We start from the raw sequence: 54725 nt of genomic DNA, 5'->3' as shown, positions 1-54725 counted from the left end.
CGTCATCGGCATCTCGTCGACCCGCTCGCCGTCCACGTCGTAGGCCACGCAGATCGGGATCGTCTCCAGCCCGGACAGCACGTCCAGCTTGGTGAGGAAGTAGTCGGTGATGCCGTTGACCCGGGTCGCGTAGCGCGCGATCACCGCGTCGAACCACCCGGTGCGCCGCGACCGCCCGGTGGTCACGCCGAACTCGCCGCCCTGCTTGCGCAGGTTCTCGCCCGCCTCGTCGGTCAGCTCGGTCGGGAACGGACCGGCCCCGACGCGGGTGGTGTACGCCTTCAGGATGCCGATCACCGCGTTGATCTTCGTCGGCCCGATGCCGGACCCGGCGCACGCGCCGCCCGCGGTCGGATTCGACGAGGTCACGAACGGGTAGGTGCCGTGGTCGACGTCCAGCAGGGTGCCCTGCGAGCCCTCCAGCAGCACCGTCTCGCCGCGGTCCAGCGCCTGGTTGATCAGCAGCTTCGTGTCGGCGATCCGGCTCGCGAACTGCTCGGCCTGGCCGAGCACGGTGTCCACCACTTCTTCCGGGTCCATCCCGCGCCGGTTGTACACCTTGACCAGGATCTGGTTCTTGATGTCCAGCGCGGCCTCGACCTTCTGCCGCAGGATCTTCTCGTCCAGCAGGTCCTGCACCCGCACCCCGACCCGGGCGATCTTGTCCTGGTAGCAGGGGCCGATGCCGCGGCCGGTGGTGCCGATCTGCTTCTTGCCCAGGTAGCGCTCGGTGACCCGGTCGATGGCCACGTGGTACGGCATGATCAGGTGCGCGTCGGCGGAGACCAGCAGCCGCGAGGTGTCCACGTCGCGGTCCTCCAGCCCCGCCAGCTCCTCCAGCAGCACACCGGGATCGACGACGACACCGTTGCCGATCACGTTGGTCACTCCGGGGGTGAGGATTCCCGACGGGATGAGGTGCAGGGCGAAGTCCTGCCCGTCCGGCAGCACCACGGTGTGACCCGCGTTGTTGCCGCCTTGGTAACGAACGACCCACTGCGCCTGCTCGCCGAGCAGGTCGGTCGCCTTACCCTTGCCCTCGTCGCCCCACTGGGCGCCGATCAGCACGATCGCCGGCATGTGAAACTCCAACCTGGACTGGGTGGTCGCCAGCGTGACAGCACGCTTCGCCCGCTCCCACCACGGGGTATGCCGGTCGATCAGGGTAAACCAGGAGCGAAACGTGAGTACCACCGCATTGTCCTGCGGAAACGTTGAACGCGCAGCGCGTCCATCTGATAACGCAGTGCAATGGTTCGACGTCCCCGCGACACCCGGCCGCGCCGATCTGGATCCGCTGATCGCCGAGGCCGGGCAACGATTGGTGGTGCACGGCACCGACGCCGACTTCGCGGCGGTCGTGCAGCGCCTGCTCCGGAAGAACCGGCTGGCGGACCTGATCGTCGGCTACGTCCCGGTCGCCGAGTCGCCGGCCGCACGGCTGTGGGGGCTCGCGATCGACGACTTCGACCGGGCGCTGACCGCGGCGCCGCGCCCGGCGGCGTTGATCAGGGACGACGCGGGCGGCGTGCTGCTCGGTGCGGGCACGATCGAGCCGATCATCGGGCAGGTTTACTGCGATGACGAGCAGGTGCTCAACGGCGCCGCGATCAGCATCACGATCTCGCCCGATCCAGGTGCCGCGCCGCTGCCGGAGCCCACTGCTGACCCGCTGAGCACCATGCTCGAACCGGCCACCGACGGCCTGCTGGTCACCACCGTCCGCCGGGGCCTGCTGCGCCGACGCCGCGACGTGACCCGGGGCCGCGCGGTGCAGGCGTCATTCCGGTCCGCGACGGTGCGCCACGACGGGATCGCCCACCCGCGTCCGGCGCAGAAGTGGGTCTGGTATCGACACACCGAGGATCTGCAACTGGCCCGGTAGCAGTCCTCGGACGGAGGGTTTCGCCGAAGCCGGAGGCTCCCGGCAGCGAGCTTCGGTGTCCGGTGCTGTGCGAAATTAACCAAGCGATGGCATGATCGGTGGCGGTTTCACGCCAAGTCACCCCTTGGTCACGCTCTGGCATTGCCACGGCCACCTGCGTGGGCAAAGGTCAACAACGACATCGGCGAGACGCCTACGCGGAGGAAGCCATGACAGGCCACCGATCGTTGCGCGCCACCCTGACCGCCCTGCCCCTCGCGGGAATCCTCGGCCTCGCGCTGGCCGTGCCGGCCACCGCTGAGCCGCCCGGCATCCCCGACCCGGCGACGGCGAAGACCGAGCTCGGCGAGCTGACCATCGCACCGGAGGGTTCGATGGACGGCTACAGCCGGCAGAAATTTCCGCACTGGATCGAAGGACCGGACCACTGCAACACCCGCGAAGCGGTGTTGAAGCGCGACGGAACGAACGTGCAGGTCGGCCCGGACTGCTACCCGATCTCAGGCAGCTGGTTCAGCCCTTACGACGGCGCGACGTGGACCCGGCCGTCCGATGTGGACATCGATCACGTGGTGCCATTGGCCGCCGCGTGGCGTTCCGGCGCGGCGAAGTGGACCCAGGAGAGGCGCCAGGCGTTCGCCAACGACCTGGAGGGCCCGCAGCTGATCGCGGTCACCGACAACGTCAACCAGGCGAAGGGCGACCAGACGCCGGACAAGTGGATGCCGCCGGCGAGCGGGTACCACTGCAGGTATGCGTCAATGTGGGTCGGCTCCAAGCACAAGTACCAGCTGACCATCACCGACGCGGAGAAAACCGCACTGCAGAAGGCGCTCGACGGCTGCTGAGCGCGGTTTGCTCGCGTCACCACTGGCTGATCGCCAGGCCAAGAGCGCCGCGAAGGGGACAGTCCGATGCCAGATCAAGACCGTTGCGAGCGGCGCTCCGCGATCACGGCGCCGCCCGGCGGGGTGATGACCGACGAAGTCGGGGTGATCACCGGCGATCTGGAGCTGGCCACCGAATGCACCGACGGCGATGTCACGGTGTGGGTGCGCTACGCGGGCGCCGCCGAGTGGTACCGGCTCTCGGCGGCCGACTGTCACCTCTACGACCCGCGCGACCACGAAGCGCTGCACACCGCGCTGGTCGCGGTTCTGCACCGCCCCGCCACCTGAACCTCACGAACCGGAATCGGAATCGGATCTCTGCTCGGGATACAGGGGCGGCAGGGCGGCGGCCGCTTCGGTTCGGCTGAGGCCGGTGGCCTGCAGGAGGTCCACCGCGATCGAGCGGACCTGCATCACCACCACCTGCATCGAGAAATCCCCCTCGCCGAGGAGCTCCACTGTGGACTTCTTGGCGACCGAGCGGGCGGCCTCCCGGGTCTGCAGCGGATCGACCCCGCTGGCCAGCTCGTCGCGCAGCAGCACGACGGCACCCGCCAACTCCTCCAAGAGCCCCGGCAACGGACGGGGCACCGGCTCGCCGTCGCGCAGCGCGGCGAGCGCCCGCCGCGCCAGCACCCGGGTGTTGCGCAATGCACGGTCAATCGGCGTCGCCGCGGTCTCGTAGCGTTCGAGGTCGCCGCGCCGCCGCCACCGGATGGGCGCGAACCGGGCGATCTCCAGCCCCGCCTCCAGCGCGGCTCGCAGCTCCTCCACGAAACGTTGGCTCTTGCGCGCCTTCGCAAGCACGTCGGTGGCGAGGTCGAGGTCCTGCCTCGCTACCGCATTACCGACGCCGCGGAGCGCGTCGGCGAGCGCGCTGAGCACGAGCCGTCCGTTGCGGTGTGCGACCGCGAGCGGGTTGGCCGGGAGGAGCGCGGCGACGACGAAGCCGACCAGCCCGCCGATCGCCGCGTCGATCATCCGGGTCAAACCACCCGCCGTGGCCGGCGGCAGCAGCGTCGCGACCAGCACCGACGACGACGCGGCCTGGAGCACGATCACGCCGCCGCTGTCCAGCAGCACGGCGGTGCTCATGGCCAGCGCGACGACCAGCGCGATCTGCCAGGCGCCGGTGCCGATGAACGAGATCAGGATGTCGCCGACGCCGATCCCGATGCTGACCCCGACCACCAGCTCCAGGGCGCGCCGCATCCGCTGGCCCAGCGAAACACCGAGCGAGATGACCGCCGCGATCGGCGCGAAGAACGGGGCCGGATGCCCGAACAGGTGCCGGGCCAGGAACCACGCGAGACCGGCCGCGATGGCGCACTGAGCGATCGGCACGCCGGTGCGCATCAGGCGGCGCAGGCGGCGGATGAGCTCCTCGCGCAGTCGGTGCACGCTGGACATTGTCCGCTAGATCCCGGCGCAATCCGAGGGCCGCCGACGTGATCCTCGTTCGATCTAGGGCGCCGGAAAGGGTCGTGGCGCGCAACCGGACCTCGGCCACGCGCGCACGACCCGGTGACCTCGCTCAGGCCAGGTCGGTGGCTTCCAGGGACGCCGGGTCGCTGTCGGCGAGCAGCTGGCGGCAGCGGTCGTACTCGTCGGTCTCGCCGATCGCCCGCGCGGCCTTGGCCAGCGCCGCGACCGAGCGGAGCACGCCCTGGTTCGGGACGTGCCGCCACGGCACCGGGCCGAAGCCCTTCCAGCCCGCCTTGCGCAACGCGTCCAGTCCGCGGTGATAGCCGGTGCGGGCGTAGGCGTAGGCGGCGATGTTCTCGCCCGCGTCCAACGCCGATTCCGCGAGCGTGGCCCAGGCGGCGCTGAACGTGGGGTGGTGCGCGGCGACCTCGGCCGGGTCGGTGCCCGCGGCCAGCTCGCCCTGCGCCGCTTCGTTCTCCGGCAGGAGGGTTTCCGGCGGTTCCAACAGGTTCCTCGTCATGGCCCCAATCCTTCCAGGTGCCCGGACGTGCCGACGGCCCGTCCGCCACCAGGCGAACGGGCCGTCGGCCAGGCTCGCGGAGATCAGCCGGCGAGCATGCGACCGGCGGACTTCAGGTTCTCGCAAGCGTGGGCCACGCGGGCGGCCATCGCCTGCTCGGCCACCTTCAGGTAGCTGCGCGGGTCGTAGACCTTCTTGTTGCCGACCTCGCCGTCGATCTTCAGCACGCCGTCGTAGTTCTTCAGCATGTGGTCCGCGATGGGCCGGGTGAAGGCGTACTGGGTGTCGGTGTCGATGTTCATCTTCACCACGCCGTAGGAGAGCGCCTCGTGGATCTCCTCCAGCAGCGAGCCAGAACCGCCGTGGAAGACCAGGTCGAACGGCTTGGAGCCGGCCGGCAGGCCGAGCTTCTCGGACACCACGTCCTGACCCTGCTTGAGGATCTCCGGGCGCAGCTTGACGTTGCCCGGCTTGTAGACGCCGTGCACGTTGCCGAACGTCGCGGCCAGCAGGTAGCGGCCCTTCTCGCCGGCGCCGAGGGCGTCCACGGTCTTCTCGTAGTCGCCGGGCGCGGTGTAGAGCTTCTCGTTGATGTCGTTGGCGACGCCGTCTTCCTCGCCGCCGACGACGCCGACCTCCAGCTCCAGGATGATCTTGGCCTGGGCGGCCGCGGCCAGCAGTTCCTGGGCGATCTTCAGGTTCTCGTCCAAGTCGATCGCCGAGCCGTCCCACATGTGGGACTGGAACAGCGGGTTTTCGCCGCGGCTGACCCGCTCCTGGCTGATCTGGATCAGCGGCCGGACGAACCCGTCCAGCTTGTCCTTCGGGCAGTGGTCGGTGTGCAGCGCGATGTTCACCGGGTACTTCGCGGCGACGACGTGCGCGAACTCGGCCATCGCGGTCGCGCCGATGACCATGTCCTTCACCTTGGTGCCGGAGGCGAACTCGGCGCCGCCGGTCGAGATCTGGATGATGCCGTCACTCTCGGCCTCGGCGAACCCGCGCAGCGCCGCGTTGAGCGTCTCCGACGAGGTCACGTTGATGGCCGGGTAGGCGAATTCGCCCGCCTTCGCCCGGTCGAGCATCTCCGCGTAGACCTCGGGGGTCGCGATGGGCATCGGTCGTCCTCCTCGGGTGAAGTTTTATTCGTGGTGACGGGAAGCCGCGCAGCATCCTACGAGCTCACGCCCGTTACCAGCGGACCTTCGAGCCCGGTGCCACACTTTCGCGTCACGGTGCCCCAGCCGGGGCGGGTTTGGAAAGCCGGTGACCGGATTCAGCACCGGACAAGTCCTGTGGACATCCTCACACGCTGCGAGTTCGACGGCTACAGCCACGCCCCGGTTACCAGGTTCCATTCGCGGACGGTGGTTTTGGCTATCACCCCGGCCTTGGTGTAGGGGTCGGCGTCGAGGACCTTCTGAAGCTCGTCGGCGTCTGGCGTCTCGTAGATGAGCTGCGCGCCGAGCTGGTCGGCGAACGGGCCGCCGGCCAGCAGCACGCCGCGCTCCGCCAGTCCCCGGCAGTACTCACGGTGCTCGGGCCGCACCTCCAAGCGGTGCTGTTCGTCCTCGCCGTACACCAAATCGACCACGAACTTGGCCATCCGAACGCCTCCACCTTCGATCACCGATCGGTATCGACGCTACCCGGTATGCGGGCACGGGCCGGTAGCCAGCCGGTAGGTTGTCCGATCATGGCCGGTGATTCACGCAGAGCCGAACGGAGCGTCGAGCAGACCCTCGGGCACCTGCGCGCGTTGGACAGCGCGTCGATGGAGCACCCGGCCCGGCCACTGACCCTGGAGGACCTGTACCGCCAGCAGCGCATGCGAATGGTGCGGCTGGCGATCCTGCTGGTCGACGACCCGGCGACGGCCGAGGACGTGGTGCAGGAGGCGTTCACCGGGCTCTACCGCAACTGGTCCGGGTTGCGCGATGCCAGGGCGGCGCTCGGGTACCTGCGAACGGCGGTCGTCAACGGCAGTCGTTCGGTGCTGCGGCGCCGCAAGACGGCCCGCGAGTATCAGCCGCCGCACCAGGCCGACGCCCGGTCGGCGGAGTCGCTGGCGATGCTGACCGCCGAGCACCAGGCGGTGGTGGCCGCGCTGGGGAAGTTGCCGCGCAGGCAGCGCGAGGTGCTGGTGCTGCGCTACTACGGCGACCTCTCGGAGGTCGAGATCGCCGAGGCTACCGGGGTCTCGCGGGGGACCGTGAAGTCGACGGCGAGCCGCGGGCTGGAGGCCCTGCAGAAGCTCATCGGCGACTGATCGACGAGGGAAAGTGCGCGGGAACCAGGGCGAACGACACACCGATTTGGTGTAGACCACTGGGTGCTGGTGGCGGAGGATCGTCGGCGTGACCGCACACGCCATTGCGTTAGGCGTCGCCTCAGACTGGCCGAGCTCGGCGCCACCGCGGGCGGCCTCGGCGCAGCACTGCTGGCGACGGAAGGGTTGAAAGACCGTGAACACTCCCGAACTGATCCTCGCCGGCGCGCGGGTCGTCACGCCGGACGGAGTGCTGGACCGCGGTTGGGTCCGGGTCTCCGGCGGGCACATCGCCGCGGTCGGCGCGGGTCCGGCACCGGATGGTCCCGGTGCCGATCTGGCCGGGCGGTGGCTGGTGCCCGGCTTCGTGGACATCCACTGCCACGGTGGTGGCGGCGGCTCGTTCACCGGCATCGAGGTCGACCAGTCGCACACCGCGATCAAAACCCACCGCGCGCACGGCACGACGACGATGCTGGCCAGCCTGGTGTCGGCCCCGCTTCCCGACCTGGCCAAGCAGATCAGCGCGCTCAGCGAGCTGGTCGCCGACGGCGCGCTGGCCGGCATCCACCTGGAGGGACCGTTTCTGGCCACGGCGCGCTGCGGGGCGCACGACCCGGCGATCCTCCGGCCGCCGGAGGCGGCGGCCGTGCAGCAGCTGCTGGACGCCGGGCGGGGCGCGGTCCGGATGGTCACCCTGGCGCCGGAGCTGCCGAACTCGCTGAACGCCGTCCGGCAGCTCGTCGACCAAGGGGTGATCGCCGCCGTCGGGCACACCGACGCCGTGCTGGACCAGGTGGTGCCCGCCGTGGAAGCGGGCGCGACGGTGGCCACGCACCTGTTCAACGCCATGCGGCCGCTGCACCACCGGGAGCCGGGCCCGATCGGCGTCCTGCTGGCGGACGAGCGGGTGACCATCGAGCTCATCTGCGATCTGGTGCACCTGCATCCGGCGGTGGTGAAACTGGCGGCCTCACACGCGGGTATCGGGCGGACCGTGCTGGTCACCGACGCCATCAGCGCGACGAACGCCGGCGACGGCACCTACGAGCTGGGCACGATCCCGGTCACCGTGACCGGCGGCGAGGCGCGATTGGCGGACGGCTCGCTGGCGGGCAGCACGCTGACCATGGACGTGGCATTCCGCAACCTCGTCGAGGTCTGCGGGCTGACGGTACCGGCGGCGGTGGCGGCCTCGGCGACCAAACCGGCGCGGCTACTCGGGCTCGGCGACAGGATCGGCGAGATCCGCCCCGGTCTCGCGGCCGACCTGGTCGCGTTGGACGCCGACCTGAAGCTGGACGCGGTCATGAAGGGCGGCGCCTGGCTGACCGAACCCGGCGATTTCAATGGAGATCGACGCGCTGATCTCCATTGAAATCGCCACGGCGTCCCCTCGCTACGCTCGGGGCGTGACCCGACCCGACCCCGCGCACCTGCTGTCCGCGGCGCTGCGCGCCCAGGCCGGGGGTAGCCCCGGCGCGGCTCCGCCGCCTCCGCCACCCGCTGCGCCCCGCAGGCGCCTCCCCGTGGTCGGCGTGCTGGTGTTCGCACTGCTCCTCGGCCTCCTGGCCGGAACACTCGCCGGGCTGCTCACGCTGCTCTACCCGGCGGGGTGAGTGGAACAACCCGGATTCCGCACGCTGGCTGGTTGCTCGCCCGGAGACCGGGGCTGGGGTGGTCACGGTACCGTTGGCAGGCGTGACGACCGAACTGCCCGCGATTGTCGACGCCGCCACCCACAGTCCCGCCCTCGCCCTGCTACCGGACTGGCTGGACCCGGAACACATCATCCAGTCGATGGGCCCCTTCGCCCTGATCGGCGTGTGCCTGATCATCTTCGCCGAATGCGGCCTGCTCATCGGCTTTTTCCTGCCGGGTGACTCGCTGTTGTTCGTCACCGGCCTGTTCGTCGCCACCGGCGCGATCAACACCCCGATCTGGCTGGTCTGCCTGCTGTTGGCGGTGTGCGCGTTCGCGGGCAACGTGACCGGTTATTGGATCGGTCGCAAGGTCGGGCCATCGATGTTCAGCAAGCCGGATTCGAGGCTGTTCAAGCGCGAGCACGTGGACAAGACGCACGAGTTCTTCGAGAAGTACGGTGCTCGTGCGATCATCCTGGCCCGGTTCGTGCCGATCGTGCGGACCTTCATCACCGCGGTCGCGGGCGTCGGGCAGATGGACCCGAAGAAGTTTTTCACCTACTCGGCGGTCGGCGGCCTCGCGTGGACGGTGAGCATGACCGTGCTCGGCTTCTTCCTCGGCAACATCCCGTGGATCAGGAACAACCTCGAAGCGATGGCGATCGTGATCGTGTTGTTCTCGATCATCCCGATCATCATCGAGTACGTGAAGGGCCGCCGCGAGAAGGCCCGCGATTCCACGAGCTGACCGGCTGCACCGTGTTCGCGCGAATCCGATGCGTCGGGTTCGCGCGAATTGCTTTTCACGGCACTGCGCTTCTAGCGGGCGTGGAAGAATTCACCGGCCGAGCACGCACACGGCGACGTCGATGATCACCAGGCTTCGGCGAGGTCGGCGTGCTGCTCGATCCAGGTGTGCATCACCACGCCCGCCGCGACGCCGGCGTTGATCGACCGCGTCGACCCGAACTGCGCGATGGACACCACTAGGTCCGCGTCGCGCCGCGAGTCGTCCCTCAGGCCCGGGCCTTCCTGGCCGAACAGCAGCACGCACCGGCGCGGCAGGGCCGTCCGCTCGATTGGTTCCGCGCCGACGGTGTTGTCCACCGCCACCAGCGCGAGGTCGTGCTCGGTCGCATACCCGCGCAGCGACGCCAGGTCGGGGTGGTGGTGGATGTGCTGATACCGGTCGGTGACCATCGCGCCGCGCCGGTTCCACCGCCTCCGACCCACGATGTGCACGGCCTTCGCGGCGAAGGCGTTCGCGGTGCGCACCACGGTGCCGATGTTGTGGTCGTGCTGGAAGTTCTCGATGGCCACGTGGAAGTCGTGCCGCCGCAGGTCGAGGTCGGCGATGATCGCCTCGCGCCGCCAGTACCGGTAGTGGTCGACCACGTTTCGCCGGTCGCCGTGCTCCAGCAGTTCCGGATCGTAGCGCTCGTCGCTCGGCCACGGCCCCGACCAGGGACCGACGCCGACGGTGCTACCCCACTCGGTGGGGCCGAGATTCTCGCTCACGCCAACCCAAGGTCGGTTAGGCCCAGCAGGGACCGGTACGGAAGTCCGGCGGCCTCGATCGCCTCGCGCGCGCCGGTATCGCGGTCGACCACGGTGGCCACGCCGACGATCTCGGCGTCGACCGAGCGCAGCGCCTCGACTGCGGTGAGAACGCTGCCGCCGGTGGTGGAGGTGTCCTCGACGGCCAAGACCCGGCGACCGGTGACGTCCGGGCCCTCGATCAGCCGCTGCATGCCGTGCGTCTTGGTGCTCTTGCGAACCACGAAGGAGTCCAGCGCCGGCCCTTCGGCGTGCATCATCGCGGTGGCGACGGGGTCGGCGCCGAGGGTGAGGCCGCCGACGGCGGTGTAGTCCCAGTCGGCGGTGAGCTCGCGCAGCAGGCTGCCGATCAGCGGCGCGGCCTGGTGCTGCAGCGTCGCGCGGCGGAGATCGACGTAGTAGTCGGCTTCCTTACCGGAAGACAACGTGACCCGACCGTGCACCACGGCGAGTTCCCGGACCAGACGGGCGAGCTCGGTGCGCTGCTGTTCATCCACTTTGACCACGAGTTTTCAGCATACCGGCCGGGTATGGGGCGCCGGAGAGCGGCGGCTCAGGTGCGCCCCGGGGTGGTCCGGGTCACGATCATGCGCTGCAGCTTCTTCGGCACCAACCGGCCGATGGCGACCAACGCCTTGTACTGCGCACCCGGCACCGAGACGACCTTGCCGCGGCGCAGGTCGGCCAGGGCCTCGTGCACCACTTGGTCGGCCTGCAGCCAGAACACCTTGGGCAGCCGCCCCATCGCCAGCCCGGCCCGCTGGTGGAACTCGGTCTGCGTGAAGCCGGGGCACAGCGCCATGATCCGCACCCCGGTCCCGGCCACCGCCGCCGACACCCCCTCGGAGAGGGCGGTCACGTAGGCCTTGGTCGCCGCGTAGGTCGAGCCGGACACCGGGAAGAACCCGGCGACGCTGGACACGTTGATCACATCGCCCCGGCCGCGCTCCCGCATGCCGCGCACCGCCGCATGGGTCAACGCCAGCACGGCGGCCACGTTGACGTCCAACTGGTTCTGCAGCGTGGCGGCGGGGGTGTCCCAAAAATTGCCGGAGGTGCCGAATCCCGCGTTGTTGACCAGCAGGTCGACCGGGTCGTCGGCGAGGCGCTGCTCGACCGTGGCACGTTGCGCGGCGTCGGCCAGGTCGGCCGCGAGCACCTCGACCCGGACGCCATGGCGGGCCCGCAAGCGGTCGGAGAGTTCGGCGAGCCGTTCGGTGTCGCGGGCCACCAGGACCATGTCGTGGCCTTCGGCGGCGAGTCGGCGGGAGAAGGCGCGTCCGATACCCGAGGTGGCGCCGGTGACGAGTGCGGTAGCCATGCGCCGAACCTACCTAAGAGTCACCTCGGTCCGCCCACCCCAGGCGCGGGAAATGCTCGCCGCGGCCACCCGGGCGATTTCGGGCGATTTCCATGGAAATCGGCGTGCCGCCGAGTGATCAGCGGTGGTGTTCCGGGGAAGACTCGGGCACATCCGCGTCGTTTGGGTCGGTGTCGAACGGGTCGATCAGGTCGGCGAGTTCGCCGAGGTCGCGCAGCAGTCGCTCCAGCCGCGCCGGATCGGAGTCCTCGGGGTGCAGTGCGGCGAGCACCCAGTCGTCCTCCAGCCACACCACCGTGACGTCGTGGCCGATGTCCTCGGTGGCGTCCACCAGGTCCGGCGTTACCAGGGGCCGAGCGGCGGCGACGTCCGTGACGAAGGCGTACCGGGAGCCGACCGGGCCAAGCAGGTCCAGCCCGGAGTCCTGCGGCACCGGCACGTCCGGCAGCCACAACTCGACGGTTGCCGGGGCGGTCCGGCGGCAGCGGATCGCGACCAGCACCACGGCCGTCTTGCCGTTGACGTCGAGGTCGAGGACGTACACCTGGCGGCGCCCGTCGGCGGTGAACGTCGAACCGGCCACCACGTCGGTGGCCGTGGCGCTGCCGTAGTGGGCGAGCACTCCGCGCTCCCACCGGGTCGGCAGGACCTGGTCGGCCTCCGCGAACTGCCAGCCGCGCAGCGCGGCCCAGCGGCGTCGCTCTCGGTTGTTCGAGCCGCGCTGGGATCGGTCGGCGATCAGCAGCGCGACGCCCGCCCCGATGGCGACGATGGCGACGACGAACCAGAGCCACGCAGGTATGCCCACACAGCGCAGGGTAGTCCGATCATCGCCGAACACGAAGATCACCTGGACATCCGGTGCGGAACCGCTCTATCGGCTGAAGGTGACCTGCGGAAACAGCAAACGGGGGTCGACCGGTCAGGATGTGGCGAAGTTGTCGCAGAGGGCCTGCCACTCGTCCCGGTCCGGCGCGGGCCCCGGCAGCCTCGAACCGCCCGCGCGGAGCCCTTCGAGCACCAGGCCCAGGTAGCGGGCGCGGAGCTCGGCGCGACGTGATTCGTTGGTCGGCAGCGCCGGGTTGAGGTGCTTGAACAGCAACAGGATGTCGGTCCAGTCCACGTCCGCGCGCAGCTCGCCGGCGTGTTTGGCGGCCTCGACCAGTTCCTCGATCGCCTTCGCTACCCGCAGCCGCAGGTCCCGGAATTCCTCGGAGTAGGTGTGCTGCTGGTCCATCGGCGGCAGCACCGTGCCGATCCCGGCACCTTCCCGCAGGCAGCGGCGCATGAACCGGGCGAGAGCCTGCCACGGGTCGGGCTCCTCGGCGCGGGCCGCCTCCGCCTCTTCGAGGATCAGCCGGAACGCGGCGATGCGGACGTGCTCGACCAGCTCGTGCTTGCTCGGGTATCGCCGGTACACGCTCGCCACGCCGACCCCCGCGCGCTTGGCGACCTCGGCCATCGGGGCCGCGAAGCCCTGCTCGGTGAACACCGCACGAGCTGCGGCGATGACCCGGTCGTCGTATCGCGCGGATCTGCTCGTTGTGGGCACGGCCACAGCATACGCCGAGGCGGAATGATCCGTTCCGCAGCGGAGTTGCACCGGAACGGAACCATCCGTTCCGCCGGGCTTGCCTGCGGGGCAGGCCGATCGCGCGGTTGTAGGAAGCAGAGGAAAGGCATGACCACCACGGACCTCGTTGAGCCCCGCAGCGGTGCCCGAGCGTTCTTCGGCAGCGGCGCTCTATCCCGGCCCACCTCGTTCTGGTTCATCGGCGCGCTGTACGCGCTGTTCCTGATGGCATCCACCGCGCCGTCCCCCATGTACTCGATCTACCAGCAGCGTTGGCACTTCACCACCACGGTGCTCACCGAGGTCTTCGCCGCCTACGCGGTGGCGATCCTGCTCGCGCTGGTGCTGTTCGGCTCACTGTCCGACCACGTCGGCCGAAAGCCGGTACTGCTGGCCGCGCTCGCGGTGGAGATCACCGCGATGCTGGTGCTCGCGGCCGCGCCGGGCGTCGGTTGGCTCTACGCCGGCCGGGCGTTGCAGGGCCTGGCCACCGGGGTGGCGACCAGTGCGATCAGCGGCGCCCTGCTGGACTTTCAGCGGCCGGGCTCGAACCACGGATCGCTGGTCAACGGGGTCGCCGCGGGCTTTGGCATGGCGCTGGGATCACTACTGGCGGGTGCCCTGGTGCAGTTCGTGCCCGGGCCGACGCTGACCAGCTACCTGCTGCTCATCCTCGCTTTCGTGCTCGCGATCCCCGGGGTGCTGGCGATGGCCGAGCCGGTCGCGCGGCGCGGTGCGCTGCGGGGGTGCTGCGCCCGCAGCGGCCGACCGTTCCGGCGGGCAAGGCCGGGACATTCGCGCTGATGGCGACGACCCTGCTTGCTTCGTGGATCGTCGGCGGGATGTTCATGTCGCTCGGGCCGTCGGTGGCCAAGGGGCTCGTCAGCGGAAACCCCTACCTGGTAGGCGGTTTGACGGTCGCGGTGCTGGCCGGTTTCGGCGGGTTGACCCAACTGGCGCTGTCCGGGTGGACGGCTCGGCGGGCGGTGCGGATCGGTGCGCCGCTGATGATCGTCGGGCTCACCGGGGTGGCCGTGTCCACGCTCGGGCACAGCGCGGCGGCGTTCTTCATCGGCTCGGCGGTGCTGGGCATCGGCTGGGGCCTGATGTTCATGGGTGGCTTCCGGATGCTGACCGGTTTGGCGTCGCCGGAGCACCGGGCCGGCACTTCGTCGCTGATCTACGTCGTCGCGTACCTTTCGGCCGGGGTTCCCAGCGTCGCCCTCGGTTTCCTCAGCACGACCTTCGGCCTCACCGCGGCGACGGTGGCCTTCGCCGCGACGGCCGCCTGCTTCGCCACCATCGCGGGCCTGTCCACCCTTGTGCGCCGCTGAGAGCGCATCGCCCCATCGGCGATTTCAGGGCGATTTCAATGGAAACCGGTGCGCCGGTTTCCATTGAAATCGCCATCGGTCCTCAGGCCGGGTCGACGGTGAGGGACTCGTTGTCGTCGGTGGTGTCGACGCGGATCTTGTCGCCCTCGCGGATGTCCCCCGCCAGCAGCTTGCGCGCGAGCTGGTCGCCGATCGCCGACTGGACCAGGCGGCGCAACGGGCGGGCGCCATACACCGGGTCGAAGCCGTTGAGGGCCAACCAATCCCGCGCCGCCGGTTGCACGTCGAGCGTCAGCCGCCGCTGGGCCAACCGTTGCGCGAGGCGATCCACCTGGATGTCCACGATGGACGTCAGCTCGTCGGTGGACAGCGAGTGGAACACCACCACATCGTCCAGCCGGTTCAGGAACTCCGGCTTGAAATGCCTGCGCACCACCGAGAGCACCGCGTCGTCGCGCTCCTGCTCGGTCAGGTTCGGGTCGGCGATCGCCTGCGAACCGAGGTTCGAGGTCAGCACCAGGATGGTGTTGCGGAAGTCGACCGTGCGGCCCTGGCCATCGGTGAGCCGCCCGTCGTCGAGCACCTGCAGCAGCACGTCGAAGACGTCCGAATGCGCCTTCTCCACCTCGTCGAACAGCACCACCGAGTACGGGCGCCGCCGCACCGACTCGGTCAGCTGCCCGCCCTGGTCGTAGCCGACGTACCCGGGCGGGGCGCCGACCAGCCGGGCGACCGAGTGCTTCTCGGCGTACTCGCTCATGTCGATGCGGATCATCGCCCGCTCGTCGTCGAACAGGAACCCGGCCAGCGCCTTGGCCAGCTCGGTCTTGCCGACGCCGGTCGGGCCGAGGAACAGGAACGAGCCGGTCGGCCGGTCCGGGTCGGCGACTCCGGCGCGCGTCCGGCGCACCGCGTCGGACACCGCGCGCACCGCCTCGGCCTGCCCGACGACGCGCGCTTCCAGCGCGTCCTCCATGCGCAGCAGCTTGGCGGTCTCGCCTTCCATCAGTCGCCCGGCCGGGATGCCGGTCCACGAGCTGACCACGTCCGCGACATCGTCGGCGGTGACCTCCTCCTGCAGCATTGCCTTGCGCTCGGTCTGCGCGTGGGTGGCCGCTTCGAGTTCCTTCTCCAGCTTCGGGATCCGGCCGTAGCGCAACTCGGCGGCCTTGCCCAGGTCGCCGTCACGCTCGGCGCGCTCGGATTCGCCGCGCAGCTGCTCCAGCTGCGTCTTCAGGTCGCGGACCTTGTCGATGGACTCCTTCTCCTGCTGCCACCGCGCGGTCAGCTCGGATAGCTTCTCGCGGCGGTCGGCGAGTTCGGCACGCAACGCGGCCAGCCGTTCCAGCGAGGCCGGATCGTCCTCTTTGGACAGCGCCATCTCCTCGATCTCCAGCCGCCGCACGGCGCGCTCGACCTCGTCGATTTCCACCGGCCGGGAGTCGATCTCCATGCGCAGCCGGGACGCCGCCTCGTCGACCAGGTCGATCGCCTTGTCCGGCAGGAACCGGGCGGTGATGTAGCGGTCGGACAGGGTGGCCGCCGCGACCAGCGCACCATCGGTGATCCGCACGCCGTGGTGCACTTCGTAGCGCTCCTTGAGACCGCGCAGGATCGCGACGGTGTCCTCCGGGCTGGGCTCGCCGACCAGCACCTGCTGGAACCTGCGCTCCAGCGCGGCGTCGGTCTCGATGTGCTCGCGGTACTCGTCGAGCGTGGTCGCGCCGACCATGCGCAGCTCGCCGCGCGCCAGCATTGGCTTGATCATGTTGCCGGCGTCCATCGCGCCCTCGCCGGAAGCGCCGGCGCCGACGATGGTGTGCAGTTCGTCGATGAAGGTGATGACCTGCCCCGCCGAGTCGGTGATCTCCTTGAGCACCGCCTTGAGCCGTTCCTCGAACTCGCCGCGGTACTTCGCACCGGCCACCATCGAGCCGAGGTCCAGCGCCACGACCCGCTTGCCGCGCAACGATTCCGGCACGTCTCCGGCGACGATGCGCTGGGCCAAGCCCTCCACGATGGCGGTCTTGCCGACGCCGGGCTCACCGATGAGCACCGGGTTGTTCTTGGTGCGGCGGGACAGTACCTGCACGACGCGCCGGATCTCGGCGTCCCGGCCGATCACCGGGTCGAGGTCGCCCTTGCGGGCGCGGTCGGTGAGGTCCTGGCCGTACTTCTCCAGCGCCTTGTAGGTGCCCTCGGGGTCCGGGCTGGTCACCCGCGCCGAGCCGCGCACCTTGCCGAAGGCATCGGTCAGCGCCTCCGGCGTCGCGCCGTGCTTGCGCAGCAGGTCGGCGACCCGGCCGCCTTCGGCGGCGAGCCCGACCAGCAGGTGCTCGGTGGAGACGTATTCGTCGCCCATCTCGGTGGCCAGCCGCTGACTGTGGGTCAGCGCCCGCACCGCGTCGCGGGAGAGCTGCGGCGCGGACACCGTGCTGCCGCTGGCCGTGGGCAGCTTGTTGATGAGCTGCTCCAGCTCCCGGCGCACCTCCGTCGGGTCGGCACCGACCGCCGTCAGCAGCGGCGCGGTCAGCCCGTCGCCCTCGGCGAGCAGCGCGCCGAGCAGGTGCGCGGGATCGACGTCCGGGTTGCCGGCCACCGTGGCGGCCTGCACTGCGGAGGAGATCGCCTGTTGGGTCTTGGTCGTCGGGTTGAACGCGTCCATTCCTCACCTCGTTGCCGGGCGCCTCGTGCGAGCACCTCATCCCTCGCACCATCGTCTACCACATCGACAACGATAGGAAAGTTGAGCGAGTTCCACTCAAGTAGCTTTCCGCGATGCGATCTCGCGCACACGCGGGGAAAACTTCCGCGATGCGGATTCAAATCCCAAGCGGGTTTGAGTTTCCGAGCACAATCAGAAACCCGCCGTGACGGACCGTGAAACGCCGGTGGCCGCGGGCCCCGAACCCGCGGCCACCCGTCGCCCCAAGGGTCAACCCTCGCGAACCGCCTGGATGTCGATCTCCACCTTCAGCGTGGTGCCGATCGCGGCGATTCCGCTCTGCAACGCCTGGTTGAACGTCATCGCGAAGTCCTCGCGGCGCAGCTGCGTGGTCGCCGTCGCCGACGCGCGGGTGCCGCCCCACGGGTCCGGGCCGACCCCGGCGAACCGGGTGTCCAGCCGCACCGGCCGGGTCACCCCGCACAGCGTCAGCTCACCGTCGAGGTCCCAGCGGTCGCCGCCGCGCGGGCGCAGGCCGGTGGACCGGAAGGTGATCTCCGGGTACCGCTCGACGTCCAGGAAGTCCGGGTTGCGCAGGTGGTCGTCGCGCATCCGGTTGGCCGTGTCGATGCTGGCCGCGACGATCTGGACCTCGACCGTCGACGATTCGACCGGGTTGCCGATGTGCACCTCGCCGGCGAACTCGTTGAAACGGCCGTGGATGCTGCTGATCCCCAGGTGCTTGGCGGTGACCTGGATCGACGAGTGCACCGGGTCGATCCGCCACAAGCCGGGCGCGGGCAGGTCGGCCCCGCCGACCCGGCGCAGTTCGACTTCGCCGAGAGTGGCGGCCGTCCCGTCGTGCACCAGCGTGGTCCGGGCGACCGGCTCGAACCCGACCGCCGTGACGATCGCCGTGTAGGCACCGCCCCGCAGACCGGAGGCGACCACCGAGCCCTGCGCGTCGCCCTGCACCCGGGCGACCTGGTTGCCGGTGCCGTCGATGACGGTCAGCACCGCTTCGGGCACCGGCCAGCCGTCGCCGCCGCGCACCGTCGCGGTGACCGCTCCCGCTCCGGCGGGCGCGGTCCCGCGTGGCGCGGCCTGTCGTTGGCCGAGATCCATTTCGAACATCCCTCCGTGGGCAATCTCGGTCGTGAGCGGTCGTTTCCGGTTCGCACCGGGGCCACCGCTCACGACGACTTTTCAGTCGGCCTGCGGGTAGCCGAGCTCGACGTCGTGCGTGCTCTGCTCGCCCGAGAGCCGCAAGGGCGTTGCGATCGGCGGGTAACCCGTCGCGATCACCGTGTACTCGCCGTCCGGCAGGTCGGTGAAGGTGTAATTGCCGTCGATGTCGGTGGTGGCCGCGCCGACGACGGCCCCACCGGAGTCCAGCAGCGTCACCCGCGCATCGGGCACCGCGACCCTGAGGTTGGCCGACCGGACCACGCCGCTTAGCTGCGTGCCCGCCTGCAGCGCGACGTCCATGGTGGCTTGCTCGCCGTCGGTCACGGTGACCGAGTTCGCCACCGGCCGGTAGCCGGGCGCGGTGACGGTCAGCGCGTAGGCCCCGCCGACCAGGTCGGCGAAGAGGTAGTGCCCATCCGATCCGGTCCCGACGGCGGAGACCACCTCGCCGCGGACGTCGGTAAGCACCACCATCGCCCCGGCGACGCCCTGGCCGCCGACGTGCACCAGGCCGGTAAGCCGCCCGGCGCCGAGCAGCTGCACGTCGTGGCGCACCGGGCGGTCGGCGACCACGACCATCGAGGCGGTCGGTTGGTAGCTGCCGCCGGAGGCGATCAGCACGTAGGTGCCGCCGTGGCCGACCGCGAGCCGGAACTGCCCGTCCTGGTCGGCGCGGGCGCGCTCCACCTGCCGCCCGTTGGCGTCGGTCAGGGTGAGCACCACGCCGGGGACCGGGGTGCCGATGGAGTCATGGACGGTGCCGTGCACGAACAGCCCACCCCCGTCGACCGGGGTCGCCAGGTTGCCCGCCAAGTGCTTGCCGTTGACCGCGTAGCGACGCGGCCCGACCGGCTCTGACCAGGCATCCAAGTCGTCATCCACAGAGTTGTCCACAGGCTCGGCGGTCGGTCGCCCGGGCCGTGGGCCGACACCCCCGAGCTGGGCAGAGCCGTTCGGCACGAGACGCGTCGCGGCCGAGTTGTCCACAGGCTGAGTCAAGTTGTCCACAGCGTCGTGCGCGGTCATCGCAACCGGCTCCTTTCCCCCATGACTGTCGACCGTAGTGCGCAGCGGAACCTCCCGGAGGAAGATCACCGCGAGGAAGGTGACCACCGAGACGCACGCGGCGACAAAGAAGATGTCGCCGATCGCATCGCCGTAGGACGCTCGCACGATGGTCTGCACCGGCTCCGGCAGGTGGTTGACGTCCAGCGAGCCGCCGCCCGATCCGGCCGCCCGCGCGGCACCGGGGATCTTCGCCAGCCCCTGCATGATGTAGTCCGACACCCGGGTGGCCAGTACGGCGCCCAGCACCGAGACACCCGCCGAACCGCCGAGGGTCCGGAAGAACGTCACGACCGAGGTCACCGACCCCATGTCCTTGCCGCTGGTGGAGTTCTGCACCGCCAGCACCAGGTTCTGCATCAACATGCCGACCCCGGTGCCCATCAGGAACAGGTAGACCCCGACCAGCACCAGGTTCGTCTCGTGATCGATGGTGCTCAGCAGTCCCATCGCGGCGACCATCACGATCGAGCCGATCACCAGGAACGGCTTGATCTTGCCGGTGACCCTGGAGATGATCTGGCCGGACACGGTCGAGGAGATGAACAGCCCGCCGACCATCGGCAGCGTCATCAGCCCCGCGATGGTCGGGGTGAAGCTGCGCGCGATCTGGAAATACTGCCCCAGAAACACCGCGCCGCCGAACATCGCGGTGCCGACCGCGACGGTGCCGATGGTGGCCAGCGTGACAGTCGAATTGCGGAACATCCGCAGCGGCACGATCGGCTCGCTGACCTTGGTCTCGATCACCACCGCGATGAGCAGGGCGAGCAGGCCGCCACCGACGTAGGACGCGGTCTCCACCGACCACCAGTCGAACTGCTTGCCGGCCAGCGAGACCCACACCAGCAGCAGGCTCACGCCGCCGACCAGGAACAACGCACCGAACCAGTCGATCTTGACCGGCCGCTTGATGACCGGCAGTTTCAGCGTCTTGCCGAGCACGATGAAGGCGATCACGGCGATCGGCACCGTCACCCAGAAGCACCAGCGCCACCCCAGCCAGGGGGTGTCCACGATGAGCCCGCCGACGAGCGGACCGCTGACCGTGGCGACCGCGAAGGTGGCGCCGATGTAGCCGCTGTAGCGCCCGCGGTCGCGCGGGGCGACCATCGCGGCGATCACGACCTGGATCAGCGCCTGCAGGCCGCCCATGCCGATGCCCTGCAGGGCACGGAAACCGATGAGCGTCTCCATCGACTGCGCGAACCCGCCGAGCACCGAGCCGGCCGTGAAGATCGTGATGGCCAACTGGTAGAGCAACTTCTTGCTGAACAGGTCGGCGAGCTTGCCCCAGATCGGGGTGGACGCGGTCGAGGTGAGCAGCATCGCCGTGACCACCCAGGTGTACTGGCCCTGGGTGCCATTGAGGTCGGCGATGATCCGGGGCAGCGCGTTCGACACGATCGTCGAGCTGAGGATGGCGACCAACAGCGCCAACATCAGGCCCGACATCGCCTCCAGGATCTGCCGATGCGTCATCGACGATTCCGCGGCGGGCTCGGCACTCCCGTCCCGGCGGGCCGGCGCTGTCGCGGCCGGCGCCGTCGCCGTCGAGGTGGTCATCGAGTTCCTTCCTTGGTCACGGGCCCTGCGACGCAGCCCCCGTCTTTGATCGTGTAGCGGCGGATGTCGTCCATCGCCTCCCCAAGCAGTCCGGCGAGTTCGCGCACCTTGGCGTCGTCCCAGTGCGCCAGCGCGTCGCGGATCCATTCCGCTTTCCTGCGTTCCAGTTCGGCCACCGCGCGCTCGCCGTCGGGGGTCGCGCGCAGCAGCACCACTCGCCGGTCCGCGGGGTCGTGTCGGCGCGTGATCAGGCCGGCCTGTTCCAGCTGCCCGACTTGGCGGCTCACCACGGACGCGTCGACGATGCGGTGGTGCGCGAGGTCGGAGGCCCGGCATTCGCCGCGCAAGACGAGTTCGGTGAGCAACCCGGCGGCGGCGTAGGGCACGTGATCGGCGGTGAACTGTCCCCGCTGCATGGCGAACTGCTTGAGGCCGAGCATGGCCCGGAGTGGCCGGAGCAGTTCGGTGCAGGTTTCGAGTTTCGGTCCCATGAGCCCATTCCTTTAGTTGCTGCACGCAACTATAAACCAAGTTAGTTGCATGACACAACTTGTAGGCGTTGTGACAAACGCATCGGAAACGGGGCAACCGAAAACAGGGCAACCGTTAGATCGGGCGATAGCGCGGGCCGCCCCCGACCGAGCGGTCGAGGGCGCCCCGAAGCTGGTGAAACCAGGTCACATCATGGTGTTGAGCTTGCCCAGAAGACGGGCGAGGTCCTTCAGGTCCTGTGTGGACCAGCTGGCGAACTGACCGTGCAGGTGCTTGCGCCGCTCGGCGCGCACCTCGGCCAACCGCTCCCGGCCCAGGTCGGAGAGCTGGATGCGGCGAGCCCGGCCGTCGTCGGGGTCCGGCGCGCGCTCCAGCAGGTTCAAATCGACCAGGGTCGCGATCTGCCTGCTCACCGTGGACTTGTCCAGCCCGGTGCGGTCCGCGACATCCATGCCGCGCAGCGGCCCCGCGTCGTCGACCATCAGCAACAGGCTGTAGGAGGCCGGGTCCAGGTCCGGGTGCACGTGCGCGGCCACCGTCGTCGACAGGTTGCGGGCGCGGCGGAACATCATCACCAACTCGCGCTCGACGGTTTCCGCCGCAGCCCGCCGGTCGGTGCCTTCCTCGCGCACCCCGCCGGTCGAACTTCGCGCCTCGTCCTCGATCACAGCTCTCCCACCCGCGCCGCCGATCGCGGCGACACCACCCCGTTGCGCTACGCGCCTCGCGCAGCCAACGTTAGTCCGTTTCGCCCCACTCTAAGAAGACGCGTTGGCCCCTCCGCGCGGCGGTGCTGGTGGCGGACGGCGGACGGGCGAACGCCGGCGCTCGCACCCACGACCAGGGCTCGGAGCCGATCAGTGGTCGGAGCCGCCCACCGGTTCGGTCCGGTGCCACGGTCGCGGCATGCCCTTGGCCTCGAAGTAGTCGCCGCCCTTGCGCTTGGCGTCGTCGGTGCCCCAGTTGCGATTGCGCAGCACCGGCACCATCCGCGGAATGTGCTTGCGGCAGTGGATATATGCCTCCTCGACCTGCACCACCACCCAGCGCTCGGGCGTGCGGGGGCGGTCGAACTCGGCGGGCAGCGCCGGGTAGATGGCCCGCAGGTCGGCGTCTTCGACGATGCGGGCCTTGCCGTTGACGTGCAGGCCGATCAGGTCATTGACGAAGTCCACCAGCAGCATCCCGATGTGCGGGTTCTCGCTGATGTTGCCCAGGCTGGCCAGCACGCCGTTGCCCCGGTACTCCGGGTAACACAGGTGGCGGTCGTCGAGGACCTCGATGAAGCCGCGCGGCCCGGCGCGCAGGCTCGAATCGCAGTCGCCGCGGGCGTCGGCGGTGGCCACGAAGACCATCTCCATCCGCCCGATGAACTCCTTCATCTGCGAGTTCAGATGGTCCAGCACCTGATCGTCATAGAACCGCCGGGCGCGCTTCTCGGTGCCGTAGGCCCGCTGCAGCAGATGCTCGCCCGCCGAGCCCGGCAGCGGGGTCGACCGGTGTTCGACGAACAGCGGTGGGGCGTCGGGAACGGCACCGTGTTGCTGGAGCGCGGCGGGGACCTGCCAGCCACCGTTCGGGGTGGGCAGGTCGGACAGTTCCAGGTCCAGCAGGGCCGCTTCGGCCGTTCCGGTCGGGGGTAGGTGATCGGGAGTCACACCGATCACCGTGTCACGTCCGCCGCTGCGCCAACAGGCATGGGTACTTGGTTTCCCCCGACCGCTGCATGCATCATCTACGACTGGTAGTTAGGAAGCACTCAAAAGTGGCATCAATGCAGACGCGTGGCGAGGCAAGAGTTATGGTCCCCCCTGTGTCGGGGGACGCTTGCAAGTAGCGGGGTGCCTGCTGGGTACGACCGCCAACGTGGAGAAGACTGCCCCGAACCATGACAGCGAACGCCGTACTGAGCCCCGGACCCCCAAACCGCGAGCCGTCGAACTCCGGCGTGAGCAAGATGGTTCGCCTGATCCGCGAGAGCTTCGCAGTGGTGGAGCCGCACACCGACGACGTGGCGAGGTTCTTCTACGGCATGCTTTTCAGCCTCTCGCCGGCCACCCGCGAACTTTTCGCGGTGAACATGGAGGTGCAACGCAGCCGCCTGCTTCGGGCGCTCGTGCACGTGATCCAGATGGTCGACAAACCCGACGAACTGCTGCCGTTCCTGCACCAGCTGGGCCGCGACCACCGCAAGTTCGGCGTGGTCACCGCACACTACGAGGCGGTGGGCACCGCTCTGCTCGCCGCGATCAAGAGGTACGCCGGCGACGCCTGGACCGACAGTGTGGAGCGAGCCTGGGCCGAGGCATACACCGTGATGGCCTCCGCGATGACCGAAGCGGCCGCCGCCGACGACGGTCCCGCCTGGTACAGCGGCCAAATCGTGCACCACGAGCGGCTCAGCTGGGATCTTGCGGTGATCCGCATCCAGCCCGATCATCCCGTGCCGTACCAGCCCGGGCAGTACGTGAGCGTCGAGGTGCCGCAGCGGCCCCGGCTGTGGCGGTACCTGACCCCGGCCAACGCCCCGAGCGACGACGGGATCATGGAGTTTCACATCCGGTCCGTGGAGGGCGGCTGGGTCAGCCGAGCGCTGGTCGGACACGCCCGCCCCGGCGACCAGTGGCGGATCGGCTCGCCGATGGGTCGGCTGACCGTGGACCGGGAGAACTCCCCGGACGTCCTGATGATCGCCGGTGGCACGGGCCTGACCCCGATGCGCGCGATCATCGACGATCTCGCGCAATACGGCGAAAATCCGCGCGTGCAGCTGTTCTACGGCGGCCGGACCCGCGAGGACCTCTACGACCTGGAGAACCTGCAGCGGATCGCGATGCACAACCCGTGGCTGACGATCACGCCCGTGCTGGAGAACGATCCGGGCGTTTCGGGCGCCGAGCACGGCACCCTTGCCGAGGTCGTGACCCGTTATGGCGCATGGAAGGACTGGGACGTCCTGGTCAGCGGTTCGCCGTCGATGATCCGCGCCACGGTCTCCCGGATGCTGGTCGCGGGCACGGCCCTCGACCACATCCGCTATGACCCATTCACCTTGGACTGATTGGACTTTGGACTGAGGGTTCCCAAACTTGTTGCGCCAAGCGGAACCCTCGGCCATCGGCGTCGTCCGTAGCGGTCCCGGATGATCGGGGCGCCGACGAAACCAGCGCTCCCGGCGGCACTAGCGGCGTTTGCGGTCTGGTTTCCAGACGACCAGGGCCGTTTCCTGCCGAATCGGGACCAGATCACGGCGGTAGGAGGCGTGCACCTGGGCCGCCGCCTGCTCAGCAGCGGCGTGGGCGGCCGCCACCTCCTCGGCCAGTTCCTGGACCTGGGCGCGCAGGACGTCGACCTCGTTCTCCAGGTCGATGATCCGCTTGATGCCCGCCAGGTTGACGCCCTCCTCCTGGGAAAGGCGCTGCACCTCGCGCAGCAGGGCGATATCGCGCAGGGAGTAGCGGCGGCCACCCGCAGGGGTGCGTCCGGGCGAGACCAGGCCCAACCGGTCGTAGCTGCGCAGGGTCTGCGCGTGCAGCCCGGACAGCTGCGCGGCCACCGAGATCACGAACATCGGCGTGTCCTCGTTGGCCCCCGGCGGGAACCCGAAGCCCGGATTGGGGCGACCGGCCATGACTACCTCCCGAGCAACTCGTTCAGGTCGCGACGCGGATCGTGGTCGGCGGTCGCCTTCGCGTAGTCCGCCAGCGCCTCGGCCGCTTTTTCGTCCAACTTGGACGGAACCGCGACCTGGAGCGTGACCAGGAGATCACCACTGCTGCCGTCCTTCTTGCCCACGCCCTTGCCGCGCACCCGGAAGGTGCGGCCGCTGCCGGTCCCGGCCGGGACCTTCAGCGAAACCTTCCCGTCCAGGGTCGGCACGGTCAACGTAGTGCCCAGCGCGAGTTCGGGGAAGGTGACCGGCACGGTGATCGTCAGGTCATCGCCGGAACGTCCGAACACCCGGTGCGAACTGACGTGCACCACCACGTACAGGTCGCCGGCGGTGGCACCCTGCCGACCCGGTTCGCCCTGGCCCGCCAACCTGATCCGCTGCCCGTCGGACACCCCGGCCGGGATCCGCACCGTCAGCGTGCGGCTGCGGGTGCTGACCCCTTCGCCGCGGCAGTCCGGGCACGGGTCGTCGATGAGCTGGCCGCGGCCCCGGCAGTCCGGGCACGGCTCACTGAACGCGAACGCGCCCTGGTTGCGGGTCACCAGCCCGGAACCGGAGCAGGTGGCGCACGCGCGGGGCCGGGTACCCGGTTTGGCACCCGAACCGTGGCAGGTCGGACAGCTCACCGGGCTGGACAGCCGCAGCGGCACCGTTGCCCCGCGCACCGCCTCGGCGAAGTCGATGCGCACCTCGGTCTCCACGTCGGCGCCGCGCCGCGGCCGATTCGCCGTGGTCGGACCGGGTCGGCGGTTGCCGAAGAGCCCGCCGAAGAGGTCGCCGAGCCCGCCGCTGCCGCCCTGCGCTCCGCCGAAGAGGTCGCCGAGGTCGAAGCCGCCGCCGGGGCCGCCGAAACCCCCGAAGCCGCCCTGACCACCGCCGAAACCGCCGGAGCCGAACAGCTTCCGGGCCTCGTCGTATTGCTTGCGCTTGTCCGAATCGGAGAGCACTCCGTAGGCCTCGGAGACGGCCTTGAACTTCGCTTCGGCCCGGGCGTTGCCGGGGTTGGCGTCCGGGTGGTTCTCCCGGGCCAGCTTCCGGTACGCCTTCTTGATCTCGTCGGCCGAGGCCGTGGAGGAGACGCCCAGCTCGGCGTAGAAATCCTTGTCAAGCCATTCCCTGGCGCTCACCGGACGCCCCTCCCTCCGTTCCTGATCAACCCTGCTCGGCTTGATTCTCGTCGGCCGCTTTGGCTTGCTGCCCAGCGACAGGCTCGGCGGCCGGCTCGTGATCGGTCACCGCCACCATCGCCGGTCGCAGCACCCGGTCGGCGAACCGGTAGCCGCGGCGCAGCACGGTCGTCACGGTCGGACCGCTCACGTCCGGGGAGGTGCTGTGCTGCACCGCCTCGTGCACCGACGGGTCGAACTCGTCGCCTTCCCGGCCGAACGACTCCAGCCCCGCGGAGTTCAGCGTCGCGACCAGCTTGTCGGCCACGGCCTTGAACGCGCCGTTGAGGTCGCCGTGGGCCTCGGCGCGCTCAAGATCGTCGAGCACCGTCAGCAGGTCACCGGCCACCGACGCCTTCGCGCCGGCGATCACGGCTTCGCGGTCGCGTTCCACCCGCTTGCGGTAGTTCGCGTACTCCGCGGTGACCCGCTTGAGGTCGGCGGTGAGCTCGTCGACCTGCTGTTGCAGCCCGGTCGATTCGCCCGCCGCCTCCTCGGCTCCGGGTTGCCCGGACGCCTGCTGCGCGGTCTCCTGCTCGGCGGCCTTGACGATCTCCTCGTCAAGGGTGCCGGACATGCTTTCGGCCACCTGCGCCCCTTCTCCGTTCGAAGCAGGCACCCGGCGCTGGCCGGTCACGGGGTCGATGCGCCGCCGATCCCGGACCACCACGGGTTCCTGCTCGCCTTCGTTGCGCGACATTTCCGGCCTGTCCGCGGTCACTTCTTCTTCTCGTCCTCGTCGTCGACGATCTCGGCATCCACCACGTCGTCGTCCTTCGACGAACTCGCCCCGGCAGTCCCGGCGGCCCCGGCGGTTGCCTCGCCGGCCCCGGCACCGGCCGTGGCATTGGCCCCGGCGTCGGCGTACAGCGCCTGGCCGAGGGCCTGCGACTCGGTGGCGAGCTTCTCCACCGACGCGGAGATCGCGGCCACGTCGTCGCCCTTGAGCGCCTCGTTGACCTCGCCGACCGCGGCCTGGACCTTGTCCTTGACGTCGGCGGGCAGCTTCTCGTCGTTCTCCTTGAGAACCTTCTCGGTCTGGTAGACCAGCGTCTCGGCCTGGTTGCGGGCCTCGGCTTCCTCGCGGCGCTTCTTGTCCTCGTCGGCGTGGGCCTCGGCGTCCTTGACCATCCGGTCGATGTCGTCCTTCGGCAGCGCCGAGCCACCGGTGATGGTCATCGACTGCTCCTTGCCGGTGCCCAGGTCCTTGGCGGACACGTGCACGATGCCGTTGGCGTCGATGTCGAAGGTGACCTCGATCTGCGGCATACCCCGCGGCGCCGGCGGCAGGCCGGTCAGCTCGAACATGCCGAGCTTCTTGTTGTGCGCGGCGATCTCACGCTCGCCCTGGAAGACCTGAATCTGCACCGACGGCTGGTTGTCGTCGGCGGTGGTGAAGGTCTCCGAGCGCTTGGTGGGGATCGTGGTGTTGCGCTCGATGAGCTTGGTCATGATGCCGCCCTTGGTCTCGATGCCCAGGGACAACGGGGTGACGTCCAGCAGCAGGACGTCCTTGACCTCACCACGCAGCACACCGGCCTGCAGGGCGGCGCCGACGGCGACGACCTCGTCCGGGTTGACGCCCTTGTTCGGCTCCCGCCCGTTGGTCAGGTCCTTGACCAGGTCGCTGACCGCGGGCATCCGGGTGGAACCGCCGACCAGCACCACGTGGTCGATGTCATCCAGGTTGATGCTGGCGTCGCGGATGACCGCCTCGAACGGCTTGCGGCAGCGCTCCAGCAGGTCCGAGGTGATCCGCTGGAACTCGGCGCGGGACAGCGTCTCGTCCAGGAACAGCGGGTTCTTGTCCGCGTCGACGGTGATGTAGGGCAGGTTGATGTTCGCGGTGGAAGAGCTGGAGAGCTCGATCTTGGCCTTCTCGGCGGCTTCCTTGATCCGCTGCATGGCCATCCGGTCCTTGGTCAGGTCGATGCCCGACGAGGACTTGAACTTGTCGACCAGCCACTCGACGATGCGCTCGTCCCAGTCGTCACCACCGAGGTGGTTGTCACCGCTGGTGGCTCGCACCTCGACGACGCCTTCGCCGATTTCCAGCAGCGAGACGTCGAAGGTGCCGCCACCGAGGTCGAAGACCAGGATGGTCTGTTCCTTCTCGCCCTTGTCCAGCCCGTAGGCCAGCGCGGCGGCGGTCGGCTCGTTGACGATGCGCAGCACGTTGAGGCCGGCGATCTGGCCGGCTTCCTTGGTGGCCTGCCGCTGGGCGTCCTCGAAGTAGGCCGGAACGGTGATCACCGCGTCGGTGACGTCCTCGCCCAGGTAGGCCTCGGCGTCCCGCTTGAGCTTCATCAGCACGCGGGCGCTGATCTCCTGCGGGGTGTAGGACTTGTCGTCGATCTGGACCTTCCAGTCGGTGCCCATGTGCCGCTTGACCGACCGGATGGTGCGGTCCACGTTGGTGACCGCCTGGTTCTTCGCGGGCTGACCGGTGAGGATCTCGCCATTCTTCGCGAAGGCCACGATGGACGGCGTGGTCCGCGAGCCCTCGGAGTTGGCGATCACCGTCGGTTCACCGCCCTCCAGGACGGAAACGACGGAGTTGGTCGTCCCCAGGTCGATGCCGACCGCTCTCGCCATGCTGGATTCCTCCCGACTTGATTACCTGTCCGCCCAAGCGCCATCCCGAGCCCTTGAGCCTTGCTCACTCAAGTTTTACCCACCGCGCGACACCAACGTCAAACGGGGTTGAGCGCGACCCGCTCAATCTTTCTGCCGACTCAACGGCTGACCAGGGGCGGGAGTTCCCCGGCCGGACATGAAGTGATGTGGCCGACATTGCCGATCTCAGCATGGCCGACACCGGCGAGGCTGATTCAGCGGCTTCGGTCGGCATCGGCGCGACCGCGCCTTCGGCTGCGGGTCGGCACATCGCCTTGTCGACATGCCGACCCGGACGTTCAGGACTGCCGGACGACGATGTCGCCGCTGCCGCTGGACAACATCAGCCGCTTCGGCGCGCTCGGGTCCTGCGCCACCTCGATGTCGATGTCGCCGCTGCCGGTGTCGGTGTCGACGCGGTAGCGGTCGTTGGGCACGGTCAGCTCGATCTGGCCGCTGTCGGTGGACACGTCAGCGGACTGCGGCCCGGCGAGTCCCAACCGGGCGCTGCCGGAATTGGTCTTCGCGACGATGTCCGCCCCGCGCAGCCCACGCCCTTCGATGTCGCCGCTACCGGTCTCAGCCCCGACCTTGCCGCCGATATCGGCCAGGGTGATCTCCCCGGAGCCGGTGTGGGCGTCGACCTGACCGTCGACCCGGCGCACCGACACCGAGCCGGAACCGGTGCGCACGTCGACCGCGCCACCGATCTCACTCACGTCGACCGAGCCGGAGCCGACCTCGGCCTGCACCGACCGCATCCCGACCACGTGCAGCGAACCGGAGTCGAGATTGCCGCGGATCGGCACCGGGGCCGGCAGCGTGATCCGGTAGTCGACGCTGCAGTTCCAGCCGCAGTCGGTGGCCAGCACGAGCGCGCCGCCCTCGACCCGGTGCTCGACCTTGTCGGCGCCCCAGAACGCGCCTGCCCAGCGGTGCACCCGTTGCACGATCTCGCCACGGGCGCCGGGCGCGTAGCTCACTTCGACGTCGCCGGAGCCGCTGGCGAGTTCGATGCGGTCGATCCCGTCCAACGCGGTGGTGCGTTCTTCGGCCGATCCCAGCGGCCCCCAGGTCAGTGCCGCTCCCCCGATCAGCACCAGCGCCGCCCCGCCCACCGCGAGTCCCACCCGAACCATCGCGTGATCCCCCTGTTTCCGACTGTTCGCGCGAACGAAATTACGCACCGCGCCTGGGCCGGACCTCAGGGACACCCCCGAAACACCCCGGAATCTTCCCCGGGGCGTTAGCGACCTTCGACTTTCCCCCATCCGGCGACACGACCCGCTTGGTGAGCCGGATCAACCGCGCGTTCGGCCGGCTTGCCATCGGGTGCGGCGAACACGTTGGAGAACTCTCGGGCGACTCGGGCCTGCGTGCCCGCCTCGCCGTCTGTCCACTTTGGATCATTGTGCTATCCGAAGACGTCGTCGTAGGCGGCTTCGAAGGCGGCGAGGGACTTCGCGTCGAAGAGCACGAAACGCACCTCGTCGACATCGGTCGGGGTTTCGCGCACGGTGCGCATGGCGATCCGCGCCGCCTCGTCGAGCGGGTACCGGTAGATGCCGGTAGAGATCGCGGGGAAAGCGACCACCTTCGCGCCGAGTTCGTCGGCGATCCACAGGGATTCCCGGAAGCAGGACGCCAGCAGCGCGGACCGGTCCTCGGCGGCGGCGTAGGTGGGCCCGACGGTGTGGATCACCCAGCGGGCCGGGAGTTTACCGGCGGTGGTCGCCACCGCCTGCCCGGTCGGCAGCCCGTCGGGGTACGCGCCGGCCCGGATCAGCCGGCATTCCTGGAGGATCGCCGGTCCGCCGCGCCGATGGATCGCGCCGTCGACGCCGCCTCCACCCAGCAGCGAGGAGTTCGCCGCGTTCACGACGGCGTCGACATCCTGCTCGGTGATGTCGCCCTGGATCAGCACGACCCGCATGCGGGGAGTGTGCCCCCACGCCGCGAACCCCGCTTGTTGTGCCCCGGATGCGCACGCGTCAAGTAGGCGTCTGGGGTTCCGTCTCCCCGGACCGCTGCGTAGGACAAGAGGGCCTCAGCCCGCGCGGACCTCGATGCTCCCGACGCCAGTGGAAAGCCTGAGTCGGCGCGGCGAGCTCGGGTCCTGCGGCACGTCGATTCGCGACTCGCCGACGCCGGTCTCGACTTCGACCCGATAGGTGTTCTGCGGGACCACTAGCTCGATGCCGCCGCTGCCGGAGTCCGCCTGGACCGATCCGGGAGCGAGCAAACCCAGCTCGATTTGCCCGGAGCCGGTCTTCGCTGTGACTTCACCGCCGCGGAGGTTGCGCCCCTCGATGCCGCCGCTGCTGGTTTCGACGGCCACCGTGCCGCCGAGGTCGTCGAGCCGCACGCCTCCGGAGCCGGTGCGCACGTCGAGCGGCCCGTCAATCTGACGCACGTCAACCGAGCCGGATCCAACCTCCGCCCGGACCGACGCCATGCCGGTCACGTCGAGGGAGCCGGCCCCGAGCTCACCGGTGATCGCGACCTGATCCGGCAGCGTGACGTCGAAGTCGACGCTGCAGTTCTGGCCGCAATCGGTGTCCAGCACGAGGGTTTTGCCCTCAACCCGGTGGTACAGCTGGTCGCCGGGCGGCGGCGGCGCCCCGTCCCAGCGCTGCACGCGCTGCTCCACCTGGCCGCCACCGCCCGGCGCGTGGCGGACCGTCACACCGCCGCTGCCGGGAAGCAGCCTGATGTTGGCGATCCCGGCAACCTGGCTCGTGCGCTGTTCGCCGCCGCCCGTCCCGTCTCCGGAACCGCCGCCCTTCGACCCACCTGACTCGCAGCGCAGCGCCGCGCCACTGATCAGTAGCAGCACGGCCGCGATGAGTATCGTTCGAGCCATCGTCACCCCCAGAACCTGATCGCGGCCGAAGCTACGCCTGGATACCGGTCTGGGTACACCTTGACGGACCGATAGCCCTCGATCAGTCGACAGCGCCGCTGCCCCGCAGGTACTCCACCGGCTGCATGAGGAAGCGCAATGTCGGTTCGAAGTCGTCGGCGGTGGGCGGCTCGTCGGCGATGAGGGCCTGGATGAGCAGCCCGTCGATCGCCGCGAACAGCGCGCGAGTCACCGGCTGGTCGCCGCCCTGGCCATCGGTGATGTAGCTGGCGGCGACCTCGATCCAGCGGCGGGCGGCCGACCGCAGCGCGGGGCGCCGGGACGCCAGCAGGTACAGCTCGTACTCGCCGATGGTGCGTTCGCGGTGTTCGCGCACCATTCCGGCCAGCAGCTCGGCGACGGCCCGGGGCCATTCGCGTTTCTCCTGGACCCGCTCGCGCAACCGGTTCATCTCGGAGATCAGCGTCTCGCAGCTCTCCAGCAGCGTGGCCACCAGCAGGTCGTCGATGCCCGCGAAGTAGTAGGCGATCGACGCCGGCGGCACCTCGGCCTCGCGGGCGATGTTGCGGTGGCTGACCGCACCCACGCCGTCGCGGGCCACGACCCGCAGCGTCGCGTCGATGATCGCGCGGCGGCGGCGTTCGCCCTTGGCCCGGCGGCCGTCGGTCTCCGCGTCATCGAATCTGTGGTGCGCAGCGATCAATGCGTGCCTCCCAGTTCCAGTGCGATGACACCGCCGATGATGAGCGCGACCCCGCCGACCTGGACCGCGGTGATCGTCTCACCGAGAAATACCACTCCGATGATCGCCACCAGCGCCACCCCGGCACCGGCCCAGATCGCGTAGACGACGCCAACTGGCAGGCCGAGCTTGAGCACGACGCTGAGCGCGGTGAAGGCCACGACGTAGCCGACCGCGACCAGGATCGATGGGCCGGTCTTGCTGAAGCCATCGGAGAGCTTGAGCGAGATCGTGCCGAGCACTTCGCTCAGGATCGCCACCGCCAGCAGCAGGTACGCCACGCTTCCTCCCAGGGAACTTGTACGACCGCCCTAGTTGTTTGGGTATGGGTAGCCTGCCACGCCGGCACGCGGCATTCCTAGTGATCCGAATCGGATTCCTTGCACTTCTTGTGGCCGCCGCCACCGGAGATCATCGAGGCGAGGTTGACCGCCGCCCAGATGCCCATCGGGAACATCGGCCAGAAGAAGAGCGGCCCACCGGAGGCGATCGAGGTCACACCCCAGATCGCGACCAGGATGAAGGTGACGCTCGCCCAGTCCCGCCATTCCTTGACCACCTTGCGCTTATCGCGCTCGCGCTTGACGGTCTCCGCCGACGGCTTCGCGGGCACCGGCTCCGGCAGATCGGCGACCAACGGCTCCAGCTGACTGAACGTCGTCGATGCGTATGCCTGCCGCAGGCGCTCGTCGTACTCGACGATGCTGAGCCGTCCTTCGTCGAGCCCCGCCCGCAGCCGCTGCGCGATCGCCTCCCGGTCCGCGTCCGACGCACGCATCGATCCACTGTCCGATTCGGTCATGCCAAACCCCCTAATTCCGGCCCCCACGTGATTGACATAGCCGGACCGCCCGTTCGCTCGATCGAATACGTGGCGAAAATCGCACCGTCGACCGCAAGTCTGCCGCGATCGACATCCGCGGGGGCCGACTCGCGGCGAAATCGTGATGCCGCGCCGCACACGCTTAACAGGAACAACTCCCGAAACGTCTGCAACGACCGCGCGTCTCGCGAAGCCGGACGAACCCCTCGCACACCCGACAATATCGGAAAAAACTGTACAAGTGCACAACTAGTTTTTCGCCCAGCGGTCTCGCAGAATCACCGACTGTTCCCGATATGCGCGCCCAGCCCCCGTAGTTACCAGCGGGTAACAGGGCGTACGCTCCCTAAACGGACAACCCTCGAACAGGAGGCCGCGAGCATGGGTGCCCTGCAGCTCGTCCTGGGCCTGATCTGTCTCGCCGTGACGGTGGTCGCGGTGGTGCTGGTCGTCAGGACCGTCCGGCGGATGGTGTCGTCCATCCGGCTCGGGCAACCGGACCCGACCAGGAAGGGCCCGTTCGGCGCCCGCTTCGGGAACATGGTCAAGGAGATCCTCGGCCATGCCCGGATGCTGAAGTGGGGCCACGTCGGCGTGGCGCACTGGCTGGTGATGGCCGGTTTCGGCGGGCTGAGCCTGACGGTGCTGGAGGCCTATTTCGAGGTCTTCTACCCGCCGTTTCACTTCCCGTTGCTGGGCGAGTGGTCGTTGTGGAACCTGCTGGTCGAGTTCCTTGGGGTGACCACGATCCTGGGCGGGCTGTGGCTGATCGGCGTGCGCCAGCTCAACCACCCGCGCCGGGCGGGCCGGGTCTCTCGTTTCCAGGGCTCGAACTTCTGGCAGGCCTACTTCGTGGAGGCCGTGGTGGTGCTTGAGGGCGCGGGCATCATGGGCCTGCGCGCGTTCAAGTACTCCTCGGGCCTGTTCGAGGCACCGGTGTGGGCGGCCCCGGTCACCTACGCGATCGGCGGCGTGCTGCCGGCCAGCACCGCGGCGGTGTCGGTGTTCGCCACGTTCAAGATCCTGTCCGCGATGATCTGGGTGATCGTGATCGCCTCGAACATCACGATGGGCGTGGCCTGGCACCGGTTCACCGCGTTCTTCAACATCTACTTCAAGCGCGAGGCCGACGGCGGGGTCGCGCTGGGCGCGGTGAAGCCGATGATGAGCGGCGGCAAGCCGCTGGACTTCGAGGAGGCCGACCCCGACACCGACGTTTTCGGCGCGGGCAAGGTCGAGGACTTCTCCTGGAAGGGCTGGCTGGACTTCACCACCTGCACCGAGTGCGGCCGCTGCCAGTCGCAGTGCCCGGCCTGGAACACCGGCAAGCCGCTGTCGCCGAAGCTGCTGGTCACCTCGCTGCGTGAGCATGCCTACGCCAAGGCCCCGTACCTGCTGGCCGGTGGCCGCAAGGACCTGGCCGGCGACGAAGTCGGCATCACCGGCGACGACGCCGAGGCCCGGCTGGCCAAGATCGACGCGCTGGCGCTGGCCGAGGCCGAACGGCCGCTGATCGGCGGCCCGGAAGAGATGGGCATCATCGACCCCGACGTGCTGTGGTCGTGCACCAGCTGCGGGGCGTGCGTGGAGCAGTGCCCGGTGGACATCGAGCACGTCGACCACATCGTGGACATGCGCCGTTACCAGGTGATGATCGAGTCGAACTTCCCGACCGAGCTGGGCGGGATGTTCAAGAACCTGGAGAACAAGGGCAACCCGTGGGGCCAGAACGCCAAGGACCGGCTGGCCTGGACCGAGGGCCTGGACTTCGAGGTCCCGGTGTTCGACGGTGAGCTGGCCGACGACGTGGAGTACCTGTTCTGGGTCGGCTGCGCGGGCGCGTTCGAGGACCGGGCGAAGAAGACCACCCGCGCGGTGGCCGAGCTGCTGCACCGGGCCGGGGTCGGCTACACGGTGCTCGGCCCGGAGGAGACCTGCACCGGCGACCCGGCGCGGCGCGCGGGCAACGAGTTCATCTTCCAGATGCTGGCGCAGCAGAACGTCGAGGTGCTCAACTCGGTGTTCGAGGGCCGCGAGCGCGGCAAACGCAAGATCGTCGCGACCTGTGCGCACTGCTTCAACAGCCTGGCCAACGAGTACTCGCAGCTGGGCGGCGACTTCGAGGTGGTGCACCACACCCAGCTGCTGAACAAGCTCGTGCGGGAGAAGCGGCTGGTGCCGGTCGCCCCGGTCGCCGAGGACGTCACCTACCACGACCCGTGCTACCTGGGGCGGCACAACAAGGTCTACACGCCGCCGCGGGAACTGGTCGGCGCCGCCGGCGCGACATTCCGGGAAATGCCCCGGCACGCGGACCGCTCGATGTGCTGCGGCGCTGGCGGCGCGCGGATGTGGATGGAGGAACGCATCGGCAAGCGCATCAACGTCGAGCGCGTGGACGAGGCGCTGGGCACGGCACCGTCGAAGATCGCCACCGGCTGCCCGTTCTGCAAGGTGATGCTCTCCGACGGCCTGACCGCGCGCCAGAGCGAGAAGATCGCCTCGGAGTCGATCGAGGTCGTCGACGTCGCCCAACTGCTGCTCTCGGCGGTCAAGCGCGGCGAAGCGTCCACAGAGGACGCCGCCGACCCGGCACCCACCGGCAGCTGACGGGGCGTCATTCGAGACGAGGGGCACCCTGGGCCAAGTCGCTTGGCGCAGGGTGCCCCTCGTGCTTCGCCGGGGGCGTGCCGCGTAGTAGGTCAATCTTCGGATCCTGCACCGGTCGACAGCCCGGCCTGAGTTCGACGGCCACGCCGCTGGCCCTAGAGATATCAGCGGGATCGTCCTGGCCCGGCCGCGGTCGTCGGGGATAGCAGGCCCGGATCAGGCGCTCGATGTCCTTGATCGGGATCCGCCACCGGTGGTGCGCCAGCAGACTCACCCCGAACAGCAGGAACCGGCTCAGGAAACCGAGCACCAAGACGATCAGTGCCAAGGTGTGCAGCCGTTCCATCACACCCGCCCGCGCGCCGCAGTGAATCCGTTCATGCACAGCAGACGGGCCGCGATATCGGCGATGACGGACTCCGCGAAGATTTCTCGTTCCGGCGTCATACCCCGGCCCCGAGCCAGTCCCGGTAGTCATCGGCGAACCGGATGCGCGGAGGAACGATGACCGAGACGCCCGAGCTCAGCGATGTCGAACTGATCGAACTGGTTCGCGCCGGGGAGATAGCGGCCTACGGGCAGCTCTACGAGCGACACGTCCCCGCCGCGTACAACTTGGCCCGCCAGCTCTGCCGTTCCGGAGCCGAAGCCGACGACCTTGTCTCCGAGACGTTCGCCAAAGTGCTCGACACCTTGCTCGACGGCCGAGGCCCCACGAGGGCGTTTCGCGCATACCTCCTGACTGCGCTGCGGCACACCGCCTACGACCGCACGAAAGCCGCGCGCAAAGTCCAGTTGGTCGAAGACGTCCAACTGGTGCCGGCCCGCGAGCCAACGGCCCCCGTCGAGGACGCCGCAGTGGATGCGGCCGAGCGCACGCTCGCCGCGAAAGCCTTCGCCCGCCTCCCGGAGAACTGGCGGAAAGTTCTCTGGCTCACCCAGATACAGGGACGAACGGCCGCCGAAACCGCTCCACTGCTTGGGCTGACGCCGAACGCCGTGGCCGCGCTCTCCTACCGCGCTCGGGCAGGTCTGCGCATGGAGTACCTGAACGCCCACCTGGCCGAGGTGTCCGACGAGCGATGCCGGGCCGCGACCTCCCGGCTGGGTAACTGGGCCAGGAATGCGTTGTCGAAGCGGGACCGGATCCTGGTCGAAACCCACCTCGACAGGTGCGATCAGTGCCGCGCGGTAGCAAGCGAGATAGTCGAGATCAACAGCTGTCTCCGGGCGTTCATCGCGCCGCTCGCACTGGGCCCGGCACTGACGGCCGAACTGATCCAGGCATACGGCGAAGAACCGGCGAGCTGGGAATCCCGCGCAGATCACAAACTCGCGCAACCCGGCACCGGAGGTTCGACCGTCCGGGCCTGGCTTGTGATGCTCAGCTCCCTGGGCCTGGTGACCGGCATCGCGTTCCCTAGGGCTAGGCACTGGCTGCTTCTGATGCTCAGCGTCCTAGCCCTGGCAATCGCCATCGCGTTCGGGCTGGCCCAGAGCGAGCCGCCCAGCGGCATGATCTCCCAACTCCCCGCCCCGGCCCGAACTCTGACCCCCGGCCCCACGCCGGCACCGGCCCTGCCCCCGCACCGCAAGCCCCCGCCGCCCCACACCCGGCCCGGGGATGTGACGGCCATGCGGAAAGGCTTCGTCCTATCGCCGAATCTGCAAGCTCAACGGTCGGCTAACAGGATCAGGAAAGCCCCCCAGGAAGCGGCCGGAAACGCCAACACCGGCCCGTCGCGATCCTTGGAATCCCGCACCGCCACCGCATCTGGGTGGACGGACGGCGATTTCGCGCAGTTGCAGAACGGCACGGATCGGTCGCGTCTTCCGGCGTGCCCTCGCAGTCGGTCCATTCGCTGAGCACACCGACGATCCACGCCAGCAGGCCAATCGGCGAGTCCGCCAGCGAATACGCCAACGCCTGCGGCTTCGTGGACTGGATCAGCTTGTAGCCGTACAGCTCGTCGGTGTAGCGCTGCCACGCGCCCATCCGCGCGTGATCAACCTCGGTGAGCCCGGCCATCTCGTCCGGGTCGCCCGACGGGAACGTGATCATCCCGTTGGTGTGCAGGCCGATCACGTTGTCCGGCGCGATGATCGCCAGCTCGCGGGAGATCCACGTCCCCCAGTCCCCGCCCTGCACGCCGTACCGCTCGTACCCGAGCCGACTCATCAGCTCAGCCCAGGCCCGCGCGACCCGGTTCGCGCCCCAACCGACGGAGCGGGTCGGCCCGGACAGGCCGTAACCCGGCAACGACGGGATGACCACGTGGAACGCCTGCTCTTGGCCGTCCGGTGCGGTCAGCGGCCGGATGACGTCCAGATACTCGGCGACCGAACTCGGCCAGCCGTGCGTGAGGATCAGCGGTAGCGCTTCCGGCTGCGGCGAACGGACGTGCAGGAAGTGGATGTTCTCGCCGTCGATCTCGGTGGTGTACTGCGGGAATTCGTTCAGTCGCGCCTCCTGCACGCGCCAGTCGTAGTCGCTGTGCCAGTACTCCGCCAGCTCCCGCATATCGCCCAGCGGCGGGCCGTAACTCCAGCCCAGCCCGGGCACCTCGTCGGTCCAGCGGGCCCGGACCAGCCGCTCCCGGAGGTCATCCAGGTCCTGCTGCGGGATGTCGAGGCGGAACGGGGTGATGTCACGAGAGGCCATGCGCGCTCCTTCGTACGCCGTACGGTACGTAATACGCGCAGCGCGCCGGCGTTGTTCCCCGAACCCAGGAAAAATTCGAGGGGCGCCCCCACCAGGGGACACCCCTCACGCATCAGAGCAGGTCAGCGACCCATTTCCGCCAACGAACGCCCCTTCGTCTCCGTCAGATACCGCACCACAAACCCCAGGGAGATCAACGCGAACGCCGCATACCGAAATGGGTCGCGGGCAGGTTCCAGTCCCGCAGGCTGGGGACGCTCACCGTCCCCAGCCAGTTCGCGATCCGGTTCGTCGCGGTCCCGACCGCCAGCGCCGCCGCGCGGATGCGCGCCGAAAACATCTCACCCAGCAGCACCCACATCACGACGCCCCACGAGGCGGCGAAGAACAGCACGAAAGCGTTCGCAGACCCAGCGCCACCGCGCCACACTGGAAGGGCAGGTGCGCGTCCTCGCCGACGACCATCCAACCTGGGTACCCGGGGTCACCTTCGGGTGTCGGTGCGCCGGAAGTTCAGGTACGCCCGCGACGGCGTCGGCCCGCGCTGCCCCTGGTACCGCGACCCGGCCTGCTTCGAGCCGTAAGGGAAGTCTGCGGGACTCGACAGCCGGAACAGGCACAACTGTCCGATCTTCATCCCCGGCCAGAGGGTGATCGGAAGGTTGGCCACGTTGGACAGCTCCAGGGTGATGTGACCGGTGAACCCGGGATCGATGAACCCGGCGGTCGAATGCGTCAACAGCCCCAGCCGCCCCAACGACGACTTGCCTTCCAACCGGCCGGCCAGATCATCCGGCAACCGCACGGACTCGAAGGTCGACCCGAGCACGAACTCGCCCGGATGCAGCACGAACGGATCATCGTCGGGGGTCTCCACCAACGATGTCAGCTCGTCCTGCTGCTTCGACGGATCGATGTGCGTGTACCGGGTGTTGTCAAAGACCCGGAAGAAACGATCCAGCCGGACGTCGATGCTCGACGGCTGGATCATGGCGGCGTCGAACGGATCCAGTTCGAGACGGCCCTCGTCGAGCTCTTTGCGCAGGTCCCGGTCACTCAGCAACACACACACAGCGTATCGGGAACCCGGCAACGATCTTCGCGCGCCACCGTGTTAGGCTGATCCAGCCGAAAGGCACTGCGGATGTAGTTCAATGGTAGAACATCAGCTTCCCAAGCTGAGAACGCGGGTTCGATTCCCGTCATCCGCTCTCAACACAGTTTCAGCACGTCAGCAAGGGTGGTCCCGATCTTCGGGGGAACCTTTTTGATGTCTCGGACCCGCTTCGTGTTATGCGCGTGCAGTTAGCTCGCGGGACATACCGACCGGTCCCTCTTCGCCGAGGCCGTCTTCGTCCGCCGACCGTTCCGCCCGGCTTTCGCGGTACTCGATCATCATCCGGCCTTGTCGTCTGCTGCGGCGGATCTAGCCCGGCTGTTCCAGCCGCTCAGTTCCGCTGTCGAGCAGCTCACCGAGCGGGTCGCCTCCCTCGAAGGCGAAGTTCCCTGCCGAGTAGTCGGAACCCGAGTCTCCAACCCGGAAACACGGTCGCTGAGGTCTGCCATCTGATTCGCGATCGTCAGCGCTAGCCTGCGCAATTCTCCCAAGTCTGTGGTCTGGTTCTTCCCCACGTGGTGATCCCGTCCGTGGATGGTTGGCGGGGCAGGCCGGGGGAATACCGCCCCGCCAACCGGAGGTCAGCCCGCATCGGCGTGGGCTGACCAAGCCTCTACAGGTAGACACGCACTCGCCGACGCCGCATCCGCCGCCATTCCAGGTTCTTCCGCCAACGCCGCAGGAATTTCACGAACACGTCAACCCCCGAATTCCTGGCCGTCGAGCTCCGCGACAGCGGCGCTGACGGACTCATTGAGCCGCAACAGGTTCCGCCGACTCATCGTGTAGAGGATCGGTGCCCGGCAGTCGATGAGCAGGTCAATGGTTTTGAACTGCGGCCACACACGCGTCTCAATCCCGGTGCGATCCACGATCAGCAACCGCGTCGGCCTGCCCGGCAACGCAACACTGTTCAGGAAATCAGCCGGCAAAGACCGCCCCCAACGGTTCAGTCATGACGGCTCCTCACGAGGCCACTGACTCACCGGGACCTCACAGACAAGTGGTCCTGTATTCAGCGAACCAGCCGCAGTGATGCCGCTAGCCAAACCAGCGCACCGACGGGCCTCATGCTCGAACTGCTGGCCAGCACGGACCAACTGCGCCGCGAACCCCGCCGCCCGCGCAGCAGATTCAGGGGACTGCCCAACCGTGACCATCACGCTCGCCGACGGATCATGAATCGCCAACATCGGCGTCCCCGTCGCATAGATCAGACACTCGGCGCGAGTCCCACTATCCGGCTCCACCGTGACGAAAATCGGCATATCCGCCTCACACCTTCCCCGGCTGTTCATCGGCCGCGACCAACGCATCCATCCCGTCCTTGAGCGCCTGTCGAAGCCTGTCCACTGCATCTCGGTCGACCAACAGCGCGACCGGAAACGCCTTGCCGAACCGAATCTCAACTCGGTCGGCGAAGGCCAGTGCGCGAGCCCGGATAGGGACCTCCGTCGTAACGTGCACATGCACCATGCCTTGCATCTCGCGGCTCCCTATCACCCCGCGCCGCGAATTTGGACCCAGCAGCCGTCCGGGATAGCCATCGTGGTCCTCCTGAGCTCTGCGCCGAGCCGTTCTCGACGTCTGACCACGACTTTCGGCGAAATTGTGGGACACGAGCACCACGCTGCGGGACTTCTAAGGACGTCATTGCTAACGTCCGAGGTGTCCCTACTTGTCCCTAGGGGGCGAAATGCGGAACGAGCGGCTACGAGATGCCCTGCTGCGCAACGGAATCACGCCTGAGCAAGTCGCCGAGGCGACCAAGGTCGACCCCAAGACGGTCGAACGTTGGATCACAAAGTCCAGGACCCCCTACCCAAGCACCGCCACGCAGTGGCCGCAATGGTGCGCGAGTCCGAAAGCTATCTCTGGCCGGACGCCATCGAGCCAGAACGCAGCGCGGAAGTCAGCGGATCCGAAATCGTCAAGGTTTACCCGCATCGTCACGGCGTTCCCCGGGAGCTCTGGAACCAGCTCCTCGACCGCGCCACCAGCGAGGTCGAAATCCTGGTCTACGTAGGCATGTTCCTCAACGAGGACCGCACCATCCTGCGGAAACTCACCAACAAGGCCAACAACGGCGCGCGCGTCCGGTTGCTGTTCGGCGACCCCACGAACGCGGCCATCACCCGCCGCAGCGCCGAAGAGAACATCGGCAAGAGCACCATCTCGGCAAAGATCCGCCAAGCCCTCGCGTTCTTCAAACCGGTCTCTACGGTCGATGGGATCGAGATCCGCTGCCACGGGACGACGCTGTACAACTCGATCTACCGCTATGACGACGACATGATCGTCAACCCGCACGTCTACGGCTTCCAGGCCCCACACGCCCCGGCCCTGCACCTGAGGCGATTGTCTGCGGGCGACCTTTTCGAGACCTACTCCGAAAGCTTCGAAGCGGTCTGGAACGCGGCCAAACTGCCGAAGTGGTAGACACGCTGACGTGCCCAAACGCGACTACTACAACGACCCCACCGCCCCGACGGCCAACAGCATCGTCGTCGCGGTCGCTGCCTTCGTCCAAGACGACGCCGACCGAGTCCTGATGATCCGCCGAACCGACAACGACCAGTACGCCATCCCCGGAGGCGCACAAGACATCGGCGAAACCGTCGCCCAGGCGGCCATCCGCGAAACCGCCGAAGAAACCGGCATCAACATCGAGATCACCGAGCTCATAGGCGTCTACTCCGACCCCGGCCACGTCATCGCCTACGACGACGGCGAAGTCCGCCAAGAGTTCTCCCTCTGCTTCCGCGCCCGCCCCATCGGCGGCACACCCCGCACCAGCAGCGAAAGCAAAGAAGTCCACTGGCTAAACCCCGCAGACATCACCACTCTCAACATCGGCCAGGCCAACCGCCTCCGCATCGAACACGGCCTCCAACAGCGCACTGAGCCCTACATCGGCTGATCAGCAATAGCCAGTCCCGCAGCAACGAGCCGCCGAGTCGTCCGCTGCACCGCGGCCTCCAACTCGTCATAGCCCTCAGCTAAGAACCACCGCGTCACCGACCCCGGCTCGTACCGCCGTTCGATCTCGGCGACTCGCTCATCGAACGTCAACCGCTGCCCATCCGGCCCAGTCGTCATGTCGCAGTACCACAAAGCATCCCGCAACGGACTCCGCTCATCAGCAAGCTCAGCCAACTCATCCGAAAGTCCACGAATCGCCGCCTCAACCCTGGCACCCGAGTGATGCGCCACTATTGCGCACAACCGCTCATTTGCGCCGACTGCCCGAAGGAACCGCGCGCCGTCGAGCGGATGGAAACCCGTGTCTACCAGGTGTGGCGCATAACCGACGTCATGCAGGACCGCCGCAGCCATCAGCAACTCAGAATCAGGCTCGTTGCACTCCGCTCCGGGTCGGCTTGCCAACCGGCCTATGACGGTCACCTACTGCGGCCGTTCCGGACAGCCGGACCGGTCAGCGTGAAGCCGTCCGGGCTCCAGCCACTTCGGGCCACACAAGGGCCATTAGGGCCGGGCAGAGGAGTCAATCACGGTCATACTGGACGAACCTTGGCCCCAGGTCAGAGCCCATGACCGGGCACCTGCATCGGATTCCCAAGCTACTGTTCTTGGTCATGACCGAACTCGCCTACTTCGGTTCGCGCTGGTTACGACGCCGTTGACGTTGACGTCGCAGCGCACTTCAAGACCGAATTCGAAGCCAGGCCGCTGGGCCGCGCGATGCTCGGTACGTTTGCCGAGCTCGTGCGGGGTGACGGGGGTGGACCGGTCACCGACGTCGGGTGCGGGCTCGGCAATGTGGCCGCACACCTGCATTCTCTTGGCTTGGACGTCCGCAGCATGGATTTATCGGCGGAAATGGTGGCAGTGGCAACGCGGTCGCATCCGGCCTGCGGTTCGACGAGGGTTCGATGAACGCCCTGGAGCAGGCCGACGGCGTGGTTGCTGGCGTCGTCGGCTGGTACTCGATCATCCACACGCTGCCGGAGCTGGTGCCGCTGGTGCTGAGCGAGTTCTACTTCCTGGGCGGCCACCTGCTGCTTGCCTTTCGGGTCGGCGACGAGCCGCAGCACATCGCCGAGGCGTTCGGCCGCGCGGAGGGGCTGGATTTCCACCGGTGGCCGCCGAATCGGCTCGCCGAGTTGCTGTGCGACGCCGGATTCGTCGTGCCCGCCCGGTTGGTGCGAAGCCGACGAGACCGAGCGAACCTCGCAGGCCCACCTCCTGGCCCGCAAACCACCTGCTCAGCTTTGAGGTCGAGCCGGACACCGAGCGGTGGCAGACTCGCCGACGGAGGTGGTTCGGTGGACTTTCCAGTGCTTCGGCAGATCGTCTTGGACTGCACCGATGCGCGGGCGCTGGCGGAGTTCTACCGCCGACTGCTGGGCTTCCGATACCGCCCTGGGGACGAGCCGCCGGCCCCCGGCGAGCCGGACCCGGCGGGGCAGGACTGGCTAGTGCTGCTCGACGCCGACGGTCGCCTCCGGGTGGCGTTCCAGCAGGTGATCGAGCTGCCGGAAGCGACGTGGCAGGCGGGCCCGCGCCCGCAGCAACTGCACCTCGACCTGACGGTGCCGACTCCGGCAAATCTCGACGTCCAGCACGAGCGGGCCTTGGCCCTCGGTGCCCGCCTGCTCCGCGACCGGTCCGACGATCCCGAGGAGCCTCTGCGCGTCTACGCCGACCCCGCCGGGCATCCGTTCTGCATCTTCGTGGCGGGTGCGACCTGAGCGCACAGGCAGGTGACGGCCTGGACGACGCCGCCGACCGCGAGTGTGCCGAATCCACATAAGACAGTCCACCTCCGCGAGCTTGCGCCGGTAAGGCTCGATCGAATCTGTGCGCGACCGGCGCGCAGGCACTCGACGAGATGTGTCTCGAGGCTGAACCCGGTGGCTTGTAGCGCCGGGATCCCGTTGACAAGCCGGGAATCCGCTTTTCCCGTCACCCGATCATTGAACGGCGCGTTTCTAGCACCGATGGCGCTGCGCGCGGAGGACCATGTCGTGGGCGTGGTGTGTGCCCGCCGGGGCGGGAGCGGTTCGCGGGCGGGTTTCGTCGATCAGGACGGTCCAGTTTTCGTCGAGGAGCGCGGCGATCTCGCTGGGTTGGTAGTAGTCACCCGGGTCGAACCCGTGCTCATTGTCCGGCGGCACCTCAGCAGGGTCGTGGCCGACGACCAGAAGTGTGCCGCCCGGCGCGACTGCCGCCAGCAAGCCGCGCAAAGCGCTGTGGTCCGGCTGGTGCGGAAGCGGAAAATACTGCAGCGACACCAGGTCGAACGCGTCGGCCGGTGGGGCCGTGGCGGTCAGGTCGGCGCGTGTCCAAGCGACGCCGTGACCACCTGCGGCTCGGGCAGCGCGCTCCAACGCGACCTGGGAAACATCCACCGCAGTGACCTGCCATCCGCGCCGGGCCAACCAGAGCGCGTCGGCGCCTTCGCCGCATCCCACGTCGAGCGCCTGCCCCGGCGGCAGGCCGGGCACCTCGGTGACGAGCACCCCGTTCGGCGAGCCGCTGAAGAGCTGCTCGCGGCTTAGGTAAGTCCGGTCCCAGAGCTCCTGGTACGTCGTCGGCGCCTCGCGGCGATCGTCAGAAGCCATGCCGTCGATCCTCATGACGAGCGCGCAAACGCACGCTTCCGACTCGTTCGAGAAGGGCTTCCGGCCGGAACCGGGAGTCCGCGGTGTCCTCGGTGTTTCCGCCCCGGGTGTCGCCGGGCCGTTGCTGTCGGGTCATCGTGACCACCTCCGACTACAACCCTGCCCCGGGCGGCAAAATTCGGGCAAAGTTCTTTGCGGAAACAGCAAATTCCGTCGCGCGATCGCCGACCCCAGGTCCAAAGCCTTTCCGCGGATCTTCCAGCGCGGACTCGCTGGTCGTGATTCCAAACTCGGGCACAGACCCGAGTCTCGGGCATGCCCCCGACAACCCCGCCGATGTCGTCAACCCGATCATCGGAGCTCGTTCCGCGAAGCAGCGAACCAGCGCAGCCGACAGTACGGTGGCTCTCAAATCGGGACCAAGACCGGAGCAGCGCAGGCCGCTGACTGTAGGGTCTCAAACCGCGTGACATCTTGATCTTGTTTGACCTGCGCGTTTGTTGTTTTCTCACCTGTTGACAGGTCAAGGTCAGTCTCAGTTTCGTGGCATTTCTTCGGAGGCGCACCAAGCGGTGTCGGCCGCTGCGTCGGGCTCACTCCTCCCAAACCGGCACGAGGGGCAGGCCGCGGGCGGCACGCTCGTGGTCGACTGCGCGTTGGATCAGCTCCGTCTTGCGCTTGGTGTAGGCGAGTCCGTTGTCTTCCTCAGCAGCGACGCGCCGCTTCAGCTCTCCGTACTCGGCCGCCACCTCCGGATGCATCCGCAGGTGGTCGCGGAACAGCCGCTCGTTACGAGTGCCCCAAGTGTCGGCGGTAACGATATGCAGGTGGTGGCTGCGCCGCCCGACGTCAGTGTTCCGGTAGTAGAACAGCCGCTCGGGCATCCCGGTCTCCTGTGGCCGGTAGCCCAGCCGCTCCAACACGGCCTCCCGGTCGGCGGTAACGTCGTCCAGCCTCGTAACCGACGCCATCAAATCGATCACCGGCTTGGCGGCCAGACCCGGTACGGAGGTGCTGCCCACCTGCTCGACGTTCAGGAACAGCCCGGGCAGTGCGTCGATCAACTCCGCGCTAGCCTGGGCTCCCTGTTCGGGCCAGGAAGCGTCGTACTCCGCAATATCAATGGCCATCGGCGCATTTTAAGAGCCGCGCCGCAACTGCTGGTCACCTACAGGTATAGGGTCTCAGATCGGGTGACATGTTGATCTTGCTTGACCTGCGGCTTCTCCGGTTGTCTCAGTCAGGATCACGCGCGCGCTGTCTCAAGACCGGGTGCATTTCCTAAGACTTGGTCTCAGAGCTCAGTCTGCAAGTACCTGTTCGCGCAGGATGTCGGCGTGTCCGCAATGGTGGGCCAGCTCCCGCAGAACTTGCAGGTACACCCAGCGAAGCGTGCGCGGTCCGGCCCGGTGGCCCATCACGACGGCGTCCAGTGGCAGGTCTGCGATCGCCGTCCGGGCTATGGCACAGGCTTCCCGGTGGGCTGCCGTGATCGAGGCGACGGTGTCGTCGTCGGAGAGTCGGAAGGATTCATCCGGACTCTGCACCAGGCCGAGTTCCCGGCGGGACGTGCCGCCGACGCACTCCTCAAACCAAACCCGCTGCATCCACGTGACGTGCTTGAGCAGCCCTAGCAGTGTCGTCGCCGACGAGACGAGCTGGCGGCGAACCTGTTCCTCGGTGAGACCGTCGAGAGTCGCCTCAATGGCGCTGCGATATTCCTCGACGAATGCATCGAGCTGGGCGCTCATCGTCCAGCGGCACATCGAACGAACCCATCAGAGCCTCCTATCACGGCGTAGGCCGAGGGCCACAGCAGCTCGCGCGAGCTCGCGGAGTGTGCCGGACGGACGTGGACGTGATCCGACCAGTCAGGCTGCCGTGAAGCTCTCGCCCCAAAGAACGGGCACTGCGGTGCTCGCGTCCACCACAGATGGCCCAATCTCACGTCGACTGCACAAGTGCAGCCCAAGTGCAGCGATCCGTGAGAAAGTGCAGCCGAAAATGAGACCCTACACAGGCGGGTTATTCCTGGGCCATGTCGACGAAGCGGCTGTAGTGCAGTTGGTGGGCGACGGTGATCGTTGCGGTTGGACCGGCGCGGTGCTTGGCCAGGATCAGGTCGGCTTCGCCCATTCGCGGATCGTCTCGCTCGAACGCATCCGGCCGGTGGATCAGGATCACCATGTCGGCATCCTGTTCGAGCGAACCACTTTCGCGCAGGTCGGATAGTTGGGGCTTCTTGTCCGTTCGCTGTTCCGGGCCTCGGTTGAGCTGGGAGATCGCGATCAGCGGGACTTCGAGCTCCTTGGCGAGCAGCTTGAGGTTTCGGGAGAACTCCGAGACCTCCTGCTGCCTGGACTCAACGCGCTTGCCGGAGGTCATCAGCTGCATGTAGTCCACGACGATCAGCTGGATGTCGTGGCGCTGCTTGAGCCGCCGGGCCTTCGCGCGGATCTCCATCATCGTCAGGTTCGGTGAGTCGTCGACGAACAGCGGCGCCTCGCTGATCTCGCTCATCCGTCGCGCCAGCCGCGTCCAGTCGTCGTCGGTCATCCGGCCACCGCGCATGTCGCCGAGCCGGATCCGGGCCTCGGCGGAGAGCATGCGCATGACGATCTCGGTGCGCCCCATTTCCAGCGAGAAGATGACGCTCGCGAGCCCGTGCTTCACCGATGCCGACCGGGCGAAGTCCAACCCGAGCGTCGAGTTGTGGGTCGGGATCATCGATCGGCTCGCCAGGTAAAGGTGGTCCGAAGAGTCCACCTCCACACACCGAACCGGCACGCTCGCCACCAGCCGCACGTCAGTGATGAAGCGAGTGCCGACCATCCGAGGTGAACGCGCGTTGCGCTCCTTGTGAACCAACTTCTTGCGGTTCAGCCGGAAAACCTCGTCCTGCGTGGTAAACGTGAGCGTGAAGGCCGTGGACGACGCTTCCGTTCGGCCACGGACCCTCTTGGTCGTCATGGTGCAGCGATAGCCGAGGCCGACGATGAGCTCGTACGTATCGCGTGCCAGTCGCTCACTCGTCACGCTGAACTGCACGGATCCGCTCGGTGCCACCGTGCCGTCGGTGTCGAGAAGACCCGCGAGAATCGCACGGCGTTGGGATTCGGAACCCCGGAGGTATTCGGCCGGGATGTGCTTGTTGCCCAGTACTCCCATCGTCCGGAGCAGGGCTTGAACAGTTCCCGGCTCATTCCGGCATGCCTGGCCCTGGCGCAGACCGCACGTCGGTTGGATCCGGTAGTAACGGTCACGCACTCGCGGAGCGTGGTAACCCTCCGCTTCCACGTACATCGCGATCTCGGGATCGGCACTCGTGAAGGCAGCCGACATCGATGTGCCATCACCCAGCCAGACGCCCAGCACATAGGGCGCGATGGGGAGATCTCGCTCCGGCAAGTCGAGCGCCCGTGCGGCGTTCACCGAGTGGTTGAGCCGTCGATCGGCCGTGTCGCAGCGCAGGGTCGCCGCGATTTCCTCGGTCGTCCGCACTTCCGCGAAGGTTCGCTGGTTGCGGTAGCCGTTGTATCCGACCGCAGCGGCTTGCGCCGACTTCCGCGATGCCCGGGTGCCGGTCAACCACTGGTGTTGGGCATCGGCAGTGATGACCGTGCCATCGGAGAACTCGACCTCGTAGCAGGGCCGGTCGTGCATAACCTCGGTTGCCGCGACGACCTTGGTCGGTTTGCCGTCCGCGCCGATCAGGTAGTCGCCGACCGCGACCTCACCCATCGTGGTCCAGCCATCCGGGGTCGGCAGCGGTGTTTCGAGCGCCAGCGCCTTGCCCACACCTGGTCGGGCCGCGACGATGATCATTTGCCCTGGGTGGAGGCCGTTGGTCAAGGCGTCCAGGTCGGTGAAGCCCGTTGGGATGCCTTGGGATTCTCCCCCTCGGGAGGCGATGGCGTCGATCTCGTCCATCGTCGGCTGGAGGAGTTCTTCGAGGGCGTGGTAGTCCTCGCTGGCCCGGCGCTCCGTCACGTCGTAGATCGCGGACTGGGCGCGGTCGACGATCTCTTCGATCGCCGCGCCCTCGGAGCCGTGGTAGCCGAGCTGCACGATCCGGGTACCCGCCTCCACCAGGCGGCGCAGGATCGCCTTCTCCGAAACGATTTCCGCGTAATAACCGGCGTTCGCGGCCGTGGGCACGGTGGCGATCAGGGTGTGTAGATACGGTGCGCCGCCGACCTTGAGCAGTTCCTGGCGGCGCTCCAGCTCGGCCGACACGGTGATCGCGTCCGCCGGTTCACCGCGCCCGTAGAGGTCGAGAACGCAGTCGTAGATCGCCTGGTGCGCGGGCCGGTAGAAGTCGTTGGGACTCAACACCTCGACGACGTCGGCGATCGCGTCCTTGCTCAGCATCATGCCGCCGAGGACCGACTGCTCCGCGGCGAGGTCCTGCGGGGGCTGCCGTTCGAAGGTGTTGTTGCCGGACCCGCCCTCGCTGGCGAAGTACGGATCCTCCCGCTCGTCGGGCACCGCCACCGGACCCGTCACCTCCTCCGGCGCCAAGACGATCACGCGTAGTGGGCGAGAGCCCGCGCGCGAAGCTAGATCGCCCGCCCGGAGCAGGCAAATCCAGCTGTGGATAAAGCTCTGGACAACCTGTGGATAGATTGAATTGAGCTGGGGATAACTTCCGCGAGCCTTCCGCACAGCTGGGGACAACCTGGGGACAAGTCGCCATGATCGAGAAGAATCCCCAGGTCAACTGCCGTGCACAGGCTGTGGAAGAAACCCGTGGAAAAGTCCCGGCGTGTCGCCGTCTTCAGCGTGTCGGGATCGGCGAGGCTTCGCTTCCGCCGTGACCATCGGTGCGTGCACCGGACGCAGCATCGCCCACCCATCACACGAATGCCGGAGTGGACGATGCTGCGTTGTGGAAACCGGTACTACCGGGTCACTGCTCGCCGGCGACCGTGACGTTGACGGCGGCCGTCACGTCCGGGTGCAGCTGCACGTCGACGACGTGCTTACCCAGCGACTTGATGTGACCGCGCAGTGCGACGGTGCGCTTGTCCAGGTTCGGGCCACCGGCCTTGCGGACCGCGGTGACGACGTCGCCGCTGGTGATCGAACCGAACAGTTTGCCCTGCGAGGACACCTTCGCGGTCAGCGTGATCGCGCCGAGGTCCTGCAGCTGCTGCTTCAACTCGCGGGCGTGCTCCAGGTTGCGCACCCGGCGGTTCTCCTGCACGCGGCGAATCGTTTCGATCTGCTTCTGCGCGCCCTTGGTGGCCACGATGGCCAGGCCCCGGGGCAGCAGGTAGTTACGCGCGTAACCGTCCTTGACCTCGACGATGTCGCCGGATTCGCCGAGACCGGTCACGTCAGCGGTGAGAATGATCTTCACGACGTGTCTCCTTCCGGGTCAGCGAGCGGTCGAGGTGTAGGGCAGCAGTGCCATCTCGCGGGCGTTCTTCACCGCGATGGCGACGTCGCGCTGGTGCTGGCTGCAGTTGCCGGTCACGCGACGGGCACGGATCTTGCCGCGGTCGGAAATGTACTTCCGCAGCAGCGTCGTGTCCTTGTAGTCGATCTGCGCCGCCTTGTCCTTGCAGAACACGCAGACCTTCTTCTTCGGCTTGCGCACGGGCGCCTTGGCCATCGGTCTTCCTCCTGAACGAAAACTTCGTAAGCGTTGCTGCGCCGTTTAGAACGGCGGCTCGTCGCTGAACCCACCACCGGAACCGGCCGGCGGGGCGGAACCCCACGGGTCGTCGGCCGGGCTGCTCGCCGGGCCCCCGCCGCTGAAGCCACTGCCGCCGCGGCTGACCTTGTTCACCTTGGCGGTGGCGTAGCGCAGGGACGGCCCGATCTCGTCGACCTCGAGCTCGACGACGGTGCGCTTCTCGCCTTCCTTCGTCTCGAAGGACCGCTGCCGCAGCCTGCCCTGCACGACGACCCGCATGCCGCGGGTCAGCGACTCGGCCACGTTCTCCGCGGCCTGCCGCCAGATGTTGCAGCGCAGGAAGAGGGCTTCGCCGTCCTTCCACTCGCCGCTCTGGCGGTCGAAGGTCCGGGGCGTGGAGGCGACCGTGAAGTTCGCGACCGCGGCACCGGACGGGGTGAAGCGCAGCTCCGGGTCGGCGGTCAGGTTTCCGACCACCGTGATTACCGTTTCACCAGCCATGACCTCGGTACTCCAGTCTGGTCGTTAGCGGGATCGGGGCCGGTCAGGCAGACGCCTTGGCGCGGGCCTTGGCGGCACGAGCGGCCTTGCGGGGCTCCACGACCTTGCGCTGCACCTTGGTCCGCAGGATCGACTCGTTGAGGTTCAGCTGCCGGTCCAGTTCCTTGATGGTGGCCGGCTCGCTGTTGAGGTCCAGGACGACGTAGATGCCCTCGGCGTTCTTCTCGATCTCGTACGAGAGCCGCCGGCGGCCCCAGACATCGACCTTCTCGACGGTGCCACCGTCGTTGCGGACAACGTTGAGGAAGTTCTCGAGGGACGGAGCGACGGTGCGCTCGTCCATGCTCGGGTCCAGGATGACCATGACTTCGTAATGACGCATGAAGACCATTCACCTCCTGTGGACTCACGGCCACGGGCTTTCCGTGGCAGGAGGGTCGTCGCGTCGACGAACTGGACAAGGCTAGCAAGCCACCCCGACAGCCCTGCCGACGGGGGCGACGCGCCGAGGCATCTGCGCAGGTCACAGCCCCGATTGTGTCGAGGCGCTGCGGCACCCCGACGCACTCACGGCAGCTGACCAGCGAAAAGGCAGCTTCCGGGTCAGTGGCGGCGAAGGACCCAGCTGCGCACGAGGGCCGCGGTGACCACGGCGAGCGCGATCGCGGCGAGCAGCACCGGGGCGGCGACTCGATCGGTCACCTGGGTGGGCAGCGCCTCGGCCTTGCCCGCGGCGCGGATCTCGTGCTGCTCCCGGGCCTTCCGGCGCTCCTCGGCCTGTCTCGCGAGGTCGTCCGGGTTCGGGCCCAGGCCGGAGCGCGCCTGCGCCCACGGCGTCGATCTGCCCGATAACTCGCCCAGGCGGGGCGGCAGGGCACCGGTCATCGCCGGAACTTCGCTGACCGTCGGGGCCGGTGCCGATGTCGTGGGCGTCGACGGCGGCGCGGTCGGGCCCGGCGACGTGGTCGGGCCAGGTTGCGGTGGGTGCGTCGGCCGGGGCTGCCCGGGCGCGGACTCGCGTGTCGTGGGCGGCGGCGGTTCTTCCTCGGGCTTTCCGGCGTTCACCGTGACGGAGTTGCCGATGCTGACCAGGTCGATGAAGCACCGGGTCACCGCGTCGACCCCGTCGGCGGGCAGGCCGATCTCGGCGAGCCGGGGCGCGGCGGCCTCGGCGATGTCCCTGCCGGAGTAGAAGGTGCGGCCTTCGCGGGCGGCGCCGAGCGGGATCGGCGCGAGCGCGGCGAACCGGTCGGCGGCGTCGCTGGCCTGACCGGTCAGCGGCATGGTCAGCAACACGGCTTGGCGGACCTTGAAGCCGAGGGTGGATGGCGCGACGAGGATCTGCTGGCCGGCCTCTGCTTGAACGACCGCCGACGGCTCGTCGACGACCAGCGGGTCGGCGGCGTAGGCGGCCCCGCCACCAAGGACGGTGCTCGCGATGATCGCGAGGCCGACGAGTCCAGCGGACGCGGTCCGGCTGAGCGCGTTCGGTTTGATCAGTGGATTGGGTTTCCCCCGTGCACCCATTGGCTTGCCTCCCACGGCAGTGCAATTGCGAAAGCCGATCAACTCTCTCAGAAGTCGATAACGTCTGGACACCGCCGTTGGGGACTGCTCGCCCGGGGGTCGACGAGGTTTCTGTGCAGGGGGATTGCGCTGTTCAGTCCCGCGAGAGGCGGCCTGCTCGGCCGCCTAGACTCTGGGTATGCGTATCGGCGCCCACGTTCGCGATGATGATCCGTTGACCGCCGCTGCCGAGCGTGGCGCGGAGGTCGTGCAGTTCTTCCTGTCGGACCCGCAGGGGTGGAAGGCACCGAAGCCGCATCCGCAGACCGAGCAGTTGCGGGCCAGCGAACTGGCGGTGTTCATCCACGCGCCGTACGTGATCAACGTGGCGTCGTTGAACAACCGGATCCGGATTCCGTCCCGCAAGGCGGTGGCGCAGCAGGCGAAGGCGGCGGCCGGGGTGGGCGCGCAGGGCCTGATCGTGCACGGTGGGCACGTGACCAAGGACGATGCGCCGGAAGAGGGCGTGTCGAACTGGCGCAAGTTGTTCGAGCGACAGGCCGTGGACGGCGGTTTCGAGGTGCCGATCTTGATCGAGAACACCGCCGGCGGAGCCAACGCGATGGCCCGCCGATTCGATGCGTTGGCGCGGTTGTGGGATGCCGTCGGCGAGTTCGGGGCGGGGTTCTGCCTGGACACCTGTCATGCGCATGCCGCGGGCGAGGAACTGCTGGACATCGTGGACCGGGTGAAGGCGATCACCGGGCGGATCGATCTGGTGCACCTCAACGATTCGCGGGACGAGTTCGGTTCGTCGCGGGACCGGCATGCCAACATCGGAGCGGGCAACATCGATCCGGACCTGCTGGTCGCGGTGTGCGCGAACGCGGGGGCGCCGGTGGTGGTCGAGACGCCGGATGAGGGGCAGGCCGACGACATCTCCTTCCTGCGCGGCAAAGTTTCGTGACTGCCGTCGGCCGTTCGCATCGCCCTTTCCGGGCATGGTCGGCGACCCGCGCGTTGACGATTTCCGGCCTGGTCGCGCTGTGTTTGTTCACCGCGCTGACGTTGGCGCTCGGCTACGCGAACAAGGCGCGTTGCACCGGCCCGCTGTTCGACGAGTGGGGACGTTCGGAGCCTGCTTACCAGCAGCGGGCCTACGGTGATGTGTGCTACTCCGACATCCAGAATCTGTGGATTGGCCGGGACATCGATCGGCATGTCTTCCCTTACGTGCACGGGGGGATCAACGCCGATGGGTCGTTGTTCGGCGGTGTGGTCGAGTATCCGGTGCTGACCGGGGTGCTGATCTGGGCGGGGGCTTTGTTCGCTCACACGGATGCGGGATTCCTGGCCGCGTCGGCGGTATTGATGGCGCCGTTCGGGTTCGCCGTCACGTGGTGGCTGGGCAGGTTGAGCGGCTGGCGGGCGTTGTTGTGGGCGCTCAGCCCTCCGTTGGTGCTTTATGCGTTCCACAACTGGGATTTGCCCGTCGTCGCGTGCGCCGTGGGTGCGGTCTTCGTGGTGCATCGGTGGCGGTCGGCGTCGCTGCGCCGTCGCGCGACGGCGGCTGCTTTGTTGTTGGGATTGGGTTTCGCGCTCAAGTTGTATCCGGCGTTTTTCGCGCTGCCGCTGGCGTTGTACGTGTTGACCGAGGGCCGGGACGGCGCTCGGCGGTTCGACGTGCGTGGCGCGTTGCAGGTCGTGGGGGTGACGGCCGGGACGGCGGTGTTGGCGAACCTGCCGTTCATGCTGGCCGGGTTCGGCGGTTGGTTGGCGTCGTTCGAATTCCAGTCCCGGCGGCAGGTGGACATCAGCACGAACTCG

General features: G+C 68.2%; 58 protein-coding genes, 1 tRNA gene and 3 pseudogenes (2 of these 62 cut by a window edge). 19 read left to right on the top strand and 43 right to left on the bottom strand.

Going from position 1 to position 54725, the window contains the following annotated elements:
• On the bottom strand, positions 1–1080 hold the 5' portion of the coding sequence (locus tag BJ970_RS09990; RefSeq protein ID WP_184726000.1) for an adenylosuccinate synthase. The gene continues 207 nt to the left of window position 1, outside the view; only the first 1080 of its 1287 coding nucleotides appear in the window; its start codon is at positions 1078–1080; its stop codon lies beyond the left edge, outside the window.
• 166 nt (positions 1081–1246) lie between these two features.
• On the opposite strand from BJ970_RS09990, the gene BJ970_RS09985 reads away from it, so the two are divergent.
• The 3 genes from BJ970_RS09985 to BJ970_RS09975 all read left to right on the top strand — a co-directional run bounded on the left by BJ970_RS09985 (position 1247) and on the right by BJ970_RS09975 (position 3063).
• Complete coding sequence (locus BJ970_RS09985; RefSeq protein ID WP_312864186.1) at positions 1247–1885, top strand: hypothetical protein; 639 nt, start codon at positions 1247–1249, stop codon at positions 1883–1885.
• 209 nt (positions 1886–2094) lie between these two features.
• On the top strand, positions 2095–2733 hold the full coding sequence (locus tag BJ970_RS09980) for an HNH endonuclease family protein (protein ID WP_184725999.1): 639 nt from the start codon (positions 2095–2097) through the stop codon (positions 2731–2733).
• A 66-nt stretch (positions 2734–2799) separates the two neighbouring features.
• Positions 2800–3063 carry a hypothetical protein gene (locus BJ970_RS09975; RefSeq protein ID WP_184725998.1) on the top strand — a complete coding sequence of 88 codons (264 nt, stop codon included), beginning with the start codon at positions 2800–2802 and terminating at the stop codon, positions 3061–3063.
• Between the two features lie 3 nt (positions 3064–3066).
• Here the strand turns inward: BJ970_RS09975 and BJ970_RS09970 are convergent, their stop codons facing one another.
• The 4 genes from BJ970_RS09970 to BJ970_RS09955 form a co-directional block, all read right to left on the bottom strand.
• Entirely contained in the window at positions 3067–4185 is a 1119-nt protein-coding gene (locus BJ970_RS09970; RefSeq protein WP_184725997.1) for an FUSC family protein, read from the bottom strand.
• A 124-nt stretch (positions 4186–4309) separates the two neighbouring features.
• A complete protein-coding gene (locus BJ970_RS09965; protein ID WP_184725996.1) occupies positions 4310–4720 on the bottom strand; it encodes a DUF3151 domain-containing protein in 411 nt (136 codons plus the stop codon).
• Between the two features lie 83 nt (positions 4721–4803).
• Positions 4804–5838 carry a class II fructose-bisphosphate aldolase gene (gene fbaA, locus BJ970_RS09960; protein ID WP_184725995.1) on the bottom strand — a complete coding sequence of 345 codons (1035 nt, stop codon included), beginning with the start codon at positions 5836–5838 and terminating at the stop codon, positions 4804–4806.
• Positions 5839–6047: 209 nt separating this feature from the next.
• Entirely contained in the window at positions 6048–6326 is a 279-nt protein-coding gene (locus BJ970_RS09955; RefSeq protein ID WP_184725994.1) for a YciI family protein, read from the bottom strand.
• A 90-nt stretch (positions 6327–6416) separates the two neighbouring features.
• Here BJ970_RS09955 and BJ970_RS09950 point away from each other — a divergent pair, with 90 nt between their 5' ends.
• The 4 genes from BJ970_RS09950 to BJ970_RS09935 all read left to right on the top strand — a co-directional run bounded on the left by BJ970_RS09950 (position 6417) and on the right by BJ970_RS09935 (position 9380).
• On the top strand, positions 6417–6989 hold the full coding sequence (locus BJ970_RS09950) for a SigE family RNA polymerase sigma factor (protein ID WP_184725993.1): 573 nt from the start codon (positions 6417–6419) through the stop codon (positions 6987–6989).
• 196 nt (positions 6990–7185) lie between these two features.
• Positions 7186–8367, top strand: coding sequence for an N-acetylglucosamine-6-phosphate deacetylase (gene nagA, locus BJ970_RS09945; protein ID WP_184725992.1), 1182 nt, complete (start codon positions 7186–7188; stop codon positions 8365–8367).
• A gap of 34 nt (positions 8368–8401) precedes the next feature.
• The gene (locus BJ970_RS09940; RefSeq protein ID WP_184725991.1) at positions 8402–8608 is read left to right on the top strand and encodes a hypothetical protein; all 207 of its coding nucleotides are present in this window, start codon (positions 8402–8404) and stop codon (positions 8606–8608) included.
• 82 nt (positions 8609–8690) lie between these two features.
• A complete protein-coding gene (locus BJ970_RS09935) occupies positions 8691–9380 on the top strand; it encodes a DedA family protein (protein ID WP_312864185.1) in 690 nt (229 codons plus the stop codon).
• A gap of 125 nt (positions 9381–9505) precedes the next feature.
• On the opposite strand, the gene BJ970_RS09930 is transcribed toward BJ970_RS09935, so the two are convergent.
• From BJ970_RS09930 to BJ970_RS09910, 5 genes are all read right to left on the bottom strand, one after another.
• Positions 9506–10150 (bottom strand): TrmH family RNA methyltransferase, encoded by a 645-nt coding sequence (locus BJ970_RS09930; RefSeq protein WP_184725990.1) that lies wholly within the window; start codon positions 10148–10150, stop codon positions 9506–9508.
• A complete protein-coding gene (pyrE, locus tag BJ970_RS09925) occupies positions 10147–10695 on the bottom strand; it encodes an orotate phosphoribosyltransferase (RefSeq protein WP_184725989.1) in 549 nt (182 codons plus the stop codon). The genes BJ970_RS09930 and pyrE overlap by 4 nt, the downstream gene beginning before the upstream one ends.
• A 47-nt stretch (positions 10696–10742) precedes the next feature.
• Positions 10743–11510, bottom strand: a complete 768-nt coding sequence (locus BJ970_RS09920) for an SDR family NAD(P)-dependent oxidoreductase (protein WP_184725988.1) — start codon at positions 11508–11510, stop codon at positions 10743–10745.
• Positions 11511–11628: 118 nt separating this feature from the next.
• The gene (locus tag BJ970_RS09915) at positions 11629–12318 is read right to left on the bottom strand and encodes a TtfA family protein (RefSeq protein ID WP_312864184.1); all 690 of its coding nucleotides are present in this window, start codon (positions 12316–12318) and stop codon (positions 11629–11631) included.
• Between the two features lie 114 nt (positions 12319–12432).
• Complete coding sequence (locus BJ970_RS09910; protein WP_184725986.1) at positions 12433–13062, bottom strand: TetR/AcrR family transcriptional regulator; 630 nt, start codon at positions 13060–13062, stop codon at positions 12433–12435.
• A gap of 129 nt (positions 13063–13191) precedes the next feature.
• Between BJ970_RS09910 and BJ970_RS37715 the strand changes: the two genes are divergently transcribed.
• Together BJ970_RS37715 and BJ970_RS37710 are read left to right on the top strand one after the other, a co-directional pair.
• Positions 13192–13887 (top strand): MFS transporter, encoded by a 696-nt coding sequence (locus BJ970_RS37715; RefSeq protein WP_246470811.1) that lies wholly within the window; start codon positions 13192–13194, stop codon positions 13885–13887.
• The gene (locus tag BJ970_RS37710; protein WP_246470809.1) at positions 13887–14417 is read left to right on the top strand and encodes a hypothetical protein; all 531 of its coding nucleotides are present in this window, start codon (positions 13887–13889) and stop codon (positions 14415–14417) included. Before BJ970_RS37715 ends, BJ970_RS37710 begins: the two co-directional genes overlap by 1 nt.
• An 82-nt stretch (positions 14418–14499) precedes the next feature.
• On the opposite strand, the gene clpB is transcribed toward BJ970_RS37710, so the two are convergent.
• From clpB to BJ970_RS09875, 6 genes are all read right to left on the bottom strand, one after another.
• Complete coding sequence (gene clpB, locus BJ970_RS09900) at positions 14500–17082, bottom strand: ATP-dependent chaperone ClpB (protein ID WP_184725985.1); 2583 nt, start codon at positions 17080–17082, stop codon at positions 14500–14502.
• 270 nt (positions 17083–17352) lie between these two features.
• On the bottom strand, positions 17353–18207 hold the full coding sequence (locus BJ970_RS09895) for a YceI family protein (protein WP_184729004.1): 855 nt from the start codon (positions 18205–18207) through the stop codon (positions 17353–17355).
• 81 nt (positions 18208–18288) lie between these two features.
• Positions 18289–20817, bottom strand: a complete 2529-nt coding sequence (locus BJ970_RS09890) for an MFS transporter (RefSeq protein WP_512700295.1) — start codon at positions 20815–20817, stop codon at positions 18289–18291.
• A gap of 80 nt (positions 20818–20897) precedes the next feature.
• A complete protein-coding gene (locus BJ970_RS09885) occupies positions 20898–21392 on the bottom strand; it encodes a MarR family winged helix-turn-helix transcriptional regulator (RefSeq protein WP_184725983.1) in 495 nt (164 codons plus the stop codon).
• 186 nt (positions 21393–21578) lie between these two features.
• Entirely contained in the window at positions 21579–22061 is a 483-nt protein-coding gene (locus tag BJ970_RS09880) for a MarR family winged helix-turn-helix transcriptional regulator (protein WP_184725982.1), read from the bottom strand.
• A gap of 189 nt (positions 22062–22250) precedes the next feature.
• Positions 22251–23057 carry a pyridoxamine 5'-phosphate oxidase family protein gene (locus tag BJ970_RS09875; protein ID WP_312864444.1) on the bottom strand — a complete coding sequence of 269 codons (807 nt, stop codon included), beginning with the start codon at positions 23055–23057 and terminating at the stop codon, positions 22251–22253.
• 293 nt (positions 23058–23350) lie between these two features.
• On the opposite strand from BJ970_RS09875, the gene BJ970_RS09870 reads away from it, so the two are divergent.
• Positions 23351–24454 (top strand): FAD-binding oxidoreductase, encoded by a 1104-nt coding sequence (locus tag BJ970_RS09870; RefSeq protein ID WP_184729002.1) that lies wholly within the window; start codon positions 23351–23353, stop codon positions 24452–24454.
• Between the two features lie 120 nt (positions 24455–24574).
• Here BJ970_RS09870 and BJ970_RS09865 read toward each other — a convergent pair whose 3' ends face one another.
• The 10 genes from BJ970_RS09865 to BJ970_RS09820 form a co-directional block, all read right to left on the bottom strand.
• Entirely contained in the window at positions 24575–25024 is a 450-nt protein-coding gene (locus tag BJ970_RS09865) for a heat shock protein transcriptional repressor HspR (protein ID WP_281399432.1), read from the bottom strand.
• A gap of 2 nt (positions 25025–25026) precedes the next feature.
• Positions 25027–26193, bottom strand: coding sequence for a molecular chaperone DnaJ (gene dnaJ / locus BJ970_RS09860; RefSeq protein ID WP_184725981.1), 1167 nt, complete (start codon positions 26191–26193; stop codon positions 25027–25029).
• 25 nt (positions 26194–26218) lie between these two features.
• Positions 26219–26932 carry a nucleotide exchange factor GrpE gene (gene grpE, locus BJ970_RS09855; RefSeq protein ID WP_184729000.1) on the bottom strand — a complete coding sequence of 238 codons (714 nt, stop codon included), beginning with the start codon at positions 26930–26932 and terminating at the stop codon, positions 26219–26221.
• Between the two features lie 17 nt (positions 26933–26949).
• Positions 26950–28827, bottom strand: a complete 1878-nt coding sequence (gene dnaK / locus BJ970_RS09850; protein WP_184725980.1) for a molecular chaperone DnaK — start codon at positions 28825–28827, stop codon at positions 26950–26952.
• A gap of 320 nt (positions 28828–29147) precedes the next feature.
• Entirely contained in the window at positions 29148–29987 is an 840-nt protein-coding gene (locus tag BJ970_RS09845) for a DUF4097 family beta strand repeat-containing protein (RefSeq protein ID WP_184725979.1), read from the bottom strand.
• 275 nt (positions 29988–30262) lie between these two features.
• A complete protein-coding gene (locus tag BJ970_RS09840; RefSeq protein WP_184725978.1) occupies positions 30263–30781 on the bottom strand; it encodes an O-acetyl-ADP-ribose deacetylase in 519 nt (172 codons plus the stop codon).
• A 114-nt stretch (positions 30782–30895) separates the two neighbouring features.
• Positions 30896–31711 (bottom strand): DUF4097 family beta strand repeat-containing protein, encoded by an 816-nt coding sequence (locus BJ970_RS09835; RefSeq protein ID WP_184725977.1) that lies wholly within the window; start codon positions 31709–31711, stop codon positions 30896–30898.
• An 82-nt stretch (positions 31712–31793) separates the two neighbouring features.
• A complete protein-coding gene (locus tag BJ970_RS09830) occupies positions 31794–32414 on the bottom strand; it encodes a TetR/AcrR family transcriptional regulator (RefSeq protein WP_221467098.1) in 621 nt (206 codons plus the stop codon).
• Positions 32411–32734: a DMT family transporter gene (locus BJ970_RS09825; protein ID WP_184725976.1), complete on the bottom strand. Its 324-nt coding sequence runs from the start codon at positions 32732–32734 to the stop codon at positions 32411–32413. Before BJ970_RS09825 ends, BJ970_RS09830 begins: the two co-directional genes overlap by 4 nt.
• A 77-nt stretch (positions 32735–32811) precedes the next feature.
• Positions 32812–33255, bottom strand: a complete 444-nt coding sequence (locus BJ970_RS09820) for a DUF1707 SHOCT-like domain-containing protein (protein WP_184725975.1) — start codon at positions 33253–33255, stop codon at positions 32812–32814.
• A gap of 402 nt (positions 33256–33657) precedes the next feature.
• Here BJ970_RS09820 and BJ970_RS09815 point away from each other — a divergent pair, with 402 nt between their 5' ends.
• The gene (locus BJ970_RS09815) at positions 33658–35886 is read left to right on the top strand and encodes a (Fe-S)-binding protein (protein WP_184725974.1); all 2229 of its coding nucleotides are present in this window, start codon (positions 33658–33660) and stop codon (positions 35884–35886) included.
• A 7-nt stretch (positions 35887–35893) separates the two neighbouring features.
• Here the strand turns inward: BJ970_RS09815 and BJ970_RS09810 are convergent, their stop codons facing one another.
• A complete protein-coding gene (locus BJ970_RS09810) occupies positions 35894–36232 on the bottom strand; it encodes a hypothetical protein (RefSeq protein WP_184725973.1) in 339 nt (112 codons plus the stop codon).
• Positions 36233–36375: 143 nt separating this feature from the next.
• Between BJ970_RS09810 and BJ970_RS37705 the strand changes: the two are divergent.
• Positions 36376–37062: pseudogene (locus BJ970_RS37705) on the top strand (RNA polymerase sigma factor); the annotation flags it as partial.
• A gap of 497 nt (positions 37063–37559) precedes the next feature.
• On the opposite strand, the gene BJ970_RS09800 reads toward BJ970_RS37705, so the two are convergent.
• From BJ970_RS09800 to dcd, 4 genes and pseudogenes are all read right to left on the bottom strand, one after another.
• Entirely contained in the window at positions 37560–37745 is a 186-nt protein-coding gene (locus BJ970_RS09800; RefSeq protein WP_184728998.1) for a DUF397 domain-containing protein, read from the bottom strand.
• A gap of 119 nt (positions 37746–37864) precedes the next feature.
• A pseudogene (locus BJ970_RS09795) lies at positions 37865–38548 on the bottom strand (epoxide hydrolase family protein); the annotation flags it as partial.
• A gap of 193 nt (positions 38549–38741) precedes the next feature.
• Positions 38742–38942, bottom strand: coding sequence for an MFS transporter (locus tag BJ970_RS37700; protein WP_312864183.1), 201 nt, complete (start codon positions 38940–38942; stop codon positions 38742–38744).
• Between the two features lie 90 nt (positions 38943–39032).
• A complete protein-coding gene (dcd, locus tag BJ970_RS09785) occupies positions 39033–39614 on the bottom strand; it encodes a dCTP deaminase (protein WP_184725972.1) in 582 nt (193 codons plus the stop codon).
• 74 nt (positions 39615–39688) lie between these two features.
• Here dcd and BJ970_RS09780 point away from each other — a divergent pair.
• Positions 39689–39759, top strand: a tRNA-Gly gene (locus BJ970_RS09780).
• A 604-nt stretch (positions 39760–40363) separates the two neighbouring features.
• Here the strand turns inward: BJ970_RS09780 and BJ970_RS09775 are convergent.
• Positions 40364–40567 carry a hypothetical protein gene (locus BJ970_RS09775; protein WP_184725971.1) on the bottom strand — a complete coding sequence of 68 codons (204 nt, stop codon included), beginning with the start codon at positions 40565–40567 and terminating at the stop codon, positions 40364–40366.
• A 373-nt stretch (positions 40568–40940) separates the two neighbouring features.
• The gene (locus tag BJ970_RS09770) at positions 40941–41150 is read right to left on the bottom strand and encodes a hypothetical protein (protein ID WP_246470807.1); all 210 of its coding nucleotides are present in this window, start codon (positions 41148–41150) and stop codon (positions 40941–40943) included.
• A gap of 211 nt (positions 41151–41361) precedes the next feature.
• Here BJ970_RS09770 and BJ970_RS09765 point away from each other — a divergent pair.
• A pseudogene (locus tag BJ970_RS09765) lies at positions 41362–42104 on the top strand (DUF5919 domain-containing protein).
• Between the two features lie 10 nt (positions 42105–42114).
• The gene (locus BJ970_RS09760; RefSeq protein WP_184725970.1) at positions 42115–42585 is read left to right on the top strand and encodes an NUDIX hydrolase; all 471 of its coding nucleotides are present in this window, start codon (positions 42115–42117) and stop codon (positions 42583–42585) included.
• Here BJ970_RS09760 and BJ970_RS09755 read toward each other — a convergent pair.
• Entirely contained in the window at positions 42573–43001 is a 429-nt protein-coding gene (locus BJ970_RS09755) for an HD domain-containing protein (protein WP_246470805.1), read from the bottom strand. The two genes, BJ970_RS09760 and BJ970_RS09755, sit on opposite strands and share 13 nt — an antisense overlap.
• Before the next feature lie 366 nt (positions 43002–43367).
• Between BJ970_RS09755 and BJ970_RS39940 the strand changes: the two genes are divergently transcribed.
• Both BJ970_RS39940 and BJ970_RS09745 read left to right on the top strand, forming a co-directional pair.
• Positions 43368–43562 carry a methyltransferase domain-containing protein gene (locus BJ970_RS39940; RefSeq protein WP_376775012.1) on the top strand — a complete coding sequence of 65 codons (195 nt, stop codon included), beginning with the start codon at positions 43368–43370 and terminating at the stop codon, positions 43560–43562.
• Between the two features lie 389 nt (positions 43563–43951).
• A complete protein-coding gene (locus tag BJ970_RS09745; protein ID WP_184725969.1) occupies positions 43952–44377 on the top strand; it encodes a VOC family protein in 426 nt (141 codons plus the stop codon).
• 240 nt (positions 44378–44617) lie between these two features.
• On the opposite strand, the gene BJ970_RS09740 is transcribed toward BJ970_RS09745, so the two are convergent.
• The 9 genes from BJ970_RS09740 to BJ970_RS09700 form a co-directional block, all read right to left on the bottom strand.
• Positions 44618–45250, bottom strand: a complete 633-nt coding sequence (locus BJ970_RS09740) for a class I SAM-dependent methyltransferase (RefSeq protein WP_184725968.1) — start codon at positions 45248–45250, stop codon at positions 44618–44620.
• 593 nt (positions 45251–45843) lie between these two features.
• On the bottom strand, positions 45844–46380 hold the full coding sequence (locus BJ970_RS09735; protein WP_184725967.1) for a GrpB family protein: 537 nt from the start codon (positions 46378–46380) through the stop codon (positions 45844–45846).
• 171 nt (positions 46381–46551) lie between these two features.
• Positions 46552–47001: a DinB family protein gene (locus BJ970_RS09730; RefSeq protein ID WP_246470804.1), complete on the bottom strand. Its 450-nt coding sequence runs from the start codon at positions 46999–47001 to the stop codon at positions 46552–46554.
• A gap of 274 nt (positions 47002–47275) precedes the next feature.
• The gene (gene dnaB, locus BJ970_RS09725) at positions 47276–49738 is read right to left on the bottom strand and encodes a replicative DNA helicase (RefSeq protein ID WP_312864443.1); all 2463 of its coding nucleotides are present in this window, start codon (positions 49736–49738) and stop codon (positions 47276–47278) included.
• Positions 49739–50159: 421 nt separating this feature from the next.
• Complete coding sequence (gene rplI / locus BJ970_RS09720) at positions 50160–50612, bottom strand: 50S ribosomal protein L9 (RefSeq protein WP_184725965.1); 453 nt, start codon at positions 50610–50612, stop codon at positions 50160–50162.
• An 18-nt stretch (positions 50613–50630) separates the two neighbouring features.
• Positions 50631–50867, bottom strand: coding sequence for a 30S ribosomal protein S18 (rpsR, locus tag BJ970_RS09715; protein ID WP_093151213.1), 237 nt, complete (start codon positions 50865–50867; stop codon positions 50631–50633).
• A 45-nt stretch (positions 50868–50912) separates the two neighbouring features.
• A complete protein-coding gene (locus tag BJ970_RS09710; protein WP_184725964.1) occupies positions 50913–51392 on the bottom strand; it encodes a single-stranded DNA-binding protein in 480 nt (159 codons plus the stop codon).
• A 43-nt stretch (positions 51393–51435) separates the two neighbouring features.
• Positions 51436–51783: a 30S ribosomal protein S6 gene (gene rpsF / locus BJ970_RS09705; RefSeq protein ID WP_184725963.1), complete on the bottom strand. Its 348-nt coding sequence runs from the start codon at positions 51781–51783 to the stop codon at positions 51436–51438.
• 212 nt (positions 51784–51995) lie between these two features.
• Positions 51996–52919, bottom strand: a complete 924-nt coding sequence (locus tag BJ970_RS09700; RefSeq protein ID WP_184725962.1) for a hypothetical protein — start codon at positions 52917–52919, stop codon at positions 51996–51998.
• A 178-nt stretch (positions 52920–53097) separates the two neighbouring features.
• On the opposite strand from BJ970_RS09700, the gene BJ970_RS09695 reads away from it, so the two are divergent.
• Positions 53098–53865, top strand: a complete 768-nt coding sequence (locus tag BJ970_RS09695; protein ID WP_184725961.1) for a deoxyribonuclease IV — start codon at positions 53098–53100, stop codon at positions 53863–53865.
• A 59-nt stretch (positions 53866–53924) separates the two neighbouring features.
• On the top strand, positions 53925–54725 hold the 5' portion of the coding sequence (locus BJ970_RS09690; RefSeq protein ID WP_312864442.1) for a glycosyltransferase family 87 protein. Its footprint extends 528 nt past the window's final position; only the first 801 of its 1329 coding nucleotides appear in the window; the start codon lies at positions 53925–53927; its stop codon lies beyond the right edge, outside the window.

Source organism: Saccharopolyspora phatthalungensis, assembly GCF_014203395.1.
GTDB classification, from domain to species: Bacteria; Actinomycetota; Actinomycetes; order Mycobacteriales; family Pseudonocardiaceae; genus Saccharopolyspora; species Saccharopolyspora phatthalungensis.
Note: the sequence above shows the minus strand (reverse complement) of the source record. Positions and strands in the feature narration are given on the sequence as shown.

Excerpts from the sequence above, each read along its gene's own strand:
- BJ970_RS09980 (WP_184725999.1), top strand. The coding sequence starts at position 2,095 with ATGACAGGCCACCGATCGTTGCGCGCCACCCTGACCGCCCTGCCCCTC.
- BJ970_RS09975 (WP_184725998.1), top strand. The coding sequence starts at position 2,800 with ATGCCAGATCAAGACCGTTGCGAGCGGCGCTCCGCGATCACGGCGCCG.
- BJ970_RS09970 (WP_184725997.1), bottom strand. The coding sequence starts at position 4,185 with ATGTCCAGCGTGCACCGACTGCGCGAGGAGCTCATCCGCCGCCTGCGC.
- BJ970_RS09965 (WP_184725996.1), bottom strand. The coding sequence starts at position 4,720 with ATGACGAGGAACCTGTTGGAACCGCCGGAAACCCTCCTGCCGGAGAAC.
- fbaA (WP_184725995.1), bottom strand. The coding sequence starts at position 5,838 with ATGCCCATCGCGACCCCCGAGGTCTACGCGGAGATGCTCGACCGGGCG.
- BJ970_RS09955 (WP_184725994.1), bottom strand. The coding sequence starts at position 6,326 with ATGGCCAAGTTCGTGGTCGATTTGGTGTACGGCGAGGACGAACAGCAC.
- BJ970_RS09950 (WP_184725993.1), top strand. The coding sequence starts at position 6,417 with ATGGCCGGTGATTCACGCAGAGCCGAACGGAGCGTCGAGCAGACCCTC.
- BJ970_RS09920 (WP_184725988.1), bottom strand. The coding sequence starts at position 11,510 with ATGGCTACCGCACTCGTCACCGGCGCCACCTCGGGTATCGGACGCGCC.
- BJ970_RS37715 (WP_246470811.1), top strand. The coding sequence starts at position 13,192 with ATGACCACCACGGACCTCGTTGAGCCCCGCAGCGGTGCCCGAGCGTTC.
- BJ970_RS37710 (WP_246470809.1), top strand. The coding sequence starts at position 13,887 with ATGGCGACGACCCTGCTTGCTTCGTGGATCGTCGGCGGGATGTTCATG.
- clpB (WP_184725985.1), bottom strand. The coding sequence starts at position 17,082 with ATGGACGCGTTCAACCCGACGACCAAGACCCAACAGGCGATCTCCTCC.
- BJ970_RS09895 (WP_184729004.1), bottom strand. The coding sequence starts at position 18,207 with ATGGATCTCGGCCAACGACAGGCCGCGCCACGCGGGACCGCGCCCGCC.
- BJ970_RS09890 (WP_512700295.1), bottom strand. The coding sequence starts at position 20,817 with ATGACGCATCGGCAGATCCTGGAGGCGATGTCGGGCCTGATGTTGGCG.
- BJ970_RS09885 (WP_184725983.1), bottom strand. The coding sequence starts at position 21,392 with ATGGGACCGAAACTCGAAACCTGCACCGAACTGCTCCGGCCACTCCGG.
- BJ970_RS09870 (WP_184729002.1), top strand. The coding sequence starts at position 23,351 with ATGGTTCGCCTGATCCGCGAGAGCTTCGCAGTGGTGGAGCCGCACACC.
- BJ970_RS09865 (WP_281399432.1), bottom strand. The coding sequence starts at position 25,024 with ATGGCCGGTCGCCCCAATCCGGGCTTCGGGTTCCCGCCGGGGGCCAAC.
- grpE (WP_184729000.1), bottom strand. The coding sequence starts at position 26,932 with ATGTCGCGCAACGAAGGCGAGCAGGAACCCGTGGTGGTCCGGGATCGG.
- dnaK (WP_184725980.1), bottom strand. The coding sequence starts at position 28,827 with ATGGCGAGAGCGGTCGGCATCGACCTGGGGACGACCAACTCCGTCGTT.
- BJ970_RS09845 (WP_184725979.1), bottom strand. The coding sequence starts at position 29,987 with ATGGTTCGGGTGGGACTCGCGGTGGGCGGGGCGGCGCTGGTGCTGATC.
- BJ970_RS09840 (WP_184725978.1), bottom strand. The coding sequence starts at position 30,781 with ATGCGGGTCGTGCTGATCCAGGGCGACATCACCGAGCAGGATGTCGAC.
- BJ970_RS09835 (WP_184725977.1), bottom strand. The coding sequence starts at position 31,711 with ATGGCTCGAACGATACTCATCGCGGCCGTGCTGCTACTGATCAGTGGC.
- BJ970_RS09820 (WP_184725975.1), bottom strand. The coding sequence starts at position 33,255 with ATGACCGAATCGGACAGTGGATCGATGCGTGCGTCGGACGCGGACCGG.
- BJ970_RS09815 (WP_184725974.1), top strand. The coding sequence starts at position 33,658 with ATGGGTGCCCTGCAGCTCGTCCTGGGCCTGATCTGTCTCGCCGTGACG.
- BJ970_RS09810 (WP_184725973.1), bottom strand. The coding sequence starts at position 36,232 with ATGGAACGGCTGCACACCTTGGCACTGATCGTCTTGGTGCTCGGTTTC.
- BJ970_RS09800 (WP_184728998.1), bottom strand. The coding sequence starts at position 37,745 with ATGGACCGACTGCGAGGGCACGCCGGAAGACGCGACCGATCCGTGCCG.
- BJ970_RS09770 (WP_246470807.1), bottom strand. The coding sequence starts at position 41,150 with ATGCAAGGCATGGTGCATGTGCACGTTACGACGGAGGTCCCTATCCGG.
- BJ970_RS09755 (WP_246470805.1), bottom strand. The coding sequence starts at position 43,001 with ATGGCTGCGGCGGTCCTGCATGACGTCGGTTATGCGCCACACCTGGTA.
- BJ970_RS39940 (WP_376775012.1), top strand. The coding sequence starts at position 43,368 with ATGCTCGGTACGTTTGCCGAGCTCGTGCGGGGTGACGGGGGTGGACCG.
- BJ970_RS09740 (WP_184725968.1), bottom strand. The coding sequence starts at position 45,250 with ATGGCTTCTGACGATCGCCGCGAGGCGCCGACGACGTACCAGGAGCTC.
- BJ970_RS09735 (WP_184725967.1), bottom strand. The coding sequence starts at position 46,380 with ATGGCCATTGATATTGCGGAGTACGACGCTTCCTGGCCCGAACAGGGA.
- BJ970_RS09730 (WP_246470804.1), bottom strand. The coding sequence starts at position 47,001 with ATGAGCGCCCAGCTCGATGCATTCGTCGAGGAATATCGCAGCGCCATT.
- rpsR (WP_093151213.1), bottom strand. The coding sequence starts at position 50,867 with ATGGCCAAGGCGCCCGTGCGCAAGCCGAAGAAGAAGGTCTGCGTGTTC.
- BJ970_RS09710 (WP_184725964.1), bottom strand. The coding sequence starts at position 51,392 with ATGGCTGGTGAAACGGTAATCACGGTGGTCGGAAACCTGACCGCCGAC.
- rpsF (WP_184725963.1), bottom strand. The coding sequence starts at position 51,783 with ATGGTCTTCATGCGTCATTACGAAGTCATGGTCATCCTGGACCCGAGC.
- BJ970_RS09700 (WP_184725962.1), bottom strand. The coding sequence starts at position 52,919 with ATGGGTGCACGGGGGAAACCCAATCCACTGATCAAACCGAACGCGCTC.
- BJ970_RS09695 (WP_184725961.1), top strand. The coding sequence starts at position 53,098 with ATGCGTATCGGCGCCCACGTTCGCGATGATGATCCGTTGACCGCCGCT.